The organism is Streptosporangium sp. NPDC020145 (assembly GCF_040631275.1).
Classification (GTDB): Bacteria; Actinomycetota; Actinomycetes; order Streptosporangiales; family Streptosporangiaceae; genus Streptosporangium.
The window spans coordinates 1-57,427 of the sequence record NZ_JBEXZT010000004.1; the positions used below are offsets into that span (position 1 = coordinate 1).

Consider the following 57,427-nt stretch of genomic DNA (forward strand, 5'->3'; position numbering starts at 1 on the left):
GCCGTCCGACCCCCCCCCCCCCACACCCCCCACACCCCCCCCCCCCCCCCCCAAGCCGAAACCCCTCACGCACGGCACCGGTAAGGCCCAAGCCGACACTCCTCACGCTTGGGGCCGATCGAGTCGATCGAGCTTTCCGACGCCCGGAGTGAGGGTTTGACCTCGTGCTTTACCGGCGCCGTGTGGGAAGGGTTTCGGCTTGGGCGCGTCGGTGCTTGGACTGAGGAACGCAGGAGCGAAGCGACGGAGTGACGAGGGAAAGCACCGACTCGAAGCGCCCAAGCCCGCGACGCCGAAGGCGGCGCAAGGAGACACAGCGACGAGGGAAAGCGCCGACTCGGAGGCGCCCAAGCCCGCGACGCCGCCAGGCGTCGCAAAAATAATAGATAGCCTGTGGTTCATCGATCCCTGCTAGCTAGGAGTAGCCGTGCTGCTGCGCATGTCGTCGTTGTTTCTTCGAACCCTGAGGGACGACCCGGCAGACGCGGAGGTCCCGAGCCACAAACTGCTCGTCCGCGCCGGTTATGTTCGTCGTGTCGCACCCGGCGTCTACTCCTGGCTGCCGCTCGGCAAGAGAGTCCTGGAGAACGTCACGCGCATCGTGCGCGAGGAGATGGACCGGATGGGCGGCCAGGAGGTCCTCTTCCCCGCCCTGCTGCCCCGGGAGTACTACGAGGCCACCGGCCGCTGGACGGAGTACGGCGACACGCTCTTCCGTCTCAAGGACCGCAAGGGCGCCGACTACCTGCTCGGCCCCACCCATGAGGAGATGTTCACCGACATGGTGAAGGGGGAGTACTCCTCCTACAAGGACTATCCGGTGACGCTGTACCAGATCCAGACGAAGTACCGCGACGAGGCCCGTCCCCGGGCAGGCATCCTGCGCGGCAGGGAGTTCGTCATGAAGGACTCCTACTCCTTCGACCTGGACGACGACGGTCTCAAGCGCTCCTACGAGCAGCACCGTGAGACCTACATCAGGACCTTCGACCGGCTCGGCATCACCTACAAGATCTGTTTCGCCACCTCGGGCGCCATGGGCGGCTCGGCCTCGGAGGAGTTCCTCGCCCCGGCCGAGACCGGTGAGGACACCTTCGTGGCCTGCCACCACTGCGGCTACGCCGCGAACGCCGAGGCCGTCACCACGCCCGCACCCGCCGCGATCTCCGGGGAACGGCCCGCGCAGCGGGTGCTGGACACCCCGGACACGCCGACCATCGAGTCGCTGGTCGCCTACGTCAACGAGCACCACGGTCTGGACGTCACCGCCGCGCAGACGCTCAAGAACATCGTGGTCAAGGTCGTCACGCCCGGTTCGGACAAGGTGGAGACGCTGGTCGTCGGCGTCCCCGGGGACCGCGAGGTCGACTTCAAGCGTCTTGAGGCCGCCCTGGCCCCCGGCGAGCCCGCCATCTTCGAGGCCGAGGACTTCGCCAAGCACCCCGGCCTGGTCCGCGGCTACATCGGCCCCCAGGTGCTCAAGGACCTCGGCATCCGCTACCTCGTCGACCCCCGCGTGGTCGAGGGCACCTCCTGGGTGACCGGTGCGAACGAGCCGGGCAAGCACGCGGTCGACGTGGTCGCCGGGCGTGACTTCGTTCCCGACGGCACCATCGAGGCCGCCGAGGTTCGTGAGGGCGACTCCTGCCCCGTCTGCGGGGCAGGCCTGTCCATCGACCGGGGCATCGAGATCGGCCACATCTTCCAGCTCGGCCGCAAGTACGCGGACGCCGCCAAGCTCGACGCCCTCGGCCCCGACGGCAAGCCGATCCGCGTCACCATGGGTTCCTACGGAATCGGCGTCTCCAGGGCCGTGGCCGTACTGGTCGAGCAGCGGCACGACGAGCTGGGCCTGGTCTGGCCCCGCGAGGTCGCCCCCGCCGACGTCCACATCGTGGGCACCGGCAAGGAGGACCAGATCGAGGTCGCCACCAGGATCGCCGAGGAACTCGACGCCAGGGGCCTGCGAGTGCTGCTCGACGACCGCCCCTCCGTCTCCCCCGGCGTCAAGTTCAAGGACGCCGAACTGCTCGGTATGCCGACGATTCTGATCATCGGCCGCGGGCTCTCCCAGGGGGTCGCCGAGCTGCGTGACCGCGCCGGAGGCGTCAAGGAGGAGATCCCCGTCGACGAGGCCGTCGAACGTGTTCTGGCGGCCTGCGGCGCCTGACCGGAAGGCTTGGACGAGGCGGGTCACCCGTGGGGTGGCCCGCCTCTTCGGCGTGCCCGCGAGGCCGTGCCGTACGGGGGCGTGTGTCTAGGACGGCGGGACGGAGGAGGACGGTGCGCCGGGGGTGCCCGAGACGGTCGGGGCCGGGGCCGGGGCGGCGGGCATGCCGGGGAAGGTCTCGATCTCCGGGCGCAGTCCGTAGGAGCGGGTGACGCATTCCTGCATGGCCAGCGCGGCCATCCGCCGGACGGCGGTGTCGGAGGAGGCGGTGAGCTCCAGGTAGGCGGCCGTGACGCCCCGCTCGACCAGCGTGGCCAGCTCGACGGCCTGGGCGGGCGTCGAGGGGGTGACCGGAAGCCGGTAGGCGGGGTCGGGCTCGACCGGGACGCCACCGGACGCCGTGATCAAAGCGCGCAGCTGGTCCCTGCGGGCGCGGTGCGCGTTGAAGGCGGCGGTCGCGGTCGCGCGCAGGGAGCCGGTGGTCCTGGCGCCGATGACCCCGTAGGCGTAGACGGCCGCGTGCTCGGCGGCCAGGGCCGTCTCAAGGTCCTGGCCCCTCACAGCGGCCTCGAAAGGGCCAGGGCGTGCGCGGCCTCACAGGCGCCCATGGAGGCGATCAGCTGGGCCAGCGCGGGGGAGACCCCGTCGAGCTGACGTGGTCGCAGGGCCGCCGACTCACGCTCCATGTCACGCAGGCTCCTGACGGAGACGGCCTTCCTGGAGTCCGGCCCGGCGGTTTCCGAGGCTCCCGGGGACGCTGAGGCGGCCGGAGTCGCCGGGGCCCCTGAGGGGGAGGGAGAGACCGGCGCGCTCTCGCGGGGCAGCCGGCGGCGGAGCTCGGCGAGGTGGGCCTCGTGCCGTCGTCTGAAGGGCGTCAGCCTGTCGGAGGCGGCCGAGGAGTAGAGCGCGATCGTCCGCTCCTTACCCGCGATGAGCTGCCTGATCAGCATGATCTCCGGGTCCGGCTGCTCGGCGGTGGGCGAGGGTGAGGACACGGGCCTGCCGGTGGCGCATCCGGCCACGGTCACGGCGGCCACTCCGAGAGCGCCGCCCCGCAGCAGGGAGCGCCGGGAGACGGAACGCACGGACGACCTCCGGTTATGGATGTGGCTGCTGACGCATCTAGCATCGTACGGGCTTGGAATCACAATCACCGCGCTTCTCGGACGGCTTCGCCACACCGAGTGGCGCTCTTTCCACGCCCCGGTGTGGATAGGCTGGTGAACCGCAAGGGCGAGGTCCGCCCGCTTAGATCGTGACAATGGGAGGTCGGCATGGGCAGCGCCACATCCCGCGACCGCCTGATGAAGCTGCTGGAACCTGTCGCCTGCTCCTTCGGGCTCGACCTGGAGGACGTCACGGTCACACCGGCGGGCAAGCGGCGTCTGCTGCGTGTCATCGTCGACCGTGACGGCGGCGTGAGCCTGGACGACGTCGCCGAGGTCAGCCTCGCCGTCTCCACGGCGCTGGACGACGGTGACGCGATGGGCGCGACGCCGTACGTGCTTGAGGTCTCCTCTCCCGGGGTCGACCGGCCGCTCACCGAGCCGCGTCACTGGCGCCGCGCGGTGCGCAGGCTGGTCAAGGCCGACCTGCGGGACGGCACGCTGGTTGAAGGCCGGATCGTCGCCACGGACGACACCGGCGTAGAGATCGACGTCGACGGCGTGACCCGCCGCATCGACTATCAGGACCTGGCCCGAGGACGGGTGCAGGTGGAATTCCGCCGGTTTGACGACGCCGAAGACGACGGCGAAGACGGCGACGAAGGCTAAGGGGGAGCCTCGTGGACATCGACATGAGCGTCCTGCGCAGCCTGGAGCGGGAGAAGGACATCTCCTTCGACCTGGTCGTCAAGGCGATCGAGGACGCACTGCTGATCGCGTACTTCCGGAGCGAGGGGGCCGCGGCCAAGGCCCGTGCCGAGCTCGACAGGCAGTCAGGGCACGTGACCATCTTCGCCGCGGAGCTCGACGACGAGAGCGGGGAGGTGCTCAGGGAGTTCGACGACACCCCGGGCAACTTCAGCCGCATCGCCGCGACCACCGCCAAGCAGGTCATCCTCCAGCAGCTGAGGGACGCCGAGGACGAGATCAACTTCGGCGAGTTCGCCAGCCGTGAGGGTGAGCTCGTCGCGGGCGTCATCCAGCAGGGCAAGGACCCCAGGGTCGTCCTGGTCGACCTCGGCAAGATCGAGGCGGTGCTGCCGCACAACGAGCAGGTGCCCGGCGAGGAGTACGTCCACGGCGAGCGCATCCGCTGCTACGTGGTCCAGGTCAAGAAGGGCCACAAGGGACCGTCGGTGACGCTGTCGCGGACCCACCCCGGGCTGGTGAAGAAGCTTTTCGCCCTGGAGGTTCCGGAGATCGCCGACGGTACGGTCGAGATCGCGGCGATCGCCCGCGAGGCGGGTCACCGCACCAAGATCGCGGTCCGTTCCCGGCGCCCCGGCGTCAACGCCAAGGGTGCCTGCATCGGCCCGATGGGTTCGCGCGTGCGCAACGTCATGGCCGAGCTGCACGGCGAGAAGATCGACATCATCGACTGGTCGGAGGACCCGGCGGAGTTCGTGGGCAACGCCCTCTCGCCTGCCCGTGTCTCCCACGTCGAGGTGATCGACCCCGAGGGGCGCGCGGCCCGTGTGATCGTTCCCGACTACCAGCTCTCCCTCGCCATCGGCAAGGAGGGGCAGAACGCCCGGCTGGCCAATCGCCTGACCGGATGGCGCATCGACATCCGTCCCGATACACAAGCGGGGGATGCGGCCGGTTCCGCAGATGCGTCCACACGGTAAGCTGGAATATGGTGACCGGGCGGCCCCACTGAGAACCTGTGTGGGCTGTCGGGTTCGCACGGTTTCCTCCGAGCTGCTCCGCCTGGTGGTGGTCGAGGGCGTCATCGTCCCTGACCTGCGACGACGGCTCCAAGGGCGTGGTGCTTCACTGCATCCCTCCCTGAGCTGTCTCGATCTCGCCGAGCGTCGCCGAGCGTTTCCGCGCGCGTTTCGTGCCGCGGCCCCGCTTGACGTCTCGCGAGTGCGAGAACACCTGGAAGGGCTCCACTCCGAAAGGAACGGGTGAAATGGTTGCCAACTGTCATGTAGGACGCCGAGTTGATGGGCTGGTCAGATAGCTATGAGCGCCTGATGAGCATGCGGCGATGAGTACGTCTACGTAACGACGGTCCGGCGGCACAGCCTCCCGGGCCGAGTAAGGGAGTGCAGTGGCGAAGGTCCGGGTATACGAGCTCGCCAAGGAGTTCGGTGTGGAGAGCAAGGTCGTCATGGCCAAGCTCCAGGAGATGGGCGAGTTCGTGCGTTCGGCGTCCTCGACTATCGAAGCACCGGTAGTCCGCAGGCTCACGGAAGCTTTGGGCGGTCCCCCCAAGGGTTCGTCCGACAGGGGCGGCAACAGGTCGCCCAGGCCGCCGCAGGCGGCACCCCGGCCGGCCGGAGGCCAGGCCGGAAACGGCGCTCCGTCGCCGGCATCGATTCCCAAGCCGGGACCGGTTCCCAAGCCGGGCCCCAGGCCGGGTCCCGCCGCGGCACGTCCCGCGGCCCCCGCGCCTCAGGCCCCGCCGGTTCCCCAGCCCCAGCAGGCACAGCCTCAGCAGCAGGCGCAGCCTCAGCAGCCGCCCTCGCCGGTCCAGCCGCCGAGGTTCGAGGCACCCCGTCCCGCCGCCCCCGGCCCCAAGCCGGGTCCGCGTCCGGGACCGCGTCCGGGACCCGCCCCCCGTACCGAGGGCCGTCCTTCCGGCGGTCCCGGTGGCGGTCAGGGCGCTCGTCCCGGTCAGGGTGCCCCCGCTGCGGGTGGCCCCAAGCCGGGCCCGCGTCCCGGCCCGCGTCCGGGGCCGCGCCCCGGCAACAACCCGTTCTCCTCGAACGCCAGCGGCATGGGCCAGGCCCGTCCGCCGCGTCCCGGTCGTGAGGGCGGCGGCCCCGAAAGGGGTCCGCGTCCCGGCGGTCCGCGTGAGGACCGCGGGCCCCGCGAGCAGCAGGGTCAGCGTGACGGCGGGCCTCGTCCCGGCGCTCCGCGCGCGGGTCAGGCCGGTCCCGGCGGTCCGCGTCCCGGGCCTCCTTCGGGTGGCCCCCGTCCCGGTGGCGGCGCGGGCGCGGGTGGTCCGCGTCCCGGAGGCCCCCGGCCCAGCCCGATGATGATGCCCCAGGGCCGTCCGGCTCCCGCCGGCGGCGGGCGTCCCGGTGCTCCCGGCGGCGGTCGTCCCGGCGGCGCCGGTCGTCCCGGTGGCGGCGGCGGTCGTCCCGGTGGCGGCGGCTTCGCCGGTCGTCCCGGTGGCGGCGGTGGCGCGGGTCGTCCCGGCACCGGAACCGGTGGTCCCGGTGGTGGCGGTGGCGGCGGCTTCGCCGGTCGTCCCGGTGGCGGCGGTGGCCGTGGCCGTGGCGGCGGTACGGCGGGCGCCTTCGGCCGTCCCGGCGGACGTCCGACCCGTGGTCGCAAGTCCAAGCGCCAGAGGCGTCAGGAGTTCGACAACATGCAGGCCCCGGCGATCGGCGGCGTGCAGGCTCCCCGTGGTGGCGGTCAGACGATCCGTCTGTCGCGTGGCGCCTCCCTGGCGGACTTCGCCGACAAGATCGGCGCGAACCCGGCGTCCCTGGTGCAGATCATGCTGCACCTCGGCGAGATGGTGACCGCCACGCAGTCGGTCAACGAGGAGACGCTGCAGCTGCTGGCCGCCGAGCTGGACTACAACCTGCTCGTCGTCAGCCCGGAGGAGGAGGACCGCGAGCTTCTCGAGTCCTTCGACATCGAGTTCGGCGAGGACGAGGGCGACGAGGGCGACCTGGTCGCGCGTCCGCCGGTGGTGACCGTCATGGGTCACGTCGACCACGGTAAGACCAAGCTGCTCGACGCGATCCGGCACACCAACGAGGTCGCGCGGGAGGCCGGTGGCATCACCCAGCACATCGGTGCCTACCAGATCTCCACCGAGCACGAGGGCGAGGACCGGAGGATCACCTTCATCGACACCCCGGGTCACGAGGCGTTCACCGCCATGCGTGCCCGTGGTGCCAAGGTGACCGACATCGCCGTCCTGGTCGTCGCGGCGGACGACGGTGTGAAGCCGCAGACGATCGAGGCTCTGAACCACGCCCAGGCGGCCGACGTGCCGATCGTGGTCGCGGTCAACAAGGTGGACAAGGAGGGCGCCGACCCCAACAAGGTCAGGGCCCAGCTCACCGAGTACGGCCTGGTCGCCGAGGAGTACGGCGGCACCACGATGTTCGTCAACATCTCCGCCAAGAACGGGACCGGCATCGACGAGCTGCTCGAGGCCATCCTGCTCACCGCGGACGCCGAGCTCGACCTGCGGGCCAACCCGACGATGGACGCCCAGGGCGTCGCCATCGAGGCGCACCTCGACAAGGGCCGCGGCCCGGTCGCGACCGTGCTGGTCCAGCGCGGCACGCTCCGCGTCGGTGACTCGATCGTCTGTGGCGAGGCCTTCGGCCGCGTCCGGGCGATGGTCGCCGACAACGGCAAGCTGATCGACGAGGCCGACCCGTCCCGTCCGGTCCAGGTGCTCGGTCTGACCGCGGTGCCGGGGGCCGGTGACAACTTCATCGTCGTCACCGACGACCGGATGGCCCGGCAGATCGCCCAGCAGCGGGCGGCTCGCAAGCGCATCGCGGACATGGCCAGGTCCGGCCGTCGCCGTACGCTCGAAGAGCTCTTCAGCGAGATGGAGAAGGGCCAGGTCGACGAGCTCAAGCTCATCATCAAGGGTGACGTCTCCGGTTCGGTCGAGGCCCTTGAGGACGCGCTGCTCAAGATCGACGTCGGCGACGAGGTCCGCCTGCGGGTGCTCCACCGCGCCGTCGGTGCGATCACCGAGTACGACGTCAACCTGGCGGTCGCGGACGACAACGCCGTCATCATCGGCTTCAACGTGCGCCCGGAGGTCCGGGCACGCGACCTGGCCGAGCGCGAGGGCGTCGACATCCGCTACTACTCGGTCATCTACCAGGCGATCGAGGAGATCGAGGCGGCCCTGAAGGGCATGCTCAAGCCCGAGTACGAAGAGGTCCAGATGGGCACCGCCGAAGTCCGCGAGGTCTTCAAGGTGCCGAAGATCGGCAACATCGCCGGTGCGCTGGTCCGTTCGGGCACGATCGTCCGGAACAGCAAGGCGCGGATCATCCGTGGCGGTGTCGTCATCTCCGACAACCTCACGGTCAGCTCGCTGCGCCGGTTCAAGGACGACGCGACCGAGGTCCGTGAGGGCTACGAGTGCGGTATCGGTGTCGGCTACAACGACATCAAGATCGACGACGTCATCGAGACGTTCGAGATGCGGGAGAAGCCGCGCGTCTGACGCCACCGGTCCGGCACGGGCACCGTAACGGCCGAGGGAGCCGCCCACAGCGTGGGCGGCTCCCGGAGCCGCGGCGGCCCCGGGCCGGACGGCGTGCGTCAGAGCCGCGGCTGGTGACTGACCAATGTATGTAGGTGCCCTGACACTGGACATCCTGCTCGGCGACGTCCGTTCGCTGAAGCAGAAGCGCTCCGTGGTGCGTCCCATCATCGCCGAGGTGCAGCGACGGTTCCCGGGTGTGGCCGTCGCGGAGACCGGACATCTGGATCTGCACCGCCGTACCGAGATCGGGATCGCCGTCGTTTCCGCGACCGCGTCCAACTGCGGTGCGGTGCTGGACGACTGCGAGCGACTGATCGCCTTCCACCCGGAGATCGAGCTGTTGTCGGCGAGACAACGGCTCTACAACGAGGACGAGGACTAGCACGGAGCGACCGGTCGCGGAGTTGTCGTGCCCGGTCGTTACTGTGAGAAGGGGGGAGCGAATATGGACGCCGCACGCGCACGTAAGATCGCCGACCGCATCCAGCAGGTGGTCGCGGAGATGCTGGAGCGTCGGATCAAGGACCCGAGGCTGGGCTTCGTGACCGTCACCGACGCTCGGATCACCAACGACCTGAGCGAGGCCACGGTGTTCTACACCGTGTTCGGCTCCGAGGCGGAGCGGGCTGACTCGGCGGCCGCCCTGGAGAGCGCCAAGGGGCTCATCCGGTCCGAGGTCGGGCGTCAGACCGGTCTGCGTCACACGCCGACGCTGACGTTCACCCACGACCCGCTCCCTGACAGCGCCCGCCACCTGGACGGGCTGTTCGCCGAGGCGAAGGTCAGGGACGCCGAGATCGCCAAGCAGGCCGCCGGAGCACGGCACGCGGGGGAGGCGGACCCGTACCGCAAGCCCGCCGAGGAGAGCGACCTTTCCGAGGAGGACGAGGACGAGCCGGCCGAGCAGGCGGGACGCCCCGCGACGTGACCTCCGACCCGCGTGAGAGCGACCCGGTGCCGGAGCGCGACTGGGACCGGGCCGTCGAGCTTGTCTCGGCCGCGGACGAGGTGGCGCTGGCCTGCCACATCTCGCCCGACGCGGACGCGCTCGGTTCGATGCTCGCCGTCGGCATGGCGCTGCGCGCGGAGGGCAAGCGGGTCACGGCCTCCTTCGGGGAGCGCAGGTTCCGGGTTCCCCGGCTGTTGCGCTTCCTGCCCGGCCAGGAGTTGCTGGTCGAGCCGGCGGCCTACCCGGCGGTGCCCGAGCTGATGATGACGTTCGACGTCCCCGTCGCCGACCGGCTCGGCACGCTGGCCGCCAACGCGGGCAAGGCCAGGGAACTGGTCGTGGTCGACCACCACGCCTCCAACACCGGGTTCGGCACGCTCAACCTGGTCGATCCCGAGGCGGCGGCGACCGCCGTACTCGCCGAGGAGCTGCTCGTACGGCTTGGCCTGCCGATCGGCAGGCAGGTTGCGACCTGTCTGTACGCCGGGCTGGTCACCGACACCGGATCGTTCAGGCACTCCTCGACCACGCCGCGGGCGCACGCCATGGCCGCCAGGCTGCTGGCCACCGGCCTGAACCCCGAGAAGATCGCCAGGGAGCTGTGGGACCGCTCGCCGTTCGGCTATCTCCGGGTGCTCGGCGCCGCGCTCGACCGGGCGGTGCTCGAACCCTCGACGGGACCGGGACTGGTCTGGACGTTCGTCACCAGGCAGGACCGGGCCGCCCAGGACCTGCCCTACGACGAGGTCGAGGGGATCATCGACGTGGTCAGGCGGACCGACGAGGCCGACGTGGCCGTGATCCTCAAGGAGGACGACGACGGGGCCTGGCAGGTCTCGACCCGTTCGAAGGGGGCCGTCGACGTCGCGCGGGTCTGCGCCGCGCTCGGCGGGGGCGGGCACGCGCGGGCGGCCGGGTTCACCTCCCACCTGCCGGTCGAGCAGACCATGGAGAGCCTGCGCGCCCTCCTGTAGTTCCCGGGCCGTGCCGCCGGCGCGGCCTCTTCGCACACAGCTCTTCTCCTGATGAGGACTCCCATGAGCACGGCTCGCGTCAAGCGCACCCCGCCGCCGAGCGGACTGATCATCGTGGACAAGCCCGCCGGGTGGACCTCGCACGACGTGGTCGGCAAGATGCGCGGCGTCGCGGGCACCAGGAAGGTCGGGCACGCGGGCACCCTCGATCCGATGGCGACCGGGGTGCTGGTGATCGGGGTGGAGAAGGCGACCAGGCTGCTCGGGCACCTGGCGCTGACGGAGAAGGGCTACGACGGCACGATCAGGCTCGGTCAGTCGACCAACACCGACGACGCCGAGGGGGAGATCGTCGCCTCGGCCTCGGCCGCCGGGATCGCCGCCGAGGAGGTCGGCAAGGGCGTCGCGGCCCTCACCGGGCGCATCATGCAGGTCCCGCCGCAGGTCAGCGCCATCAAGGTGAACGGCGAACGGGCCTACAAGCGGGCGCGGGCGGGCGAGGAGGTCGAACTGGAGGCCCGGCCGGTCACCGTCTCCGCCTTCGAGATCCTCGACATCCGGCGTGAGGGGGACCTGCTCGACGTGGACGTCTCCGTGACCTGTTCCAGCGGCACCTACATCAGGGCACTCGCCCGCGATCTGGGGACCGCGCTCGGTGTCGGCGGCCACCTGACCGCCCTGCGGCGCACCCGGGTCGGGCCGTACGACCTGTCGGCGGCCCGCACGATCGAACGGCTCGCGGCCGACTGCGTCATCCTGCCGATGGCGGAGGCGGTCGCGGCGGCCTTCCCGCGTCGTGACGTGACCGAGCAGGAGGCCGGTCTCGTCGCGCACGGTGGCAGGCTGCCCGCGGCGGGGCTGGGCGACGGGCCGATCGGGGTCTTCGGGCCGGACGGCACGCTGCTGGCCCTGGTCGAGGAGCGGGGGAGGCTGACCAGGTCGTTGGCGGTCTTCGTGCCCTGATCCCCGCGGGCTCACCCGGACGCGACCGCGACCGGCCCGGGCTTCGAGGAGATCATGGTCCACCCCCGAGTCACGCTCCGTGGCCGGGCACACGCCGGGTCCAGGGCCTGTTCCCGCGTCACACGACCCGGCGGCCGGTAAAAGGATCTTCTGTTCGCTCCACCGGGCTCCCCGATTGGAGCGAAGCCGGGGCGGCATGGCAGGCTTTAGGGATCGATCCGCTACAACGGGAAGAGGTCACGGTGCGAGCCTGGCACGGATTGGACGACGTGCCCGAAGACTGGGGCAGGTCCGTCGTCACGATCGGCGTCTTCGACGGGGTTCACCTGGGGCACCAGCAGATGGTCGCCCGCGCCGTGGCGCTGGCGGGGAGGCTCGGCCTTCCCTCGGTGGTGGTGACCTTCGACCCGCATCCCGAGGAGGTCGTGCGCCCCGGCACGCATCCCCCGAGGCTGACCACGGGCAGGCACCGCACCGAGCTGCTCGCCGGTCTCGGTGTCGACGCGGTCTGCGTGCTGCCGTTCACACTCGACTTCTCCCACATGAGCCCGGACGAGTTCGTGCAGACCGTGCTGGTCGACCGGCTGCACGCGGCGGGCGTCGTGGTCGGGGAGAACTTCCGTTTCGGTCACAAGGCCTCGGGCGACGTCGAGACGCTGCAGACCCTCGGTGAGAAGTACGACTTCGTCGCGGAGGCGGTCCCGCTGGTGAGCAACGGGGAGGCGATCTCCTCCACCCTCATCCGCGAACGGCTCGCCGCGGGCGACATGGAGGCCGTGGCCGTCGCGCTCGGCCGTCCGCACCGGGTCGAGGGAGTGGTCGTGCGCGGCTACCAGCGGGGCAGGCAGCTCGGCTTCCCGACGGCGAACGTCGAGTCGCCCGAGCACACCGCGATCCCCGCCGACGGCGTCTACGCGGGCTGGCTGCAGGGGGTCTCCAACGGCAACCTGCCCGCCGTCTACGGCGGGGAGCGCTGGCCCGCCGCGATCTCCGTGGGCACCAACCCCACCTTCGAGGGGGTGCCGCGCACGGTCGAGGCCTACGCGCTCGACCGTGACGACCTCGATCTCTACGGCGCCCACGTGGCCGTCGACTTCGGGCGGCGGCTGCGCGCCAACCTCAGGTTCGACTCGGTCGAGGCGCTCATCGAGCAGATGCGCGCCGACGTGGACGAGGCCCGCCGCATCACCCGCGAAACGCCGTAAAGGCTCCGGTGTCCCGCCGGGCGCGTGGGATGTGCGCGTCCGTCCGGCCCGGTGGTAATCTGGCGTGTCAGCTCTGTAACCGGTGGTATCGCACCCCGGGCGCTGGCCCGCCACGGCGACTGTAGGCACGCACGGTCGTTCGGGCACCTGTATACCCGCGTGCCCGCAGAGTCCGAGGAGAGACGTGTCGCTCGACACCGCCGCCAAGAAGCAGATCATCGGAGAGTACGCCAAGGGTGAGGCCGACACCGGCTCCCCCGAGGTGCAGATCGCGCTGCTGAGCAAGCGCATCAGCGAGCTCACCGAGCACCTGAAGCTGCACAAGCACGACCACCACAGCCGCCGCGGCCTGCTGCTGCTCGTCGGCCGTCGCCGCCGGCTGCTGAAGTACCTGCAGAACAAGGACATCGAGCGTTACCGCTCGCTCATCGAGCGGCTCGGCCTGCGCCGATAGGTTCACCGGGGAGCGGCGCTCGCGCCGCTCCCTTCATCTCATACGGGGGGTGTCGGCGCGTCGCGCCGTAAAGACACCCCCGGTGTGAGCAAACTGAATAGCCGAGACAGTGCCCCGCGTCCGCACAGCAAGCGCGCCCCACGGCGTCGGAGGGCCGGTCCTCGGTAGTGGCCCCCGGTCATCATGGCATCAGCCGTACGGAACCGGGCGCTTCAATCGAAGACCGGCGCTGCACCTACGGGGAGCCGGCAGGAAAAGACGACCCAGGCGCGAGACGCGTGCCTGGGGGACGCGGGCGACCGATCAAAGGAGGTCCCCGTGGAGGGTGTCCACAGCAGTGAAGCCGTAATCGACAACGGCTCCTTCGGCACGCGTACCATCCGGTTCGAGACCGGCAGGCTCGCGCGCCAGGCGGCAGGCTCCGCCGTCGTCTACCTCGACGAGGAGACGATGGTCCTGTCCGCGACCACGGCGTCCAAGTCGCCCAAGGAGAACTTCGACTTCTTCCCGCTCACGGTCGACGTCGAGGAGCGGATGTACGCCGCGGGCCGCATCCCCGGCTCGTTCTTCCGGCGTGAGGGCCGTCCCTCCGAGGACGCCATCCTCACCTGCCGTCTGATCGACCGGCCGCTGCGCCCGTCGTTCGTCAAGGGTCTGCGCAACGAGGTCCAGGTGGTCGCCACCGTCATGGCGCTCGACCCCAACCACCTCTACGACGTGGTCGCGATCAACGCCGCGTCCCTGTCCACCCAGCTCGCCGGGCTGCCCTTCTCCGGGCCGATCGGCGGCGTGCGGGTGGCGCTGATCGAGGGCCAGTGGGTGGCCTTCCCCACCCACTCCGAGCTGGAGAACGCCACCTTCGACATGGTCGTCGCGGGCCGGGTCCTCGACGACGGCGACGTCGCCATCATGATGGTCGAGGCCGAGTCCACCCGTGACACGCTCAAGCTCGTCGCGGAGGGCGCCGTCGCTCCGACCGAGGAGACCGTGGCGCAGGGCCTCGACGCCTCCAAGCCGTTCATCAAGGTGCTCTGCGAGGCCCAGGCCAAGATCGCCAAGGTGGCGGCCAAGGAGGTCAGCGAGTACCCCGTCTTCCTCGACTACCAGGACGACGTCCTGGAGGCCGTGACCAACGCGGTCAGGAGCGAGCTGGCCGCCGCGCTGACCATCGCGGGCAAGCAGGAGCGCGAGGTCGAGCTCGACCGGGTCAAGGCGCTGGCCCTGGAGAAGGTCGCCCCCGACTTCGAGGGCCGCGAGAAGGAGATCGGCCCGGCGTTCCGGTCGCTGACCAAGAAGCTCATGCGCGAGCGGGTCATCGCCGAGGGCGTCCGCATCGACGGCCGCGGCGTCAAGGACATCCGGCAGCTCAGCGCCGAGGTCCACGTCGTGCCCCGGGTGCACGGTTCGGCCCTGTTCGAGCGCGGTGAGACCCAGATCCTGGGCATCACCACCCTCAACATGCTCCGCATGGAGCAGATGATCGACACGCTCAACCCGGAGCGCACCAAGCGCTACATGCACAACTACAACTTCCCGCCCTACTCCACGGGTGAGACGGGCCGCGTCGGTTCTCCCAAGCGCCGCGAGATCGGCCACGGCGCGCTCGCCGAGCGGGCGCTGCTGCCGGTCCTGCCGACCCGCGAGGAGTTCCCCTACGCGATCCGTCAGGTCTCCGAGGCGCTCGGCTCCAACGGTTCGACCTCCATGGGTTCGGTCTGCGCCTCGACCATGTCGCTGCTCGACGCGGGTGTCCCGCTCAAGGGCATCGTCGCGGGCATCGCGATGGGCCTGATCAACGAGGGCGACCAGTACGTCACGCTGACCGACATCCTCGGTGCCGAGGACGCCATGGGCGACATGGACTTCAAGGTCGCCGGCACCAAGGACGTCATCACGGCCCTGCAGCTCGACACCAAGCTCGACGGCATCCCCGCCTCGGTCCTGGGCGCGGCGCTGAAGCAGGCCAAGGGCGCCCGTCTGGCCATCATCGACGTGATGCAGGAGGCGATCGACTCCCCGGCGGAGATGAACGCCACCGCTCCGCGCATCATCACGATCAAGGTCCCGGTCGACAAGATCGGCGAGGTCATCGGCCCGAAGGGCAAGATGATCAACCAGATCCAGGACGACACCGGCGCCGAGATCACGATCGAGGACGACGGAACCATCTACATCGGCGCCACCGACGGCCCGTCCGCCGAGGCGGCCAGGTCGGCGATCAACGCCATCGCCAACCCGCACATGCCGGAGGTCGGCGAGCGCTACCTGGGCACGGTCGTCAAGATCGCCGCCTTCGGCGCCTTCATCTCCCTCATGCCGGGCAAGGACGGTCTTCTGCACGTCTCCCAGATCCGCAAGCTGCACGGCGGCAAGCGCATCGAGAACGTCGAGGACGTCATGAACGTCGGGGAGAAGATCCAGGTGGAGATCGCCGAGATCGACTCGCGCGGCAAGCTCTCCCTGGTCCCGGTCGAGGTCATCGAGAAGGAGGCCGCGGCCAAGGCCGAGTCCGGAGCCGACGGGGACGAGTCCCCGGCGCCCGCCGAGGACAGGCCCCGCGAGGACGCCGCCCCGCGCCGCCGTACCCGCACCCGCAGCAGCGGTGCGAGCCGTGGAGGGGAAGACCGCAACTCGTGACGACCACCACTCTGCACCCCGGCAAAGACGGTGCCGGGGTCGTGCGGCGCACCGTCCTCCCCGGTGGGCTCCGGGTGGTGACCGAGTCCATGCCGACCGTGCGTTCCGTCGCGGTCGGCATGTGGGTCGGCATCGGATCGAGGGACGAGGCCCCCGAGCACACGGGGGCCTCCCACTTCCTTGAGCACCTGCTGTTCAAGGGAACCCCAACGCGGGACGCCCTGGAGATCTCCGCGGCGATCGAGGGCATCGGCGGTGAGATCAACGCCTTCACCGCCAAGGAGTACACCTGCTACTACGCGCGGGTCCTCGACGAGGACCTGCCGCTGGCGGTGGACGTCCTCGCCGACGTGATCACCTCCTCGCTCATCACCCCGGAGGACGTCGAGGCCGAGCGTGGTGTGATCCTGGAGGAGATCGCCATGCACGACGACGACCCCTCGGACGTGGTGCACGAGCAGTTCTCCGCCGCCCTGTACGGCGACACGCCCGTCGGCCGCCCGATCCTCGGGACGGTCGAGTCGATCAAGGCGCTGTCGCGTGACCGGATCGCGGAGTACTACCACCGCTACTACCTGCCCTCGCACACGGTCGTCGCGGTCGCGGGCAACGTCAGCCACGAGTACGTCGTCGAACTGGTCGCGGCCGCCTACGAGCGGGCGGGCGCGCTCGGCGGTGAGGAGTGGCACGCCCCGCCCCGCGTGGGCGGCGCGGAGGTCCCCTACCGTTCCGGCGTCACGGTCCTCGACCGGACGACGGAGCAGGCGAACCTCGTGCTGGGCACCGCGGCCCTGGCCCGCAACGACGAGCGCCGCTTCGCCCTGGGCGTGCTCAACGCCGTGCTCGGCGGCGGCATGTCGTCGCGGCTGTTCCAGGAGATCAGGGAGAAGCGGGGCCTGGCCTACTCCGCCTACAGCTACACCTCCGCCTACGCCGACACCGGCCAGTTCGGTGTCTACGTCGGCTGCCTGCCGCCCAAGATCGACGAGGTCCTCAAGGTGGCGCAGGCCGAGGTGGCGCAGGTGGTCGCGCACGGCATCACCGAGGAGGAGCTCGTCCTCGGCAAGGGGCAGATGCGCGGCGGCCTCGTGCTCGGCCTTGAGGACACCGGGTCGCGAATGTCCAGGCTGGGAAAGAGCGAGCTGGTGCACGACCGCCTGATGTCCGTCGACGAGGTGCTCGGCCGCATCGAGGCCGTCACCCTCGACGACATCCAGGCCGTGGCCCAGGAGATCCTGCGGCGTCCGATGACCCTGGCGGTCGTCGGACCCTACGCAGGCCGGGACTTCTCCCCGCTCCTGGTCTGAGCTTCCACCGGTGTGACCGGCCGCCCTGCGCGACGGCCGGTCACACCGGTGGAGATAGGCTGACCGGGTGATCAGGGTAGGAGTTCTCGGCGCCAGAGGGCGCGTGGGCATCGAAGTGTGCAAGGCCGTCGAGGCGGCCGACGATCTGGAACTCGTCGCGGCCGTCGACAAGGACGACCCCATCGAGGAGCTTGAGGGCGCCCAGGTGGTGGTCGACTTCACCCACCCGGCCGTCGTCATGGACAATCTGGCCTGGTGCGTCTCCCACGGCATCCACGCCGTGGTCGGCACCACCGGGTTCGACGCCGAGCGTCTGGCCCGGGTGCGCGGCCTGCTCGACGACAACCCCGGCGTGAACGTGCTGATCGCCCCCAACTTCGGCATTGCGGCCGTCCTGATGATGCGCTTCGCCCAGCAGGCGGCCCGCTACTTCGACTCCGCCGAGATCGTCGAGCTGCACCACCCCAACAAGGCGGACGCCCCCTCGGGCACGGCCCGCCGTACGGCGGAGCTGATCGCCGAGGCGCGTCGCAAGGCCGGGATGGGGTCGATGCCCGACGCCACCAGCGCGGAGCTCGACGGCGCCCGCGGAGCCGACGTGGACGGCGTCCACGTCCACGCGGTACGGCTGGCCGGGCTGATCGCCCACCAGGAGGTGATCCTCGGCGGTGACGGCGAGATCCTCACCATCCGCCACGACACGATGAACCGCGCCTCCTTCACCCCGGGTGTGCTGCTCGGTGTGCGCCGGGTCGGTGAGACGCCGGGCCTCACCGTCGGCCTCGAACACCTTCTGGACCTCTAGCCGGATGACGGACGTCCGCTGGGCGAGCGCCGCCGAACTGCCGGGCCTGGCCGAGGTCGAGATCGCGGCCGACGGGGTGTTCGCCCAGGTCGGCATCACCTTTCCGCCGGGGACCACGATGGTCGAGGAGGCCGGTGACCCGGCACGGGTGCTGGTCGCCGGAGACCCGCCGTTCGGGTTCGCGATGATCGGCTGGGTGGACGGCCAGGTCCACCTGGACCAGCTGGCGGTCCATCCGGCCCACGGGCGGCGGGGCACCGGCGGGAGCCTTCTCGAAGCCGTCTGCGAGCACGCGCTCGCCGAGGGGGCGGCCGCGGTGACGCTGACGACCTTCAGGGACGTGCCGTGGAACGCGCCGTGGTACGCCCGGCGGGGCTTCGCCGTACTGGGACAGGAGGAGTGGGGGCCGGAGCTGGCAGCCCTGGTGGCCCACGAACGGGAACTGGGCATCGAGCTGGCGCCCCGGGTCGTGATGCGCAGGCTCCTGTGAGGGCGCGCCGTGCCGGGCGGGCCTCTGTGACGGTGGCACGCCCTCGCCGGGCCGGGCGGATAGCATCGCTGGTGTGAGCCGGTTTCGCGATGAGCTGTGGCGGGTGGTCGACGGTGTCTACGGACGCATCCTGGCTCATCCCTTCCTCACCGGGCTGACCGACGGGACACTCCCGCGCGAGGTCTTCCGGCACTTCGTGGTGCAGGAGACCCACTTCCTGCCCGACTACGCGCGGGCGCTGGCGGCGTGCGGGGTCAAGGCGGCCGATCCGGCGGCGGTGCAGCGTTTCGCCGCCGACTGCGCGCGTACGGTCGAGGTCGAGCACAGCCTGCACGTCGAACTGCTGACCGCCTTCGGTCTCGACCGGGACGAGGCGCGCCGGGCGGGGGCCGCCCCGACGACCGTCGGCTACGCCTCCTACCTGCTGCGCGTCTGTCACCTCGGGACCTTCCCCGAGGCGCTGGGCGCGATCGTGCCCTGCTACTGGATCTACGCCAGGGTCGGTGAGGCGCTGTTGAAGCAGTCTTCGCCGGATCCGCTCTACGCCTGGTGGATCGAGACCTACGGCGGCGAGCACTACCAGGAGACCGTCGCCGGGGTGCTCGACCTGCTCGACGAGGTCGCCGCGACGCTGCCCGAGGCCGACCGGGCGCGACTGTGCGAGCACGCGCTGACCACCGCGCGCTACGAGTGGCTGTTCTGGGACGCCGCGTGGCGGCGGGAGTCGTGGCCGATCTGAGCGGCGGTTAACCTACAGGTATGCGCCTGCGGGACCTGTGCCAGGTCGATCACCTGGGGCTGAAGGTCCTCACCGGTCACGACCTGCTCGACCGCAGGGTCCGTGGCGTCACGACCACCGACCTCATCGATCCGGGCCGCTTCCTCAAGCCCGCGGAACTGGTCCTCACCGAGCTGACCTGGCATGACGGGCCCGGCTCCGCCAGGCGGTTCGTGGCCGCCCTGGTCGAGGCCAGGGTCGCCGCGCTCTGCTCGGGCACCGCCCTCAAGGTGCCGCCCGCCGATCTCGTCGACGCCTGCGCCGAGGCGGGGCTGCCGCTGCTGGCCCTCGGCGTCGAGGTCTCCTTCGGCGCGCTCACCGAGTACGTGCTGCGTGCCCTGATCGAGGAGTACGGCGCCGCCGCCCCCAGCAGGCCGTACGGCCCGCGCAGGAGGCTGGCCAGCACGCTCGTCGACGGCGGCAGCCTGAGCAAGGTCGTCACCACGGTCGCCGGGGAGCTGGACGTGCCCTGCTGGGTGCTCTCGGCGACGGGCCGGGTGGTCGTCGGCTCGCAGCCGCTGCCCGAGGGGGCCGGTGGGCGGCTGGCGCAGGCGTTCCTGTCCGCCCGTTTCCTGCCCGGTACGGCACCGCAGCCGGACGGCACCGTGCTGTCGGTCTTCCCGGTCAGCAAGGGGGCCCCGCACCGGATCGCCAACTGGTTCCTGGCCTACGCGGGTGAGCAGGTGCGGGCGGGCGGTGAGCACGAGGACCTGGTCGTCGAGCTGGCCGCGCTGGTGGCGCTCGAACGCTCCCGCCTTGAGGCGGCCCACCGCATCGAGCGCCGGGTCCTCGACCAGCTGCTGGACCTGCTGGCCTCCGGCGACGCGAACCTGCCCGGGGTGGTCTCCCGGCTGCACACCCTGCACATCGAGACCGAGCACGGCCTGCTGGCCGTCGCGCTGGCCGTGGAGGGGATCGACCGGGCGGACGAGGTGGGGGTCGCGGTGCTCGACGAGCTGCTGCGCCCGCTGGCGCCCGGCGTGGCGACCGCCGCGGACCGGCACGCCGTGGCGCTGGTGCCGCTGGCGGGCAACACCGCGGACGAGCTGACCGCGCACCTGCTGGCCGGGGCGGCCACGCTTGAGGCCGGGCTCGGCGAGGCCAGGATCACGATCGGCGTCAGCAGCGTGACCAACGGCCCGGCCACGCTGAGCGGCCTGATCGAGGAGGCCAGGCACGCCCGCACGCTGGCCGAGCTGGGTGAGGGCCGGGTCTCGGCGATCACCGGGGCCGACGTCAGCTCCCACCGCTCCCTGATCGCCGCCATCCCCGGGGAGCTGCGGCGCTCGTTCAGGACCCGGCTGCTCGGCCCGCTTGAGGAGTACGACGCCGCCCACCAGACGGACCTGCTGGAGACGCTGGAGACCTTCCTTGAGGAGTCGGGCGCGTGGGCGGCGACCGCCGACCGGCTCCACGTCCACGTCAACACGCTGCGCTACCGGCTCAAGCGCATCGAGGAGCTGACCGGCAGGTCGCTGACCTCCCTGGACGAGCGGGTGGACTTCCTGCTGGCCCTGCGGATGCGCTGATCCCACGGGCCTCACCGGGGTTACCCTGTGTCCGCATCGCAATGCGTCCTCATCCACCCCCCTTTCAGCCTGAAGGACGTGAAAGACCACATGAGACACCGACTCATCGGGGCTCTGGCCGTCGTGGGAACCCTGCTGATCCCGCTGGGAGCCGCCGTCCAGGCGGACGCCACGGTCGCCCTCCCGATCCGGATCGACGCCAACGGGCCCGGCCTCACCGACTCCTCGGGAAACCTCTGGGAGGCCGACCGGGGATACGACATCCGCTACGGCGGCGGCCGGATCCCCTCGCCCATCGAGGGCACCGTCGACGACGCGCTGTACCAGACCTACAACGCCTTCGGCGGCGGGGCTGGCTACGCCCTCGACCTGCCCAACGGCACCTACCGGGTCACCCTGAAGATGGTGGAGGACTGGGCCACGGCGGCGGGGCAGCGCCGCTTCGACGTCAGGGCCGAGGGGGTGACCGCGCTCGGCGCCTTCGACATCTACGCGAACTGCGGCAGGCTCACGGCGTGCGACCGCTCCTTCACCGTCGCGGTCACCGACGGCCGATTGAACCTGCAGTTCAGCGCGAACGGCGGAGCCAACCACGCCACGGTCTCCGCCGTCGAGATAACCGCCGCCACGGCCACTCCCTCGCCGTCGCCCACGACCTCCCCGTCTCCCACAGCGTCTCCCACAGCGTCGCCCACTGTGTCCCCTACAGGGTCGCCCACGCCGTCTCCCGGGGGCGGCCGGGTTGTCGCGGTGTCAACGGCCTCGGGGCTCAAGACGGCGCTGAGCACGGCCCTGCCCGGTGACACGATCCGGCTCGCCGACGGGAGATACACGGGCAACTTCAAGGCCACCGTGGCCGCCAGGCCCGACGCCCGCATCACGATCACCGGCTCCTCCGGGGCGGTCCTCACCGCGGGCGGCGGCTACGGCCTGCACCTCAACGGAGCCTCCTACTGGACCGTCACCGGCGTCACCATAACCGGCGGCCAGAAAGGGATCATGATCGACGCGGCGAAGGGCGTCGTCATCGACGGCGTCACCGTGCACGACCTCGACATGGAGGGCGTGCACTTCCGCAACTCCAGCACCGACGGCGTCATCAGGAACTCCACCATCTACGACACCGGTAACGACGGCCGGGGCATGGGGGAGGGCGTGTACGTGGGCACGGCCAACACCCTGTCCGACAACAGCGACCGCATCGAGATCGCCGGCAACACGATCGGTCCGGACGTCGGCGGTGAGAACGTCGACATCAAGGAGGGCACGACGGGCGCCAGGATCGTCGGCAACACCTTCGACGGCGGCGGGCTCACCGGCGCCAACTACGACGACTCCTGGGTCGACGTGAAGGGCAACGACGTCCTCGTCCAGGGCAACGTGGGCAGGAACACCACCAACAACGGGTACGAGACCCACACCCAGCGGCCCGGATGGGGCTGCGGCACCGTCTTCCGCGACAACGTCTCGGACCTGACGGGCGCGACCGGTGACCGGCGGCTGGCGATCAACGTCACCAACCACGCCCCCGGCTGTGAGACGACGGTCCACGCGAGCAACACGGTGACGGGCGGCAACGGCCTGACGAACGTCCCGGTGACCCCGTGAGACGGCTGGAGGCCGCCGCCCGGACTCGGGTGGCGGCCTCCAGCGGGTTGGTTCAGCGGGCGGCGTAGGCGTCCAGCTCGGCGAGGTAGGCGTCCTTCAGATGGCGGGGCAGCCAGGTGATCTCGAAGGCGTTGCGTTCGAGCTGGACGAGGTCCTCCTCGGTCAGCGAGAGCTCCTCGGCCAGGACGGCCAGGTTCTCCTGGACGTAACCGGCGAAGTAGGCCGGGTCGTCGGAGTTGACCGTGACGCGCAGGCCGAGGTCGAGCATCCTGCGGATGGCGTCGGCCTTCGTCGAGTCCGTCACGTAGCCGTTGGAGATCGGGCACACGGTCAGCCCGAGCCCCCGCTCGCGGAGCGTCTCGACCAGCGCCGGGTCCTCAAGGACGTTGACGCCGTGGTCGACGCGGTCCACGCCGATCTCCTCGACGGCCTGGCGGATGTGCTCGACCGAGTTCTCCTGGTCGACGTCGCAGTGCATGGTCAGCAGGTAGCCCTCCTGCCTGGCCCGCTCGTAGACGGCCTTGAACTTGACCGGGGGGTTGCCCTTCTCGTCGGAGTCGAGGCCGACACCCACGATCCACTCCCGGTAGGGCAGCGACTCCAGCAGCGTCGCCATGGCGTACTCGGCCTGGAAGTCGCGCAGGAAGCACATGATGAGCTGCGCCCTGATCCCGAGCTGCCGCTCGGCGTCGATCAGCGCGCGGCGCAGGCCGCGGATCACGAGGTCGAAGGGCACACCGCGCGAGGTGTGGGCCTGCGGGTCGAAGAAGATCTCCGCGTAGCGGACGTTCTGCGAGGCGGCCTTGCGCAGGTAGGCCATGGCCAGGTCGTAGAAGTCGGGCTCGGTGCGCAGCACCTCCATGCCCTCGTAGTAGATCTTGAGGAAGGAGGGAAGGTCGTCGAAGGAGTAGGCGGCCCTGATGTCCTCGACCGAGGAGTAGGGCAGCTCGATGCCGTTGCGCTCGGCGAGCGCGAACTTGAGCTCGGGTTCGAGGGTGCCCTCGATGTGCAGGTGGAGCTCGCACTTGGGCAGCCCCGCGATGAAGTCGGTCATGCTCTAGCTCCAGGAGAGGATCGGGTCGACGACCTTGAGTTCGACGCAGTCCACCAGGCCGAGATCGGTGATGGCGTAGTCGGGGATCGCGGTGATCGACAGGAAGAAGAGATACATCATCGGTGAGGGCAGCGCGCAGCCCAGTTCGCGGGCCAGATCGTCCAGCTCGCTCTCCGCCTCGGCCATCTCCCGCGCGGGCAGGTCGGAGACGATGCCGCCGACCGGCAGCGGCAGCAGCCGCAGGACCTCGCCGTCCACGACGACGGCCTGGCCGCCGCCCGCCCGGACGACCTCGTTGACCGCCAGGGCCATGTCGGAGCGGGAGGCGCCGACGCAGATGATGTTGTTGTCGTCGGGGGCGGCGCTGGTGGCGATGGCGCCCCTGGTGATGCCGAAGCCGTTGACCAGGGCGACCGGCCGGTTGGCGGTCTTGCCGTACCGCTCGACGACCGTGATGTAGAGCGCGTCGTGCTCGACGGACGGTTCGACGACGCCGCCGGTCACGGGGAGCGTGACGTCGTGCCGCTTGCGGACGAAGACCTGCTCGGGGCTCATCCGCATGGCCAGCGCGGTGACCGAGGCGGCCCCTTCGGGGGCGCGCAGCACGATGTCGTCCGCGGTCAGCTCGGCGACGGGGAAGGGCCGCACCGGCGGGCGGGCGGGTGGCGCCGTGGGCGTGATCATGGCGTTGTCCCTGGCCACGAGCCTGCCACCGGCCACGACCTCACGCACCTGGAAGTCGGCCAGGTCGTCCACGATCAGCACGTCGGCGAAGCGTCCCGGGGCGATGCTGCCGACCAGGTGGTCGATCCGGTACATCTCCGCGCAGTTGATCGTGGCCATCTGGATCGCCGTCACCGGGTCGACGCCCGCCTTGACGGCCATCCGGACCAGCTTGTCCATGTGCCCGGCGGCGAGCACGTCGGCGGCGTGCACGTCGTCGGTGCAGAAGGCCACCCGGCGCGCGCCGACCTGGGAGACCACCTGGATGTTCTCCTGCAGGAAGTGGGCGACGCTGGACTCACGCACGATGGCGTAGATACCCAGGCGGAGCTTCTCCAGTGTCTCCTGCGCCGAGTACGACTCGTGGTCCAGGCGGATCCCGGCCGCGGCCAGGCCGCTGATCCGGCGTGTGTCGGACATCGGGGCGCAGCCGAAGACCGGGAGCCGGTGCCGCTCGGCCAGGTCGAGGGCCTCCATGACGGCCTCGTCGCCGTGCTCGACGAACTCCTGCACGGTCTCCCAGATGCCGACGCACTCGGGCCACTCGTGGGCCAGCCGGTGCTCGGCGGGGCCGAAGGTGTGCCCGACGGTCGACTCGGGAACGGTGTAGGGGGCCTTGGCGGGTGCCCCCCACCACACGCGCATGCCGGTGGCCGCGGCCTCGTCCAGGCAGCTCCGGACCCCGGGCAGGCCCTCGGCCACCAGGATCTGGTCCAGGCCGGAGACGACGCTGGTCGTGCCGTAGGGGACCACCAGGTCGGCGAAGCCGGTCACGGAGAGCTTGCTGCACTCGATGTGCAGGTGGCCGTCGATCAGGCCGGGGACGAGATGGCCGCCCCGGGCATCGATGATCTTCGTCTCGGGGCCACGGGGCAGGTCGGGACCGACCAGGGCGATCCGGGAGCCGCTGATCCCGATCTCCGCGGGATAGGTCTCGCCGGTCAGCACGTTGACCAGGACACCGTTGGTGATGATCGTGTCGGCGGGACGTCGTCCGTACGCGACGTCGAGCAGGGCGCGGTCGGGCATTTCGCTGCGGCCTTTCTGCGGGTCAGGCGGGGACGGGGACGGGGGCGGGGCGGCGTTCCAGCACGGCGTAGACCAGACCGGCCACGGCCACGCCCGCGAAGATGCTCAGGTCGGAGCCGCCGGTCGCCTGGGAGAGCGGTCCGGTGAAGGCCGCCGAGTTGATCCACAGCGCCGCCGCGACCATGCCCGCGGCCTGCGCGATGATCCCGTTCCAGCGGACGCCCCCACGCCCGTGGTACGGCCCGGCCTCGGCGAACAGGCCCTCGGCGTCGTAGGAACCCCTGCGCCGCAGCCAGTCGGTCAGATAGACGCCGGCCCACGGGGCCAGCCAGAGGATCAGCAGCCCGAGGAAGGTGTTGAGCATCGTGTTGAAGGAGTCGGAGAACACCGCCACACAGGTGATGGCCACGCAGATCACCAGGTCGAGCACGACCGCGGCCGAACGGTTCAGCCTGATCCCCGAGGCCTGCAGGTTCAGGCCGGAGGAGTAGAGGTCGGTGGTGTTCACCGCGAACAGCGTGACGATCGCCAGCAGCAGGTAGGGCACGACGAACCAGGAGGGCAGCGCGCCGGGCAGCCCGGAGACGGGGTCGCCCGCGTCCTTGACCACGGTGGCGACGGCCGCGCCGAGCGTCATCAGCAGCACGTACGGCACCAGCCCGCCGAGCGCGGCGTAACCGAAGACGGCCTTCCTGCTGGAGGAGGCGGGCAGGTAGCGCGAGTAGTCGCTGCCCAGCGGAGCCCAGGACAGGCCGCCGCACGACATGACCAGTGCGACCGCGACGGTGAACGTGGCGAAGTCGGCCCCGCCCCCGGCGGTGGCCTGTACCTTCGGGCCGACGAGAACGGCCATGACGGCGAACATCGCGACGAACACCCAGGTGAAGTACTTCTGGGCCTTCATGACGGCGGCGTGCCCGACGAGCGGCAGGACGAGCTGGATCAGCGCCGCGACGACGATCACGCCGACCTTCAGGGCCGCGCTCTGGGAGGCGATCCCGGCCTGGTCGAGCAGGGCCAGCGAGGCGAAGGTGATCAGCACCATGCCGCCCGCCTCGAAGCCGACCATGTTGATCCAGCCGAAGAAGCTGAGCACCCGGGCGCCCTTGGGGCCGAACGCGGCGCGGGAGACCGCCATCGTCGAGGTCCCGACGGCCGGTCCCTGAAGACTGGTCAGGCCGACCAGCGGGAAGGACAGCAGGTTGCCGATCACGATGGCCAGCACGGCCTGCGGAAAGCTGAGCCCGAGGGAGACGACGACGGTCCCGTAGACCAGGGTGAAGACTCCCATGGTGGTCCCGGTCCACAGGAACAGCAGGTCACGTGGCCTGCCGTACCTCTCGGACGGCGAGACCAGCTCGATCCCGCGTTGCTCGACGGCCACTACGCCTCCACCTGGTGCCTTGGACATTCACCTTCAGTGAACCAGGGCACGCGGCGTGCTCCCGTTGTCGGAGAACACGAGGTCAGGGGGTCCGGACTGTACCGGTCTCCAAGGTGATCGCCGGGCGGGAGGGGAGTCCCTACAGGGCGTGCAGGGCCAGGCCCGCGGTGAACAGCAGGCCGAAGACGAGCTGGAAACGGCCGGTCTGCTGCAGCGTCGCGATCAGCCCCCGGCCGGTGGCACCCTGGGCGACCGCCCTGACGGGGGCGACGGCCAGCGGGGCGGCGAGCAGGGTGAGCGCGGCGAACGGCTGCCAGGGGACCAGCGCCAGCGCGAGGACCAGCGGCAGCACCAGGCACACCGAGTAGAGCGTGCGGGTACGGCCGTCGCCGAGCACGACGGCCAGGGTGCGCTTGCCCGCGGGGCCGTCGGTCGCGATGTCGCGCAGGTTGTTGACCACCAGCAGTGCGCAGGCCAGCAGGCCGACGGGGACCGCGGCGGCGACCGCGGTCCACGGCAGTGACTCGGTCTGGACGAACGTGGTGCCCGAGACCGCGAACAGGCCGAAGAACACGAACACCGAGATCTCGCCCATCGCGCGGTAGCCGTACGGCCGCGAGCCCCCGGTGTAGAACCAGGCCGCCGCGATCGACAGCGCGCCGATCAGGACAAGCCACCACGCGCGGGTCACCACGACCAGGGCCAGCCCGGCGACCGAGGCGGCCAGGAAGCAGCCGAAGGCCGCGAAGAGCACCTCGCGAGGGGTGGCCGCTCCCGAGCCGACCAGCCGCATCGGGCCGACCCTGCCGTCGTCGGTGCCGCGCACACCGTCGCTGTAGTCGTTGGCGTAGTTCACGCCGATCTGCAGGGCGAGCCCGACGAACAGGGCGAGCAGGGCCCGCCACCACACCGCGCCGTCGTAGCCGAAGGCGACGCCGGTGCCGACGGCGACCGGGACGACGGCGGCGGGCAGGGTGCGCGGGCGGGCTCCGGCGATCCACTGGCTCGGGGTGGCCATGGCTGCGAACGTCCTCTCGAAGGTCAGCTGATGTCGGTGGCCAGGCGGACCATCCGCACGGAGCGACCGATGTGCAGCACCCGTTCGGCGCCGTCCTCGCCCCAGCCGGCCGACTCAAGGAAGCCGAGCACCGCGTGGTTGTCGGCGAACGCCCACGTCACGATGGTGCGGTAGCCGTCCTCCCTGAAGTGGTCGACCGTGGCGTTCAGCAGGCGGCTGCCGTGGCCGCGCCGTATGTGGTCGGGGTCGACCAGGAAGGTCAGCAGCTCCCCGGTCGTGGTCGGATCGAGGTCGGGGTCCTCCGCCGGGGCGTGCGAGGCCAGCCCGACGACACGCTCGGGACCCAGGGCCGCCGCCGCGGCCGCGATGCCGCCGGGACCGAGCGCGGGGAACGCGTCGGTGTCCAGGACGACCTTCTCGACCGCCACGAGCACCCTGTGCCGCCTGCTGGGCGGGGAGACGATCGCCTCGTCCCACTGCCGTCGCCAGAGGTCCTCGGCCGCCGTGCCGGTCATCTGCTCAAGCGGCCCCTCGGGAAGGAAGTCCCGGTAGCCGTATCTCCAGGCGCGAATCTGGGTGCTCGCCACCGCGGCGACATCATCGTGCCGAGCCGCCCGCACGCCTACGTCTGCCATTCGGCCCGCTCCCTCTCTGCCGTCTGCCGTCGCCCATGACACGCCGCCTCGCGGGTCTCGTGCCACGCGAGCGGGCATCAGGCGGGTGGAACCGTGAGGCAGCCCCTACACCGTATCGGGGAATCAGACTCAGAGATGACGCGGCTGCGTCTCGGTCTGGCGCCGTGCCCGATATGCCCGAGTCTTGGTGCGGTTGCCGCACACCTTCATGGAACACCACGAGCGCGAGCGGTTCTTCGAGGAGTCGACGAAGGCCCACTGACAGGTGCTCTCCGTGCAGACCTTCAACCTGGGCCACATGCCCTCGGCGTGCGCCTCCATCACGGCCGCCGCGATCCTGGCGAGCCCGCCGGGGACGCCGGAGGCGGCCGGTTCGAGGACCGGCCCCGCCTCGGTCAGAACGACCCGCAGCGCGAGATCGGGGAACGACCTGGGCGGGGCCGCCTCCTGGTCGCGGTCGTGGTTGTGCCGCAGCGCGGCGCGCAGGGACTCGCGCAGGTCCACGGCGGCGCTCACGTCGGTCTCGTCCGCCGTGTCGGCGGGCCTGATCAACTCGTGCCTGCCGAGCCAGGCGGTCAGCGTGGCGGGGGACGGGATCGAGTCGGTCGCGCTCTCGACGTCGTAGGTGTTCACGAAGTCGCACACCAGGTCGGCGGCGTTGCCCATGGTCAGTCACCTCTTCGAACCGCTGTTGAAACCACTGTATGTCAATAGGAGGTTTTTCTCTCCTCGACACCCGCATAATGATTTCAATGGTGTCGGCTCTCGTCTCGCCGGGTACGGGCGGCGGCGCTCAGGCCTCCTCGACCGCCGTCGCCAGCCGCCTGACCCCCTCGGTCAGCTCCGCCGTGTGCGCCGCCGCCGAGTGGCTGACCCTGATCCGGGGGCCGGGTGGCTCGGCCGGGTAGTAGATGCGTCCCGGGCTCACCAGGACGCCCGCCCGCCTGGCCCGCTCGACCACGGCCTCCTCGTCCAGATGGCGCGGGAGCCGTACCCACAGGTGCAGGCCGCCACGGGGGAGGAGGTGGATCTCCGCGGCCGGGGCGAAGGCGGCGAGCGCGCCCGCCAGGGCGTTCCTGCGGGCCGTCAGCTCGCTCTCCAGCATGTCCAGGTGGCGGCGCCAGGCCGGTGAGCCGACGAACTCCAGAGCGGTCTCCTGCAGCGGCCTGGCGACGAAGAACGACTCGACGATCTGGCTCGCCCGCAGCCGCCGCGCCGCGGGTCCCCTGGCGACGAGGCCCGCCACGCGCATGTTGGGGGACAGGACCTTGGTGAGCGAGTTGATGTGCACCACGGTCCCGTGCTCGTCGAGCGCGGCCAGCGGCGGCGGGACCGGGGAGGTCGCGAAGTATCTGGCGTAGTCGTCCTCGACGACGAACGCCCCGGCGGCCCGCGCGACCGCGAGCACCTGCCTGCGCCGGTCGAGGGGGAGCGTCGCGCCGGTCGGGTTGTGCAGCGTTGGCTGACACAGGAAGACCCGCGCGCCCGTGACGGCGAACGCCTCGGCCAGCAGATCGGGCCGCACCCCGTCCCCGTCCATCGGTACGGCCGTCGCCCGCAGCCCGGCGGCCCGCGCCGCGGCGAGCGCCCCCGGGTAGGTGGGTGTCTCGACCAGCAGGGGGGTGCCGGGGGCGGCCAGAGCGCGCAGCGCGTGGGTGAGGGCGGCCTGCCCGCCGCTGACCACGAGGACGTCGGCGGCGGTCACGTCGCCGCCCAGTTCGCAGGCGAACCACCCGCGCAGCTCGGGCAGGCCGCCCAGCGGCGGCACCTCCCAGACGCCGGGACGTCGCATCGCCCGTGCCCCGGCCGCCGACAGGGCCCGCGCGGGGCGGATCGACGGGTTGAGGTAGCCCCCGGTGAGCGGGACGACGCCCTCGGGTGGCGGGGTGAGCAGCCCGACCACGTCGGTGTCGTCGACCACCCGGTCGCCGAGCGCGACCGTCTGCCAGGACAGGTCGGGGGCGTTCTCCACCCGCGCCTGCGCGGGGGCCACGTAGGTCCCGCTGCCCGGCCTGACGATCACCCGGCCCTCGGTGGTGAGCCTGCTGAGCGCCCTGGAGACGGTCACCGGACTCACACCGTGGACCCGCATCAGTTCGCGGCTCGACGGCAGCCTGTCGCCCGGCCGCAACCGCCCGGCCTCCTCCCTGAGGATGGCGGCCAATCGGACGATACTGCTATCGTCATTCATGAGAGACAAGAGTAGCGCTACGCTCGCCAGTCCGATAGCGGTCGGCCGGGAGGCCCCGGCGCCGGCGGAGGGAGGCGCCTCGTGGCGCGGGACCCTGCTCGCGGGGCTGGGGGTGCTGACCTTCTCCGGCTCCTTCCCCGGCACGGTCTTCGCGATGGAGGGGTTCGACCCCTACCTCGTCGCGATCGGGCGCGCCGTGGTCGCCGTCGTCGCGGCGGTCGTGTTCCTGCTGGTGGCCAGGGCGCCCTTACTGCCGCCCAGAGAACACCTGTGGTCGTACCTGGTCATCGCCGCCGGGGTGGTCTTCGGCTTCCCGATTCTCAGCGGGCTGGCCCTGGACGCCGGAGCCGACACCTCCCACGCCGCCGTCGTGGTCGGCCTGCTACCCGCCGCGACCGCCGTCTGCGCCGTCCTGCGGGGCGGGGAACGGCCGAGGCCGCTGTTCTGGGCCGCCTGCGCGCTCGGCGCCCTGTCGATCACGGTCTTCACCGTCGGCAGAGGCGGCGGCCACGTCACCGGCGCCGACCTGCTGCTGGTCGGGGCGCTGCTGTCGGCCGCCGCCGGCTACACCGAGGGAGGGCGCCTGGCCAGGCGGACCCCCGGCTGGCGGGTGATCTCCTACGCCCTCGTCGTCGCGGCCCCGCTCACGGTCCCCCTGACGGTCGCGCTGGCGCTGACCACGCAGATGCGGCCGAGCGCGGTCTCGCTGGCCGGGTTCGCCTACGTCGGGCTGATCTCGATGTTCCTGGGCTTCATCCCCTGGTACGCGGGTCTGGCCAAGGGCGGCATCGCCAGGGCCGGGCAGACCCAGCTCGCCCAGCCGCTGCTCACCCTGCTGTGGGCCTGGCTCCTGCTCGGCGAGCCGTTCGACCCGGTGACGGTCGCCGCGGCACTGGCCGTGCTCGTGTGCGTCGCGGTGAGCCAGCGGGCGCGCTCCTGAGGAATTCCCCAAATTATCGTGGTGCTTTGTTGGGGAATGCGGCCATTCTCGGATTGCGATGTTCCGGACGGGTGCCGTGCATGCTGAAAGGACGGGGGAAAACGCCTGACGCCTGCCGATCGGAAAGTGATCTGTTTCCCCCGGCGTCGTTCGTGGGGGCCGTTCACTGTTCCGGAGGGCAACATTGTTCCCACCGTCTCTTCCCGGCACGGGAGGAGCGGTTATACGGTCAGCGAGACCGGTGCCCACGGGCAGGGGGTGGTTCCCCCACGGTCACGGGCGGGCGGGCGACGCAGGCCCTTCGGCGACAGATGGAGGACGGTCATGGCTGGAAGCCCCAAGGTCGGGGACGTGGTCGAGGACTTCGAGCTCCTCGACGAGACCGGTACGGCACGGCGGCTCGTTGATCTGGTGGCCAAGGGGCCGGTGGTGCTGTTCTTCTACCCCGCGGCCATGACCACGGGGTGCACCGCGGAGAGCTGCCACTTCCGCGACCTGGCGGAGGAGTTCGAGGAGGTCGGCGCGAACCCGGTCGGCATCAGCCGCGACGCCGTCACCCGGCAGAAGAAGTTCGCCGACACCTACGACCTGGGCTTTCCCCTGCTGTCCGACCCCGACGGGGCCGTGGCCCGCAAGCTCGGCGCACGCCGTAACTTCGCGGTCGGGCCGTTTCTCACCCGCAGGATGACCTTCGTCATCGACGTCGACCGTCGCCTGCTCGAAGTGATCCACAGCGAGACCAGCATGCTGTCCCACGCCGACCGGGCGCTTGAGGTTCTGCGGGCCCGCGCGCAGGAGTGACGGGACCGGCCGGGCGTGATTTTAGAGGTCCCAGGTGATCACACGGTGTAGCCATGGTCATGGGGTGGAGACGCTGGGGGGAGACGGCGAAACCTTCGCTGGACCGGCGGGAGGATAAATGGTCACCCTGGGGCTGTTCGTGCTGATCGAAGCCAAGCCCGGCAAAGAGGACGAGGTCGAGAGCTTCCTCAAGGAGGCGATCGCGCTCGCCGAGATGGAGGAGGGGACACCGGTGTGGTTCTCCATCCGCCTGGGACCGACGACCTTCGCCGTGTTCGACGCCTTCGCCGACGAGGCGGGCAGGGAAGCCCATCTGTCGGGCCAGATCGCCAAGGCGCTTGAGGACCAGGCCTCGCGCCTGTTCGCCAAGCCCCCCGCGGTCAACAAACTGAACATCCTGGCGGCCAAGCTGCCCGGCCGGTGACTCTCAGTGGGTTTCCGTGGGAGTCAGGAGATCCGCCGCGTGCCGTAACTCCGCCACGAGATACTCGGTGCCGCCCCGTCCGTCGGACTTCTCGATGATCGCGGCCAGCGCCCTGGCCGCGCCGGGTGAGAGCCGTACGGCGGGCTTGGTGCCGGCGTAGGGGATCGTCAGCAGGATCGAGGGGCCGTCCTGCTCGCCGGGTGAGTGGGGGCGCACGGTCTGGCTGGCCGTGATCGTGAGGTGCAGGCCTTTCCAGACAGTCGTGCGATGGGTCGTCGTGAGAGCGTCGCGGTTGCCGTGGTTACCGTCACACCAAGCGGGACATTCCACCGCAGAATTATTATTCATCACCGAACCATGGCTGTCGGCTGTGGGCTTCCCCGTCAGCATCTTAGGCGGGGAAGCGAGGTGTCAAGAAAGTGAATACGTGGAATTCCCCCGGATCGGAGAAAAGGCGGGATTTTTCGTTATCGGTCAGCCGTATGCGTCGTCCCGCGGCGGCGGATTCCTCCGAGGCCGGTTTCGGTCCCCGTCCGGGAAAAGGTCGGGCGCACATGCCGTACGGCCGTGCCGAAAACGGGGCGCACGGGATGGGGGAGCGCGATGCATCATGGGAGGCGCGGGCCTTTCGGGTACGCCAGGACATAAGGTGTGCCGATACAAGGAGGCCTGATCGTGATCGACCCGCACATCGCCGAGCTGCTCGGGATCGATCCCGAGGCTCCTGAGACGCGGCGCGAACTGCGGGCCGCCGAGCGCGACGTGCGGCTCATCGAGGAACTCGTCAGGTTGCGCAGGGCGCGGGGCCTCACCCAGGCTCAGGTCGCCGAGCGCATGCGCCGCACCCAGCCCGCGGTCTCCGACTTCGAGCGTCTCGGCGGCGACCCTCACCTGTCCACGATCAGGCGTTACGCCCTGGCCATCGGAGCCGAGGTCACCTACGTCGTGCGGGAGCTGGACGACCCGCCCTCGGAGCCGCTGGAGCACGTCGTCGAGCGGTAGCGGCCGTCAGGAGGGGGCCAGAGCTCGTTCGAGGCAGTCGAAGACGCGATCGAGCAGGGCGGCGTGTTCCTCGACCACCTTCTGGATGGGCTCGCCGGCGAAGACCTTGTCCACGGTGGTGACGTAGACCGTGCGGTAGGCCGAGACGATCATCGCTGCGGAGACCCGTGACCACGGGTCGTCGGAAGGTGCCCCCGCGGCCTCGGCCAGCAGTGAGCCGAGCAACTCCTCGAACTCGGCCGCCCGTTCCCTGGCCCGCGCCTGCAGCGACGGGGAGTCGATCACGACCTGCCAGAAGAACCGGTAACCGTCGGTGAACGCGCCGAAGGGGTGATTGTCCCGCAGGAGCTCCCGCTGCAGGCGCCGTAGCGCGGTCAGCGGCTCCTCACCCTCGTGGCGTTCCCTGATGGCCCTGGTGATCAGCTCGGCGGCCTCGGGGAACCGGTCGAGGAAGAGGTCCTCCTTGCGCGGGAAGTAGTTGAAGACCGTCTTCGCCGAGACGCCCGCCGCCTCGGCCACCTCGGCGACCGTGACGTTGTCGAACCCGCGCCTGAGGAAGAGCCCGGAGGCGATGTCCGAGATCGTCTGGCGTGTCCGCTGCTTCTTCCGCTCGCGGAGTCCTGGCTCGCTGCTCATGCGCTGACTATAGTTGATAAAAGTTTTTAGTCGTAGTAACTTTCTAGTGGCGGTAAGAATTTTCGTGGAGGTGTGGTGTGTCGTACGACGTCGTGGTGGCCGGAGGCGGCCCTGTCGGGCTGATGCTGGCCTGTGAGCTGGCGGTCGGAGGCGTCTCGGTCGTGGTGATCGAACGGCTGACCGAGATCGACCAGACCGTCAAGGCGGGTTCGCTCAACACGCCCAGTGTCGAGGCGCTCCACCGGCGCGGCCTGCTTCCCGCGCTCCGCGCGGCGGAGGAGGAGAACCTCGCCGCCTTCATGAGGGGGAACGCCCCCAAGGGCAGGCCCCAGGGCGGGCCGAAGTTCGCGGGACACTTCGCGGGGATCGTGCTCAGAGGGGACCTGCTCGACCCCACCGACCCCGACCTGGGCGGGAACGGCCCCGGCGACAACGTCAAGCTGGTCGGCCAGCAGCAGCTTGAGTGGATTCTGGCCGAACGCGCCGCCGAACTCGGGATCGAGGTACGCAAGGGAGTCGAGCTGACCGGCTTCGAGGCCGACGAGGACGGGGTGACCGTCACCACCACCGAGGGCACGATCCGCGGCGGCTGGCTGGTCGGCTGCGACGGGGGAAGGAGCCTGGTGCGCAAGCTCGCGGGTTTCGACTTCCCCGGCACCGACCCCGAGATCACCGCCCACCAGGCCATGGCCGCGATGGAGGGTACGGAGGAACTGCGGCTGGGCTGGAACGCGACTCCGACCGGCGTCTACGCCTACGGTCCCATGCCCGGCCGGATCCTGACCGTGGAGTTCGGCGGCGTGCCCAAGGACCGGGACGCCCCCGTCACCACCGAGGAACTGCAGGACTCGATCAGGCGGGTCACCGGGGCGCCCGTCGTCGTGACCGGCATCAAGACCGCGACCCGGTTCACCGACAACGCCAGGCAGGCGACCACCTACCGGAAGGGGCGGGTGCTGCTCGCCGGGGACGCCGCCCACGTCCACTCACCCTTCGGCGGCCAGGGGCTCAACCTCGGTCTCGGCGACGCGATGAACCTCGGCTGGAAACTCGCCGCGACCGTGCGCGGTGACGCCCCCCAGGACCTGCTCGACACCTACACCGCGGAACGTCACCCGATCGGTGCCTGGGTGCTCGAATGGACCCGCGCCCAGATCGCGGTGATGCGTCCCGACCGCCACGCCAGGGCGTTGCGCGCGGTGGTCACCAACCTCGCGGAGACCGTGGCCGGAACCACCTACCTCGTCAAGCAGCTCTCCGGGGTCTGGCAGCGCTACGACATCCCCGGTGACCACCCGCTGCTCGGCAGGAGCGCCCCCGACCTGGAGCTGGCCGACGGTTCCAGGCTCGCCGACCACATGCACACCGGCCGCGCGCTGCTGCTCGACCCGTCAGGGGAACTCGCCGCCTCGGCGTACGGCTACCGCGACCGTGTCGAGGTCGTCGGGAGCGCGATCGTGGAAAGGCCGCAGCTCGCCGGACTGCTCGTCAGGCCCGACGGATTCGTCGCCTGGGCGGCTGACGAGGGGCACCCGAGCCCGGTCCCGCTCGGGACGGCCCTGTCCACCTGGTTCGGAGCACCCGCCGTCACGGGCGCGGGCGGGAGCGCCGAAGCGGAGACGAGGGCCGTGGGAACGGCCTCCTGAGCGTCCGCCGGGCCCGCGCCGGACCCGGCGGACGCGGCTCATCACAGGGGGTGGTTGTAGATCAGGCGGAAACGGTCGCCGGGGATGACGATGTCGCTGGTCTCCACCGGGCGGTCGCCCGCCCAGTGGGTGCGCTCCACATGCAGGACGTGGACCCCCGCGGGCAGGGCGAGGACGTCGCTCTCGGCGGGCTGGGGCACACGCGTGTAGACCTGTTCGACGATCTCGGTGACCTTGACGCCGAAGGAGGAGAGCCTTGATATCAGACCCCGGGGGTTCTCCTCGGCCGCGGGCTCGCCGAACCCGGTCGGCTCATAGGAGGTGGCCAGCTGAACCGGTCTGCCGTCGCCGCGGAAGACGTAGCGGACACGGGTCACGGGGGCCGACTCGTCCAGGCGCAGTCGCTGGGCGATGCCGGGCGGGGCCTCGGTGTGCTCGGCCCGCCACTCCCAGGTGGCGCGGGTGCCCTGCGACTGGATGTCCGCGCCGAAGGGGGCGTGGTGATCGTGGAAGCGCCAGCGGTGCAGCGGCAGCAGCACCGGCCTGGCCCGCACGTAGTGGCCGGAGCCGACCCGGCCGATGATCAGCCCCTCGGCGGCGAGCACCCGTAGCGCGTGACGGGCGGCCGTCTCGCCCACGCCGTACTTTCTGGTCAGCTGGGCGCGGGAGGGGATCGGCGCGCCGGGGGGAAGGGAGCCGTCGACGATCTGGCGGCGGATATCGGCGACGACGCGCAGGTAGACCGGATCGGAGCTTGCCACGTGTTCATCCCTGGGTTCGACAGCGTCGCCCCATCCTGACGTATTCGGTGGACAACTCACGGTAATGGCGGCGATTTGGAGTTCCAACTTTGCGGCCTCCCGGAGAGCGCGTGAAAATCTCTCAGAGACTGTGTAACGCCCGCGTAAGGAGCCTCGATTCACCTACAGAGGCCGTCGATGTGTGTACCCCCGAGCACATATCGGCGGCCTCTGTGCCTCTTTGCTCCGCCTGGCGGCGTCGCGGGCTTGGGCGCTTCGGGACGGTGTCTTCCCTCGTCACTGCGTCGCTGCGCTCCTGCGTTCCTCGGTCCAGGCGCCGACGCGCCCAAGCCGAAACTTCTCACACTTGGGGCCGGTGAAGCACAAGCTGTGTCCCCCTTGCTCCGCCTTCGGCGTCGTGGAGGCTTGGGTGCTTCGGGACGGTGTCCTCCCTCGTCTCTACGTCGCTGCGTTCCTCGGTCCAAGCATCGACGGCCCAAGTCGGCACTCCTCACGTGGGGCGCCGGGGGCCTTGGGCCGGGAGGCTCTCAGGTAGGGCACGGGAGAGGGTTTTGGGAGAATTTCTGCCTTCTGGGGTGGTGATGTTCGGGGCGTTTCCGGCTGGCGGAGGGGGCTTCTGGGGGGTTTGTCTTATTTGGTGGTTTGTTTGGAGTTCGGGGGCGGTGGGGGCTTCAACGGGGGGTTTCCGGGAGGAGGAAGCGGGGCCATGTGGGGGTTGACGAGGCAGGGAAGGGGGAAGAGGGCTTAGGCGGGGTGGCGGGGTCTACCGTTTGCGTGGTTCCGGGTAGCGTTCGGTCTATGGCAGCGCCAACTGGAACCTCTGACGCCCCCTTCGGCCGCATGCTGACCGCGATGGTCACACCGTTCACCGCGGACGGCTCGGTCGACTACGAGGGAGTGCGGCGCCTTGCCGCCTACCTGGTGGACGAACAGCGCAACGACGGCATCATCGTGAGCGGCACCACGGGTGAGTCCCCGACGACCACGGACGAGGAGAAGGAGCGCATCCTGCGCGCCGTCGTCGAGGAGGTCGGCGACCGCGCCACGGTCGTGGCGGGGGCGGGCACCAACGACACCCGCCACAGCGTCGAGCTGGCCACGGCCGCCGAGCGCGCCGGGGCCCACGGTCTCCTGGTGGTGACGCCCTACTACAGCAAGCCCCCGCAGGAGGGGCTCTACCGGCACTTCACCGCCGTGGCCGACGCCACCGGCCTGCCGGTCATGCTCTACGACATCCCGGGCCGCAGCGGCGTGCCCATCGAGACCGCCACCCTGCTGCGGCTGGCCGCGCACGAGCGGATCGTCGCGGTCAAGGACGCCAAGGCCGACCTGTTCGCCGGGTCCCAGGTGATGGCGGCGACCGACCTCGCCTTCTACTCCGGCGACGACACGCTCAACCTGCCGTGGATCTCGGTCGGAGCCGCGGGATGCGTCAGTGTCATCGGGCACGTCGTGGGCGCCGAGATCGCCACGATGATGAGCCTGTACCGCTCCGGCGACGTCGCGGGAGCGCTCGCCGTACACCGTGCGATCCTGCCGGTGGTCGAGGGCGTCATGACGCGGGCGGGCGGTGCGATCATGACGAAGGCGGCGCTGACCCTGATGGGGCGCTCCGCGGGACCGGTGCGGGCACCGTTGGCCGACGCCACGGCGGAGCAGGTCGCGCGGCTGAGAGAAGACTTGATCGCGGGTGGCGTGAAGCTGCCCGACGGAGATGTGTCATGAGAAGGAACGCGGCGGCCGGTGACGGCCGCAGAGGGGAGAAACGGAAGTTTGAGTGACAGAGGACACAGTGGCCGGCCGGTGACCGGAGTGCTCGGCGAGGGAGCAGTCCCGCCGGCGGAGGGGGCCGCCTCCACCTACCAGAGAGGCGTGGCCGGATGAGTCATCCCCACCCGGAGCTCGGGCCGCCTCCCGAGCTTCCCGAAGGCGCGCTGCGCATCGTCGCGCTGGGCGGCCTGGGCGAGATCGGCCGCAACATGGCGGTCTTCGAGTACGACGGCCGTCTGCTGATCGTCGACTGCGGGGTGCTGTTCCCCGAGCCCGACCAGCCCGGCGTCGACCTGATCCTGCCCGACTTCGAGTACATCAGAGACCGCCTCGACGACGTCGAGGCGCTGGTGCTGACGCACGCGCACGAGGACCACATCGGTGCCGTGCCGTACCTGCTGCGGGAGCGGCGTGACATCCCGATCGTCGGCTCGAAGCTGACGCTGGCGCTGATCGAGGCCAAGCTCACCGAGCACCGCATCCAGCCGGTCAAGGTCGAGGTCGTCGAGGGCGAGCGGCGTGTGTTCGGGCCGTTCGAGACCGAGTTCTTCGCGGTCAACCACTCGATCCCGGACGCGCTGGCCGTGGCGATCAGGACGCCCGCGGGCATCGTGCTGCACACCGGTGACTTCCGGATGGACCAGCTGCCCAGCGACGGGCGGCTGACCGACCTCGGCGGGTTCGCCAGGCTCGGCGCCGAGGGCGTCGACCTGCTGATGTCGGACTCGACGAACGCGGAGGTCCCGGGCTTCGTCACCAGTGAGCGGGAGATCGGCCCGGTCATCGACGAGGTGATCCGCACCGCGGAGAAGCGGGTGATCGTGGCGAGCTTCGCCTCCCACATCCACCGCGTCCAACAGGTCATCGACTCCGCGGAGAAGCACGGCCGCAAGGTCGCGCTGGTCGGCCGCTCCATGGTCCGCAACATGGGCGTCGCCAGGGACCTGGGCTACCTGAGGGTGTCGTCCGACGTCATCGTCGACGCCAAGGAGATCGAGGGCCGGCCTCCAGAGGACGTCGTGCTGATCTGTACCGGATCCCAGGGCGAGCCGATGGCGGCGCTGTCGCGCATGGCCAACCGCGACCACCCGATCAGGGTGGCCGAGGGCGACACCGTCCTGCTGGCCTCCTCCCTGGTCCCGGGCAACGAGACCGCCGTCAACAAGGTGATCAACGGGCTGAGCCGCTGGGGCGCCCGCGTGGTGCACAAGGGCAACGCCAAGGTGCACGTCTCCGGGCACGCCGCCGCGGGCGAACTGCTCTACGTGCTCAACCTGACCAGGCCGTCGAACTTCATGCCGGTGCACGGAGAATGGCGTCACCTGCGGGCGCACGCCAAGCTCGCCGCGCTGACCGGGGTTCCCGACGACCACATCGTGATCGCCGAGGACGGCGTCGTGGTCGATCTGCTCGACGGCCGCGCGCGGATCGTGGGAGCGGTCCCCGCGGGCTACGTCTACGTGGACGGCACCTCGGTCGGCGACGTCACCGACTTCGCCCTCAAGGACCGTCGCATCCTGGGCGAGGAGGGCTTCATCTCCATCGTCGTGGTGGTCGACACCGGCACGGGCAAGCTGACCGGAGGGCCGGAGATCCACGCCCGGGGGTCGGGCATCGACCCCGACCGGCTCACGGAGGTCCTCCCGCAGATCGAGAGGGCGATCGAGGAGAACGCCGCCGACGGCGTCGTGGACATCCAGCAGGTCCGCAGGGTGGTCCGCAGGACCGTCGGGCGCTGGGTGAGCGACACCTACCGCCGCCGCCCGATGATCGTCCCCGTGGTGATCGAGGTCTGACCCGTCTCCGCCGTACGGCCAGCTCAGGCGGGCCGTACGGCATGTCGGTGGGGGCGGATCCATGGGGCTTTTGTTCCGTATGGTGGGGCTGGTACCGGCGAGCCTGCGCGTGATCGACGGTGTCGCTCGATAGCCTCGCTAGCATGGCCACCGGTACGTCTAAAGGCGCCTCAGGCAAGACTCCCGCCAAGGGGTCGGGCCGGTCCGGGTCCTCCGCGCCCCGCACGGCTCCCGTCAGGCGGGCCGCCACCACCCGGGCGAAGCCCGCCCCGCGTTCCAGAAGACCCCCGGGCCCCCAGCCCGACCCGCTCGGCTGGGTGTTCACCATGATCGGCAAGCTGTTCATGGGGGTCTGGATGCTGCTGGCGGGCGGCATCGGCACCGCGGCGCGCGCCCTCGGGCAGAACGCCAGGGAGCTCGACCCGGTGCACCGCCGTGACGGGCTCGGCCTGGCGGTGTTCTCCGGGGCCGTCGCGCTGGCCGCCATCCTCTGGCGGGACACGACGGGCACGGTCTCCCAGGTGGTCAACGGGGTGATGCGCGGGACCTTCGGGTCTCTGGCCTGGCTGATCCCCATCCTGCTCGCGCTGCTGGCCTGGCGGCTGCTGCGCCACCCCGACCAGAACGCCGACACGGGCCGGATGGGCATCGGGTGGTCGGCCCTCATGATCGGCCTGCTCGGCGTCGTGCACGTGGTGCACGACACGCCGTATCCGTCGGGAGGACCAACCGACGGGATGGACAAGGTCTCGGCCGCCGGAGGCATGGTCGGCTTCATCGTCTCGGCGCCGCCCGCGAGCATCCTGCCTGCCTTCGTGACGATCCCGCTGCTGCTGATCCTGTCCGGGTTCGGCGTCCTGGTGATCACCGCGACACCGGTCCACCGGGTCCCCGAGCGGCTGGCCGAGATCAGGCACATGCTCTTCGACCGGGAGGCGCCCCCCAAGGCCAGGCCCGCCAGGAAGCCCGCGCGCAAGCGTCCCGCCGAGGAGCGCGAGGGCGGCGAGACCGTCAAGCCGTACGACACGCCGGTCGTCACCGAGACGCGGGCGGGGACCGGGCAGGACCACTCCCCGGAGATCGTCCCCGGGCTCACCGAGGAGCAGCCGGAGGAGGAGGCCGTCGCCGCCACCAGGGCGGAGCCGCCTGCCCCGACCCCGGCGCCGCGCAAGGTCGAGCAGCTCGTCCTGTCGCCGCAGGCGGGCCCCTACACGCTGCCGGACATCCAGCTCCTGCGCCCGGGCAGCGCTCCCAAACCGCAGACCAAGGCCAACACCGTCGTGGTCAACGCGCTGACCAGCGTGATGGAGCAGTTCTCCATCGACGCCCAGGTGATCGGGTTCACCCGGGGGCCGACGGTGACGCGCTACGAGATCGAGCTGGGCCCCGCGGTCAAGGTCGAGAAGGTGACCGCCCTCACCAGAAACATCGCCTACGCCGTCAAGTCCGCCGACGTACGCATCCTGTCGCCCATCCCCGGCAAGTCGGCGATCGGCGTGGAGATCCCCAACACCGACAAGGACCTGGTCTCCCTCGGCGACATCCTGCGCTCGCAGGTGGCCCAGGCCGACCACCACCCGATGATCGTCGGCCTGGGCAAGGACGTCGAGGGCCGCACCATCGTGGCCAACCTCGCCAAGATGCCGCACCTGCTCATCGCGGGCGCGACCGGCGCGGGCAAGTCGGTCTGCGTCAACGGCCTGATCTCCTCGATCCTGATGCGCGCCACGCCCGACGAGGTGCGGATGGTGCTGGTCGACCCCAAACGGGTCGAGCTGAGTGTCTACGAGGGCATCCCGCACCTGATCACGCCGATCATCACCAACCCCAAGAAGGCGGCCGAGGCCCTGGAGTGGGTGGTCGGTGAGATGGACCGCCGCTACGACGACCTGGCCGCCAGTGGTTTCCGGCACGTCGACGACTTCAACAAGGCGGTGCGCACGGGCAAGCTCGTGCCGCCGCCGGGCAGCGAGCGTGTCTACCAGCCCTACCCGTACCTCCTGGTGATCGTGGACGAGCTGGCCGACCTGATGATGGTCGCCCCGCGCGACGTCGAGGACTCCATCGTCCGCATCACCCAGCTCGCCCGCGCCGCGGGCATCCACCTGGTCATCGCGACCCAGCGGCCGAGCGTGGACGTGGTCACCGGCCTGATCAAGGCCAACGTGCCCTCCAGACTGGCCTTCGCCACCTCCTCGCTGGCCGACTCGCGCGTCATCCTGGACCAGCCGGGCGCCGAGAAGCTGGTCGGGCAGGGTGACGCGCTGTTCCTGCCGATGGGCGCGAGCAAGCCGATGCGGTTGCAGAACGCCTTCATCTCGGAGAAGGAGATCGGCGACGTCGTCGCGCACTGCAAGGAGCAGATGCAGGTCGAGTACCGCGACGACGTGGCCGCCTCGGCGACCGCCAAGAAGGAGATCGACGAGGACATCGGCGACGACCTCGACCTGCTGGTCCAGGCCGCGGAGCTGATCGTGACCACCCAGTTCGGCTCGACCTCGATGCTCCAGCGCAAGCTGCGGGTCGGCTTCGCCAAGGCGGGCCGTCTGATGGACCTGCTGGAGAGCAGGAACGTCGTGGGGCCGAGCGAGGGCTCCAAGGCGCGCGAGGTCATGGTCAAGCCCGACGAACTGCCCGGACTCCTGGCCGACCTGCGGGGTCAATGACGCCCCCGACGTACGGGAGCAGCCCGATTACTGGTTGAATAGGACTCACTACGCAGCGTCGGGTGCTTTGGGGGCGTGCGGCTATGAGCATTGGTAGTGGTTTGGCGCAGGCGCGCCGGTCGGCGGGGCTGACCGTGGCGGAGCTGAGCGCGCACACGCGCATTCGTGAGGCGTTGATCCACGCGATCGAGCGTGACGACTTCTCCCAGTGCGGAGGGGACTTCTACGCGCGGGGCCACGTCCGGAACATGGCCAAGGCCCTCGGGCTCGATCCGGAGGCCGTGGTGCACGAGTACGACGAGCTGCACGGGGGCGTGCCGCTGCCGGTCAGGGCCGCCAGCGTGTTCCAGGCCGACACGCCCATCAAGATCCGTGAGAGCCGCTCGCCCAACTGGACCATGGCCATGGGTGTCGCGCTGGCCATCGTGGTGGTCTTCGGCGTGGTCAAGACCATGGGCGGGCGGGGGGAGACGCCGACGGCCGAGGTGCGGCCCGCCGTGCCCGCGCACTCCGAGGCGGGCAGGGCGTTCGACACGCCCGGGCCGACACGCAGGCCCAACTCGCTGGCCGCGGGCACGGTGAGCGGGCCCGTGGTCCTCAAGATCAGCGCGAAGCGCTCCTCGTGGCTCGACGTGAAGGACGTCAGTGGCAAAAAACTCTTCTCCGGCACGCTGGAGGCGGGTAAAACCTCCGTCTGGCGGGCGGAGAAAGGGATGAAGGTCACTTTCAGCGACGGCGGGGCTGTCTCGTTGCAGCTCAACGGCAAGGACCTCGGCGCTCCCGGGCGCCGTGGGCAGGTCGTCAACCGCTCCTACGGCCTGCGGGACTCCACACCGAGCTGACCCGGGGCCATCTGGGAACGGGGGAGGTGCATCGGTGGCCGTCAACTCCCGATACCGTAGTGTCCACCATGTCATCCCGCCGAACCGCATCGCTGATCACGCTGGGCTGCGCGCGCAACGAGGTCGACTCAGAAGAGCTCGCCGCGCGTCTTGAGGCTGCCGGTTGGCAGGTGGGCGACGACGACCCCGAGGTCATCGTCGTCAACACCTGCGGCTTCATCGACTCAGCGAAAAAGGACTCCATCGACACCCTGCTCGCCGCGGCCGACTCCGGGGCCAAGGTGGTCGCCGCGGGCTGCATGGCCGAAAGGTACGGTGACCAGCTCGCCGACGCCCTGCCCGAGGCCGCGGCCGTCATCTCCTTCGACGACTACACCCAGATCGGCGCGCGTCTCGACGACGTGCTCGCCGGCAAGTCGCTCGTCCCGCACAGTCCGCGTGACCGCAGGACCCTGTTGCCGATCTCCCCGGTCGAGCGCGCCTCGGCCCCCAAGACCAACATCCCCGGCCACGGAGAGCTGCCCGAGGGGCTGGCCCCGGCCAGCGGTCCCAGGCCGCTGCGCAAGCGCCTGGGGGACGGCCCCGTCGCCTCGCTGAAGCTGGCCTCCGGGTGCGACAGGCGCTGTACGTTCTGCGCCATCCCCGCCTTCCGCGGCGCCTACGTCTCACGTGATCCCGCCGAGCTCATCGGTGAGGCCGCGTGGCTGGCGGGTGAGGGCGTCAAGGAGCTCGTGCTGGTCAGCGAGAACTCCACCTCCTATGGCAAGGACCTGGGCGACCTGCGGGCGCTGGAGAAGCTGCTGCCCTCCCTGGCGGCCGTCGAGGGCGTCGAGCGGGTGCGGGTCAGCTACCTGCAGCCCGCCGAGCTACGTCCCGGCCTGCTGGAGGTGATCTCCTCGACCGAGGGCATCGCCCCCTACTTCGACCTGTCCTTCCAGCACGCCAGCGGCTCCGTGCTGCGGCGGATGCGCCGTTTCGGTGACCCGAGGCGCTTCCTCGACCTGCTGGAGATGATCAGGGCCAAGGCTCCCGAGGCCGGAGTCCGCTCCAACTTCATCGTGGGCTTCCCCGGCGAGACCGAGGAGGAGTTCGGCGAGCTCGTCTCCTTCCTTGAGCTGGCCAGGCTCGACGTGATCGGCGTCTTCGGCTACTCCGACGAGGAGGGCACCGAGGCGGCCTCGCTGCCGGGCAAGCTGGAGCAGGAGGTCATCGACGCACGGGTGGCCACGCTGACCGAGCTGGCCGACGAGCTCATGGCCCAGCGGGCCGAGGAGCGCATCGGCACCGAGGTCGACATCCTCATCGAGGAGGATCTCGGCGACGGCGGCTACGAGGGACGCGCGGCGCATCAGGGCCCCGAGGTGGACGGGTCCGTCACGGTCCAGGGCATCGGCCTGGTGCCCGGGCAGATCGTCAGGGCCGTCGTGGTCGACTCAGAGGGAGTGGACCTGATCGCCCGCATCAAGGCCGCGCCGTGAGCGCGCCACCGGGCCGGGGGACCGTATGACCAATTCGCCAGAGACCGGTACCGGCACGACGCCGGCGACCACGCGCCCGAAGGTGAGCGCGTGGAACATCGCCAATGTCGTGACGGTGATACGGCTGGCGATGGTCCCCTTCTTCGCGGCCTGCCTGTTCCTGCCCGGCGCGGGCTGGCGGGTCACCGCGCTGGTGGTCTTCCTGGTCGCCTCGCTGACGGACCTGCTCGACGGCGAGCTGGCCCGGCGTTACGGCCTGATCACCGACTTCGGCAAGATCGCCGACCCGATCGCGGACAAGGCGCTGATCGGTGCGGCCCTCATCAGTCTCTCGCTGCTCGACGAGCTGCCCTGGTGGGTCACGATCGTGATCCTCGGCAGGGAGCTCGGCATCACCCTGATGCGATTCGCGGTCATCAGGCACGGTGTGATCCCCGCCAGCTACGGGGGCAAGGTCAAGACCGTCCTGCAGATCGCCGCGATCGTCTCCTACATGTGGCCCGGGGTCCCCGAGCCGGTCCGTCTGGTCGTCATGGGCGCGGCCGTCGTCGTGACGGTGGGCACCGGCCTCGACTACGTGATCCGCGCGGTCAGGCTGCGGCAGGTGGCCAGGAAGGCGCGGGGCGAATGAGTCACCGTCTGCTCGCCGCGACCAGCGTGCTGTCCCTTCTCATCCGCAGAGGGGAGACGGTCGCGGTCGCCGAGTCGATGACCGCGGGGCTGATCGGCGCGGTCCTCACCGCCCCTCCGGGGGCCTCGACGGCCTTCGTCGGGGGTGTGCTGTCCTACGCGACCGAGCTCAAGCACCGGTTGCTCGGCGTTCCCGCCGACCTGCTCGACCGGGAGGGGGCGGTCCATCCGGACGTCGCGGCCGCGATGGCCGAGGGCGTCCGTGAACTCACCGGCGCCTCCTACGGCCTGGCCGTGACCGGTGTCGCCGGTCCCGAGCCGCAGGACGGCAAACCGGTCGGCACCGTGCACCTGGCTGTTAGTGGTCCTGATGGGCGGGTATGGCACCGGGATCTCCACCTCGCAGGCGCCCGTGAGGAAATTCGCCAATCGACAGTCAAGGAGGCCGTAGACCTGCTTTTAGGTGTGCTGGAGTCGAACTTGGGGGAACATTCCGGGTGATTACCGCGTTACGTCCCCAGCGAACATGCTCACCACGGTCTGCCGCAGGGTTGGTGGATACAGGTACGGTGGAACTGTGAGTGAGGTAAAGGTCAAGCGATGATGACGGCGAGGAGTATGTACGAAGGGTCGCGTTCGAAGAACGGGCGGCACGAACCGATCGCGCGGAGTGTCGTGAAGGCGCCCGCGCCGGGGAGGGAGCGACAGATGGTCCTGCTGCGTCAGCTGCTCGGTGACGTGCTGCGGCGGCTGCGGGTGCGGCAGAGTCGCACCTTGCGTGAGGTGTCCACACTGGCTCGTGTTTCTCTCGGATATCTGTCCGAGGTGGAGCGTGGCCAGAAGGAGGCCTCCTCCGAATTGCTCGCGTCGATCTGCGGTGCCCTCGGTGTGCCGCTCTCACAGGTGCTGCGTGAGGTCTCAGACCAGTTCGCGCTGGCCGAGCTTCAGCACGCCCCGGTGCTCGCCGGTGACGTGCCCGAGCGTGAACGCCTGCCGATCGCCGAGACCGTGGTCTCCGGGGCTCTTCCGGATTCCGTCTTTCCCGAAGTCAACGACATGGTCGCTGCCTAACCGGTCACTCGTTCCGGCTGGCAGTGACGACACCAGACGATCAGCCGTTCCTGCGGCCCTCTCCCCATCTCACCGCGACTGATCCGGTTCCCACAGCGCAGGCAGGCCCGTCCGGCCCTGCCGTAGACCCAGGTGTCCCGGCCGGGGCGTGCGTCTCCTGTCGTCACCCTGTTGGGACGCTCCCTGTTCGCGTGCAGTAGCCGCTGCGCGATTCTCACCACCTTGTCCAGGTCCTCGACCGCGCCGACGGGCCGCCACGGCCACAGACCGGCCAGGAACAGCGTCTCGGCCCGGTAGATGGTCCCGATTCCCGCAAGGTTGCGCTGATCCAGCAGCGCCTCTCCGATCGTCGTCTCCGGGACGGCGGACAGCCGCCGTACGGCCTCGCCCGGATCCCAGTCCGCCCCGAGCAGGTCGGGGCCGAGATGCCCGACGACTCTCGCCTCGTGCCCGGTGGGCAGCAGATCGACCATGCCCAGCCGTACGCCTGTGGCCTGCCACTCCTCGTTGGCCAGCAGTAGGCGCACGACGTCTCCCGGGGGCGTGCCCCGTCCCGGTCTGGAGATCCGCCAGCTTCCCTCCATCCGCAGATGGGTGTGCACGGTCAGACCGCCCTCGACCCGGGTGAGCAGGTGCTTGCCCCGGGACCGGGTCTCCAGGACGGCCCGGCCGGTCAGATCCGCGGTCGCGTGGGCGGGCACGCGGAAGTCGGAGCGGGTGAGCACCCGTCCGTCGAGCGCGAGACCGAGCCGTTTCGCGGTGAGGTGGACGACGTCACCCTCGGGCACGGCGGTCTCCCGGCTGGTGCCGGCGACTCAGTCCCACGCCGAGGGGTCGGCGGCGAGCTGGCGGACCCGTTCGGGGAGCACACCGGTGGCCACGCTGTCGAGCGTGACCTCCTCCAGGATGGCCCGCTCACTGGCCCGCAGCGCGATCCAGACCTGCTGCAGCGCCTCGGCGGGGCCCCGGTAGCCGACGTGCTCGGGGCGCTCGCCCCGCACGTTGGCCAGCGGCCCGTCAACGGCGCGGATCACGTCCGCCAGGGTGATCTCAGAGGCGGCGCGAGCCAGCACGTAGCCGCCCTCGGGCCCTCTCTGACCCCGGACCAGACCGGCTCGCCGCATCTGCAGGAGGATGTTCTCTAGGTATTTGGGCGGCATGTCCTGCTCCTTGGCCAGCTCACCCACGGTGGTAGGTCCGTCACCCGCGGCGGCGAGTTCGGCGGCGGCACGTAGGGCATAGTCGACACGAGCGGATAGACGCATGTAATCGATTATCCCGCCTGCTATTGACTGCTTACGCGCGAGGTGGCGGAAAAAACGAACTCACGTCCGCAGCCTTCGGTGACGACAGGGGCTCGCAGCCACGCCTCCGCCGGCGCGGGCTGGTGGATCACGTAGTGGTGAGGGGCGATCGCGGAGGTGCGGCCCGGGAGCAGGGCCATGCACGCGGCGTGGGCCTCCTGGGGGGTTCCTCCGGAGACATGGCAGGTCAGACGTCCGTCCGCGTCGTGGGTCACCAGGTGCGGGCGATCTCCGAGGGCCGCGTCGACCAGCCGTTCCACGGCCTCCAGGTTCACCCAGCACGAGTCGGTGTGGACCCAGCCCGGGCCGTACTCGACGGGCGGGACCCCGCACAGGTCCGCCACCTCCGGCAGCGGGACCACGTGCCCCGCCGCCTCGATCAGCAGTCTGACCAGGCCGGTGCCGAAGCTCTCCGCCTCGGCGCGGGACATGACGCGGGGGTCGATCCAGAACGTCAGGTCGACCTCGTCCTCAAGGCGGTTGGTCCACAGCGCCAGGTGCGCGGGGAAGGAGGCCTCGGGCAGCCACCGGCACTCGATGTCCTCCGCCGGGGGAGGCTCCCGCTCGGCCAGGGCGACCCCGCTCATGTCGCTGAAGACGCAGTCACGGGCGAAGTCGATCCCCCGCTCGGTGTTGACGGCCCCGATCAGGTTCCAGAGCGCGATCGAGTCGAACCTGGTGTGCTGGTAGCCGGTGAGGGAGGCGGTGCGGAAGCGGCGGACGGCCTCGTCGAAGGTGGGGACCTCCAGATCGGCGGTGATCAGCGCGTCCTGGGCGATCGGGCCGACGTAGTCACGCACCTCGGGGCGGATCCTGTTGCTGGTCAGCGAGGCGATCACGCAGGTCCGCTGGACGGTCCGCGCCCCGATCAGCGTCCCGAGCGCGGCGAGGGTGACCACGGACCTGCTGGCTCCCGTACGGCGCGCCACGGCGCCGAGCGCCTCGGCCGCGACGGTGGAGCGGACCCGCAGCCGGGGCCGGAGCGCCTCGGGGTCGGCGGTCTCGTCGACGGCGAACATCGACTGGGGCACCCGGCCGAGCTGGGTGCCCCAGTGCCGCAGGGCGGCGGCGGTGCGCAGCCGGGTGGGCGGGGCCTTCTCCTCCAGGGCCAGGTCGAGCGGCTGGGTCGGGCACGGCTCGGGCACGGCCTCGCCTCTGATCAGCCGTTCCCAGTCGCGCATCACGGTGGCCAGGCCGACCTCGTCGACCGAGGTGTGCGTCAGCACGAAGACCATCCTGAGGGGGACGTCCCCCTCGGTGATCACCGCGACCCGGATCGGCAGCTCGTTCTCCACGTCGAACCGGTCGCCCTGCAGGCGCAGGCCGACCTCCTCGGCCAGCCGGTCGACGGCGTCCGGTTCCGGCTCGTCCTCGACGACGTGGACCTCGACGGGCAGGGTGCCGGACCCGGAGACCAGCTGGGTGTCCCCGCGGATCGTGGCCCGCAGACTCTCGTGCCTGGCCAGCAGCAGCCCGACCGCCTCGACGACGGCGGCCAGGGTCGTCCCGTGGGGAAGGGCCGTGGTCTCACGGAAGTTCATGTGCAGAGGGGGGTCACGCAGCACGCAGCGGGCCATGTTCGCCTGGCCCATCGTGACGGGGCCGTGCCGGGTCGGTCGTCCCGCGTAGCAGGCCGAGATCCTGATGACGGTTTCCATGTCGAGACCTGCCTCGCCACACGCCGCAAGAGTCTTACTGAAAAGAATCTTTACCATTTCCCGTTTCCCGGAGTGTTCCACGCGACGGGCGGGCGTCGCAAGCCCTGATTTCACGGCGATCCCGTGCTGTGAGGGGGCGGTGGAGGCGGGTAAGTCCGGGGAAGGAGGGGGAAGGACATGCCGGAAGAGGCCCTCCTGGCCTCCCCGCACCCCCCTTCGGGGCTAAACTATCAGGAAGCTTTATTAATGAATAGAACCGCTATTCTTACCTGAATGTAATTGCGACGGGGAAACGGCGAACAAGAGAGCATGCGTATGGAGCGACGTCCTGGCGTGCCCAGGCTGCTGAGGGAGATCAACGACCGGGCCGCCCTGGAGCTGTTGCTGGATTCGGGACCGCTGACGCGGGGCCAGATCGGAGAGCTCACCGGCCTTTCCAAGGTGACGGCGTCCCAGACGCTCGCGCGCCTTGAGGAGCGCGGTCTGGTCGAGGTGGCAGGGGAGCAGGCGGGAGGAAGAGGGCCAAATGCCGCGCTTTACGGCATCATTCCCTCCTCCGCTTATGTGGCGGGTCTGGATGTGGGCCCGGAATTCGTGACCACCGCCATCGCGGATATCCACGGGGACATCGTGGCCGAGGTGACGGTCGCGCCGAACGGGCACGACGACCCGGTGGCGCTGGTGCACAGCGCGGTCGTCAAGGCGTGCCGGTCGGCGAAGGTCGCCCTGTCCAAGCTGAGGGCGGTCGTGATCGGCACCCCGGGCGTCGTCGACCCCAGGACCGGGGACGTGCGTTTCTCCTTCGACCTGCCCGGCTGGCACGAGGGAATCCACGAGGCGCTCGCCCGTGACCTGCGGCGCGACGTCAGGATCGAGAACGACGTCAACCTCGTCGCGGTCGCCGAGCGCGCTCGTGGCGCGGCGCACGGGGCCGACGACTTCGTGCTGCTGTGGGTCGGCCGCGGTATCGGTCTCGGCGTCGTGCTCGGCGGCAGGCTGCACCGGGGCCTGTCCGGCAGCGCGGGTGAGATCGGCTACCTGCCGGTACCCGGCGTGCCGCTGGCCGAGGACATCCGGGCGGTGCCCGGACGGCTGCCCTCGCTGGCGGGTGGTCTGCAGTCGCTGGTCAGCGCGGAGGCGGTGATGGAACTCGCCGCGACCTACGGCTTCAGCGGCGAGAGCGCGACCGAGTGCGTGGCCGCCGCGGTCGGGGCGGGAGAGCGGGGGGAACCCCTGCTCGACGAGATCGCCGGGCGTCTGGCGCTGGGCGTGGCCTCGGTGTGCGTGGTGCTCGACCCCGGGCTCGTGGTGCTCGCCGGGGAGATCAGCCAGGCGGGCGGAGCCGTGCTCACCTCCAGGATCGAGGAGGCGGTCGCCAGGATCTGCCCGGTCCGCCCGCAGGTCGTGCCCAGTCAGGTGATCGGGAACCCGGTTCTGCGCGGGGCCGTCCTGGCCGCACTCGACCAGGCACGCGAGGAGATCTTCGCCTCCTGAGCCGTGCGCGGGGGGTGTTCCGGGATGCCGGAGCACCCCCCGCGCGTAATGGAACGTGCCATTTTCCCGACTTGCCGGTTTCTTCTTGATCGCCCGTTGCGGTGTGAGGAAGATCGTCTATGCTGGCGCGGAAATGTCATAAAACTGACATTCTTCCGTGATCGGGGAGCGAAGCACTATGACAGCCGTCATCGCCGTGCTGCATGCCGAGGACGTGGCACTTGAGTTCCTGTCCGTCCTGAGACGGCACGCGGAGGACGACATCGGGGTCGTCATCGGGCGCCCCGGCACCCGGGTGACCCTCCCCGGTGGCCTGTCGCTGCGGGAACGCCTGGAACTGCTCGCGCCGTTCGTCGAGCCGGGGGGCAACACCGCGGCCCTGCCGGGACCCGAGGAGGTCGCGGGCCTGCTGGGTGAGGCGACGGGGGAGGTCTGGACCCACTCCCCGGCCGACCACCGCATCCGCAGGGCCAGGTTCGGCTGGATCGTCTCCAGGGCGCTGGCGGGCCGGGCCGTGACGTACTCGGTGGGGGACAACCTGTTCCTGCAGACGGTTCCCGGCCAGGTGGCGGGGCTCACCGGAGCCGAGGCCGCCGCGAAGATCGACTTCATCAACCGGCACGCGGGGGAGCTGCTGCGCAGCCGTGTGCCCGACCGGCTCGTCACCACCGACCGGGTGCCGGTGGTCGAACGCTTCTTCACCGTCGACACCGAGCGGGCGAACCGGCTCTACGCCCTCATCTCCAGCCTGGGGGAGGACGCGGCCGTCGCCGACGACCCGTGGGAGTTCGGGCGCTCGCCGTACGAGGCGGACCGGCTGGACGCCACGGCGGCCTGGATCGGCCGGTGGTGCGCGCCGGACGACGGGCCGCTGGTCGAGGTGGGGGCCTGCCAGGGTGAGCTGACCCGCAGGCTGGTCGGCAAGGGGTACGCCGTCCAGGCGACCGAGCCGAACGCCTCCTTCCTGGCCAGGCTGGGGGAACGGGACCTGGGGGCCGAGCTCTCCGCGGAGAGCCTGGAGGAGCTGGCCGCCGGGCGCTCCCGGCCTGCGGCGGCCTACCTGCTGATCGAGATGCTCTACTACGACCAGGACCTGACGCTGCTGGACGCCCTGCCGACCGACCGGATCCTGCTGGCGCTGGAGACCGAACGGCTCAACGACGTGGTCTGGCCCTGGCTCAGAGAACAGTCGGTCTGGCGGGTGGCCGAACGGGTCGAACTGGCCCCGCCGACCCTTGAGTTCGTCTGCGACGACCTGGCCTACCTGCGTAAGCGGGGCAGCCGGGGACTCGTGCTGACCAGGAACGGACAGGTGTGATGAGCTGGCGGACGATCGTGGTCTCCCCGCACTTCGACGACGCGGCCATGTCGGTCGCGGGGGTCCTCGCCAGGAGCGAGGGGCCCTCGGTGATCGTCACGGTGCTCGGCGGCGCCGCGGCGGAGCGGGAGTCGTCCTGGGACCGGCTGTGCGGGTTCGCCTCCGCGGAGGAGACGGCCCGTGAACGGCTGGCGGAGGACGCCAGGGCATGTGAGGTCCTCGGCGCCGAGCAGGTGGCGCTCGACTATCCCGACGTGCCCGCGCAGGCGCTGAGACTGGACGGGCTGGCGGACTTCCTGACCGCCGGCGTCACACCGGACACCCGGGTGCTGGTCCCGATGGGCATCGGCAACGCCGACCACGAGACCGTCCGTGACCGGGCGCTCGACGCGCTGAGCGGGCTCGGGGCGGGGGAGGTCCTGGCCTACGCGGACCTGCCCTACGCCTCGGCGGTTCGCGAGTGGGGCACTCCGGAGGCCGCGCGGGCCCTGGCGGAGCGGCAGCCGGTGCTGACGCTGGCCGGGCGGCACCGGCTGCGTCCCGAGCCGCCGGTACGGCTCGACGAGCGGGAGTGGGCGCTCAAACGGCGCGCCGTCCTGTCCTACGCCTCGCAGATCGCACCCCTGGCCTGCGAGTACGGGGAGTTCGTCGCGATGCCGGGGCCGCTGCAGCACGAACTTCTGTGGGCCCTCGAAAGCGAGTCCGGCGTGATGTTCGCGATGAACTCACGCCGGACTCGCGGCGGGCTCACAGGGTCCCGTACGGCCCGCGCGCTCAGGCCGGGGTCAGGTCCGTCACGGCGGTCCTGCCCGTGAGCAACTCGGCCACGGCCTGCCCCGAGGCGGTCGTCGCGCCGTGGGTGGTGATGTGCGTGCCCCCCGGCGTCAGCGGGCCGGGCAGGCCCATCTCGACCACGATCGCGTCGGGCCGTCCGGCCAGCAGGGTGTCGAGGCCGGCCGAGACCCAGGTGTGACGGTGCGCGTCGCGTACCACGACCACCAGGGGGCGTCCCTCGGCGGGCACCGGGAGGGGGTCCTCGGGGCCGAGCCGTACGCCGTCGGTGCCGGGGAGCAGCGCGGCCAGCGGCGCGGCCACGCCCCACGGGGTGACCCGGTCGATGGCGATGTTGGTCTCGGAGACGAACTCGACCACCTGCGGGGCCGTGACGAGCGGGAACCCCTCACCGCGGACCCGCAGGGCGCGCCTGGCCGCGGCGAGGCCGGAGGGGTCGGCTTCGGTGCCTCCGGTGACCCAGGTCGCCCGGCGCTGTTCGGCCGACCACGCGGCCAGGCGGCGCACCCGCTCCGCGGCCTCGGCCAGGCGCTCCTCGGGAAGCGTGCCGTCGATCACCGCGGCCATGATGGCGTTGCGCATGAAACCGACGACGCCCGCGCCCTTGCGTTCGCCGCCGACACAGATGGCGTCGGCACCCGCGGCCAGGGCGCGCACCGCGGCGCCGGTCACGCCGTAGCGCTCGGCGACCGAGGGCATCTCGACGGCGTCGGTCACGATCAGGCCGTCGAAGCCGAGTTCCTCCCGCAGGAGCCCGACCAGCAGCCGGTGGCTCAGCGTCGCCGGGAGTTCGGCGTCGTAGGCGGGCACCAGCAGGTGACCGGTCATCACGGCCCGCACTCCCGCCTCGATGGCGGTCCGGTACGGCGGAAGCGTGGTCGCGGCGAGTTCCTCGACCGAGTAGGAGACCGTCGGCAGGTCGTTGTGGGAGTCGACGGCGGTCGCGCCGTGCCCGGGGAAGTGCTTGGCGCAGGCGGCGACCCCGGCGGCCTGCAGGCCGGTGACCCACGCCGCGGCGTGCCTGGCGACCAGCCACGGGTCGGAGCCGAAGGCGCGGGTGCCGACGACGGGGTTGTCCAGGTCGGAGTTGACGTCGATCACGGGGGCGTAGTTGAGGGTGACGCCCGCCCGCGCCAGGTCGGCGCCGATCTCGCGGGCCACCCGCTCGGTCAGCTCGGGGTCGTCCACCGCGCCGAGGGCGAGGTTGCCGGGACGGGAGCTGCCGGTGAGGGCCTCAAGCCGGGTGACGTCCCCGCCCTCCTCGTCGGTGGCGATCACCACGTCCGGGTTCTCCGCGCGCAGGGCGGCCGTCAGGGCTCTGATCTGGGGGCCGTCCACGAGGTTCCTGGAGTAGAGCGCGACCCCGCCGAGCCCGTCGGCGAGCCGTCTGCGCAGCCAGTCGGGCACCTCGGTCCCCACGAAGCCCGGCTGCAGCACAGTGTCCGCAAGCCTGGCCAGCTCGGGACTCGCGCCACTCAGGCCCCCGCGAACGCTCATAACGCCTCCGTTTTTTCAACATCGTCTTTTGCTTGTTTCAGACGTACCACATGTGTAGCATTCGGATTGCGTTAATAGACAGGAAACTTTACTAATTAAAGGTTTCCTGGCGGTCCCATGCCCGTGTCGCCCGCCCGAAGACAAGTCACCCATGAGGGAGACGGACCGGATGTCGCACACCCGGCTAATCGCGCCGGTCCCTCCGCACCGTCGCCTCCCACCGCCGTCATGTCCACGGGCCGCGTCCCAGGACGAGCCACGGAACGTGCCCGTCCTCGCGGGATTCGGGCCACAAGAACCGGTCAAAACCGAACCAGATGAGGAGTCCCCGTGACCGACCTGTTCTCCCCGGCCAAGGAAACCGACCCCTTAGGCCTGGAGGACCCGGTGACCGCCCAGATACGCGAGATCTGGCAGGAGGTGCTCCGTGTCGACGACATCGGTCCCGACGAGGACCTCTACGATCTCGGCGGCCACTCGCTGACCATCACCCAGATCATCGCCAGGACCCGTCGCAGACTCGGCGTCGAGGTCTCCCTGGACGTCTTCTTCGACAATCCCACCGTCGCCGGCATGGCCGAGGAGGTCACCCGGCTGCGGGGAGAGCAGGCGTGAACGCGCTTCCCTCCGCACGAGAGCTCTTCCCCGCGCCGGGGCTGTCTCCCGCGCAGGAACGCATGTGGTTCCTCGACCGGCTCTCCCCCGGCGACGGGGCCAACAACATGGTCGTCTGCGAGAGGCTGACCGGGCCGCTCGACACCGGGGCCCTGGAACGGGCGCTGAGTGAGATCGTCGCCAGGCACGAGGCGCTGCGCACCGTCTTCCCCGACCGGGAGGGCGTCCCGGAGGCCAGGGTGCTCGACCCGGAACCCGTGGTCGTCGAACACCTCACCCCGGTGGGCGAGCCGTCCCCGGAGACCCTCGCCGAACTCAGCAACCGGCCCTTCGACCTGGCCTCGGGGCCGCTGCTGCGCGCGGTCCTGGCCCGGGTCGGCCCCGAGGAGCACATCCTCCATCTGGTCGTGCACCACATCGCCGGGGACGCCTGGTCGATCGAGCAGATCCTCTATCCCGAACTGGCCGCTCTCTACTCGGCCTTCGCCTCGGGACGGCCGTCACCGCTGGCACCGCCGCGGCGAGGCTACTCCGACCACGTGCGGGAGCGGCGCGAACGCCCGGCCGACGTCACGAGCCCGGCGAGGGAGCTCGACGGCGTCCCGGCGCTCGAACTGCCGACCGACAGGCCCCGCCCCGCCGTACGGACGACCGAGGGGGACCTGGTGATCCACCGGGTCCCGATCGGGCTGTGGCGGCGCGTCACCGAGCTGGCCAGGACCGAGCGGTGCACCCCGTTCATGGTGCTGCTGGCCGCATACCAGGTCCTGCTGTCCCGCTACAGCGGTCAGGAGGACTTCTGCGTCGGCACCCCCGTCGCCGGGCGTGACCGGGAGGAGGACGAGGAGGTCTTCGGGCTCTTCGTCAACACCCTGGCCCTGCGCGCCGACCTCGGGGGCGACCCGGCCTTCCGCGACCTCCTCAAACGCGTACGGCGCCGCGCCTTCACCATGTACGGCCACGCCGCGGTGCCGTTCGAGCGGCTGGTCGCCGAGCTGCGGTTGGGCGGGGACCCGGCCAGGACCCCGCTGGTCCAGACGTTGCTGACACTCGGCAACCCCGAGGCAGGCTCCCTCGAACTCGACGGGCTGCGCGTCGAGCCGGTGCTGTCCGGGCTGGTCTCGGCCAAGTTCGACCTGTCGCTGAACGTGGTCGTCTACCCCGAGCACCTGCAGCTCATGTTCGACTACAGCACGGCCCTGTACGACCGGGCGAGCGTCGAACGGATGGCCGTGCACCTGGAGACGCTGCTCGGCTCCGTCACCGCGACCCCGGGCGGCCGGTTGTCCGAGCTGGAGATCCTGCCGGAGGCCGAACGCGCGGCCCTGCTCGGCGAGCCTCCCGAGGAACTGGCCTGGGAGGAGGGAGCCCTCCTGCTGGACCACCTGGTCGCCAGGCAGGCCGCCCGCACCCCGGAGGCGCCCGCCGTCGTCACCGCGGAGGCGACGCTCACCTACGGCGACCTCGACCGGGCCGCCGACGCCGTCGCCGCCGGGTTGCGTCCCCTGCTGGATTCGGGGCCGGTCGAACCGAGGGTCGGGCTCGCCCTGACCGCGAGCCCCGAGGCGATCGTCGCGCTGCTCGGCGTCCTCAAGGCGGGGGCCGCGTACGTGCCGCTGGACCCGGCCCAGCCCGTGGAACGGCTGACCGCGCTGCTGCGGGACGCGGGCGTGGCCGCGGTGATCGCGGACGAGGCCGGGTTCGCCGGGTTCACCGGGGGGCCGGTCGTCACCCGCGCCGACCTCGCCGCCTGGACCTCCCGGATCGCGCCGGCCAGAGAGCCGGCCAGAGAGCTGGCCAGGGAGCCGGTCAGGGGCAGGTCCGTGCCCAGGCACCCGGACCAGGCCGCCTACGTGATCTACACCTCCGGTTCGACCGGGAGCCCCAAGGGGGTGGTCGTCGGGCACCGGACCCTGTCCCATCTGGCCAGGTCCTTCCGCGACCTGCACGGCTTCGGGCCGGGGGAACGGGTGCTCATGGTCCCGCCGCTCAGCTTCGACGCCTCGGCCGG

At 70.6% G+C, this 57,427-nt stretch carries 52 protein-coding genes (1 of these 52 cut by a window edge); 36 read left to right on the top strand and 16 right to left on the bottom strand.

What is annotated here, in order from left to right; genetic code table 11:
- Positions 1-427 precede the first annotated feature (427 nt).
- Complete coding sequence (locus ABZ463_RS08245) at positions 428-2,170, top strand: proline--tRNA ligase (protein WP_352008444.1); 1,743 nt, start codon at positions 428-430, stop codon at positions 2,168-2,170.
- Between the two features lie 87 nt (positions 2,171-2,257).
- On the opposite strand, the gene ABZ463_RS08250 is transcribed toward ABZ463_RS08245, so the two are convergent.
- Together ABZ463_RS08250 and ABZ463_RS08255 are read right to left on the bottom strand one after the other, a co-directional pair.
- Entirely contained in the window at positions 2,258-2,731 is a 474-nt protein-coding gene (locus ABZ463_RS08250) for a ferritin-like domain-containing protein (RefSeq protein WP_362774325.1), read from the bottom strand.
- Positions 2,728-3,255, bottom strand: a complete 528-nt coding sequence (locus ABZ463_RS08255) for a hypothetical protein (protein WP_362774328.1) — start codon at positions 3,253-3,255, stop codon at positions 2,728-2,730. The genes ABZ463_RS08250 and ABZ463_RS08255 overlap by 4 nt, the downstream gene beginning before the upstream one ends.
- Positions 3,256-3,444: 189 nt before the next feature.
- Between ABZ463_RS08255 and rimP the strand changes: the two genes are divergently transcribed.
- The 17 genes from rimP to ABZ463_RS08340 all read left to right on the top strand — a co-directional run bounded on the left by rimP (position 3,445) and on the right by ABZ463_RS08340 (position 22,241).
- Positions 3,445-3,945: a ribosome maturation factor RimP gene (rimP, locus tag ABZ463_RS08260; protein WP_362774331.1), complete on the top strand. Its 501-nt coding sequence runs from the start codon at positions 3,445-3,447 to the stop codon at positions 3,943-3,945.
- Between the two features lie 11 nt (positions 3,946-3,956).
- Positions 3,957-4,964, top strand: a complete 1,008-nt coding sequence (nusA, locus tag ABZ463_RS08265) for a transcription termination factor NusA (protein ID WP_352002912.1) — start codon at positions 3,957-3,959, stop codon at positions 4,962-4,964.
- The gene (locus ABZ463_RS08270) at positions 4,948-5,250 is read left to right on the top strand and encodes a DUF448 domain-containing protein (protein ID WP_352009435.1); all 303 of its coding nucleotides are present in this window, start codon (positions 4,948-4,950) and stop codon (positions 5,248-5,250) included. Before nusA ends, ABZ463_RS08270 begins: the two co-directional genes overlap by 17 nt.
- A gap of 142 nt (positions 5,251-5,392) precedes the next feature.
- The gene (infB, locus tag ABZ463_RS08275; RefSeq protein ID WP_352008448.1) at positions 5,393-8,500 is read left to right on the top strand and encodes a translation initiation factor IF-2; all 3,108 of its coding nucleotides are present in this window, start codon (positions 5,393-5,395) and stop codon (positions 8,498-8,500) included.
- 124 nt (positions 8,501-8,624) lie between these two features.
- Positions 8,625-8,924, top strand: coding sequence for a DUF503 domain-containing protein (locus ABZ463_RS08280; protein ID WP_352008449.1), 300 nt, complete (start codon positions 8,625-8,627; stop codon positions 8,922-8,924).
- Between the two features lie 63 nt (positions 8,925-8,987).
- Positions 8,988-9,470 carry a 30S ribosome-binding factor RbfA gene (gene rbfA / locus ABZ463_RS08285; RefSeq protein WP_352008450.1) on the top strand — a complete coding sequence of 161 codons (483 nt, stop codon included), beginning with the start codon at positions 8,988-8,990 and terminating at the stop codon, positions 9,468-9,470.
- Positions 9,467-10,465 (top strand): DHH family phosphoesterase, encoded by a 999-nt coding sequence (locus ABZ463_RS08290; RefSeq protein WP_352008451.1) that lies wholly within the window; start codon positions 9,467-9,469, stop codon positions 10,463-10,465. The genes rbfA and ABZ463_RS08290 overlap by 4 nt, the downstream gene beginning before the upstream one ends.
- Positions 10,466-10,528: 63 nt before the next feature.
- Positions 10,529-11,428, top strand: coding sequence for a tRNA pseudouridine(55) synthase TruB (truB, locus tag ABZ463_RS08295; protein WP_352008452.1), 900 nt, complete (start codon positions 10,529-10,531; stop codon positions 11,426-11,428).
- Positions 11,429-11,670: 242 nt separating this feature from the next.
- Positions 11,671-12,633, top strand: a complete 963-nt coding sequence (locus tag ABZ463_RS08300) for a bifunctional riboflavin kinase/FAD synthetase (RefSeq protein ID WP_352008453.1) — start codon at positions 11,671-11,673, stop codon at positions 12,631-12,633.
- 184 nt (positions 12,634-12,817) lie between these two features.
- Positions 12,818-13,087 carry a 30S ribosomal protein S15 gene (rpsO, locus tag ABZ463_RS08305; RefSeq protein ID WP_352008454.1) on the top strand — a complete coding sequence of 90 codons (270 nt, stop codon included), beginning with the start codon at positions 12,818-12,820 and terminating at the stop codon, positions 13,085-13,087.
- Between the two features lie 318 nt (positions 13,088-13,405).
- A complete protein-coding gene (locus ABZ463_RS08310; RefSeq protein ID WP_352008455.1) occupies positions 13,406-15,724 on the top strand; it encodes a polyribonucleotide nucleotidyltransferase in 2,319 nt (772 codons plus the stop codon).
- Positions 15,721-17,031 carry a pitrilysin family protein gene (locus tag ABZ463_RS08315; protein WP_352008456.1) on the top strand — a complete coding sequence of 437 codons (1,311 nt, stop codon included), beginning with the start codon at positions 15,721-15,723 and terminating at the stop codon, positions 17,029-17,031. The genes ABZ463_RS08310 and ABZ463_RS08315 overlap by 4 nt, the downstream gene beginning before the upstream one ends.
- 67 nt (positions 17,032-17,098) lie before the next feature.
- Positions 17,099-17,836: a 4-hydroxy-tetrahydrodipicolinate reductase gene (gene dapB, locus ABZ463_RS08320; RefSeq protein ID WP_352008457.1), complete on the top strand. Its 738-nt coding sequence runs from the start codon at positions 17,099-17,101 to the stop codon at positions 17,834-17,836.
- 4 nt (positions 17,837-17,840) lie between these two features.
- Positions 17,841-18,326 carry a GNAT family N-acetyltransferase gene (locus ABZ463_RS08325; RefSeq protein ID WP_362774341.1) on the top strand — a complete coding sequence of 162 codons (486 nt, stop codon included), beginning with the start codon at positions 17,841-17,843 and terminating at the stop codon, positions 18,324-18,326.
- A gap of 73 nt (positions 18,327-18,399) precedes the next feature.
- Positions 18,400-19,065, top strand: coding sequence for a thiaminase II (gene tenA, locus ABZ463_RS08330; protein ID WP_352008459.1), 666 nt, complete (start codon positions 18,400-18,402; stop codon positions 19,063-19,065).
- 20 nt (positions 19,066-19,085) lie between these two features.
- Positions 19,086-20,633 carry a PucR family transcriptional regulator ligand-binding domain-containing protein gene (locus ABZ463_RS08335; protein WP_352008460.1) on the top strand — a complete coding sequence of 516 codons (1,548 nt, stop codon included), beginning with the start codon at positions 19,086-19,088 and terminating at the stop codon, positions 20,631-20,633.
- Between the two features lie 90 nt (positions 20,634-20,723).
- Positions 20,724-22,241 (top strand): malectin domain-containing carbohydrate-binding protein, encoded by a 1,518-nt coding sequence (locus ABZ463_RS08340; RefSeq protein ID WP_362774346.1) that lies wholly within the window; start codon positions 20,724-20,726, stop codon positions 22,239-22,241.
- Positions 22,242-22,293: 52 nt separating this feature from the next.
- On the opposite strand, the gene ABZ463_RS08345 is transcribed toward ABZ463_RS08340, so the two are convergent.
- From ABZ463_RS08345 to ABZ463_RS08375, 7 genes are all read right to left on the bottom strand, one after another.
- Positions 22,294-23,295 (bottom strand): adenosine deaminase, encoded by a 1,002-nt coding sequence (locus tag ABZ463_RS08345; RefSeq protein WP_352008462.1) that lies wholly within the window; start codon positions 23,293-23,295, stop codon positions 22,294-22,296.
- 3 nt (positions 23,296-23,298) lie between these two features.
- Positions 23,299-25,047 carry an adenine deaminase C-terminal domain-containing protein gene (locus ABZ463_RS08350; RefSeq protein WP_362774350.1) on the bottom strand — a complete coding sequence of 583 codons (1,749 nt, stop codon included), beginning with the start codon at positions 25,045-25,047 and terminating at the stop codon, positions 23,299-23,301.
- A gap of 22 nt (positions 25,048-25,069) precedes the next feature.
- Entirely contained in the window at positions 25,070-26,431 is a 1,362-nt protein-coding gene (locus ABZ463_RS08355) for a cytosine permease (protein ID WP_352008464.1), read from the bottom strand.
- Positions 26,432-26,570: 139 nt separating this feature from the next.
- Positions 26,571-27,449, bottom strand: a complete 879-nt coding sequence (locus ABZ463_RS08360; RefSeq protein ID WP_362774354.1) for a 1,4-dihydroxy-2-naphthoate polyprenyltransferase — start codon at positions 27,447-27,449, stop codon at positions 26,571-26,573.
- Between the two features lie 23 nt (positions 27,450-27,472).
- Complete coding sequence (locus ABZ463_RS08365) at positions 27,473-28,084, bottom strand: GNAT family N-acetyltransferase (protein ID WP_352008466.1); 612 nt, start codon at positions 28,082-28,084, stop codon at positions 27,473-27,475.
- Between the two features lie 129 nt (positions 28,085-28,213).
- On the bottom strand, positions 28,214-28,750 hold the full coding sequence (locus ABZ463_RS08370) for a CGNR zinc finger domain-containing protein (protein ID WP_362774358.1): 537 nt from the start codon (positions 28,748-28,750) through the stop codon (positions 28,214-28,216).
- Positions 28,751-28,877: 127 nt separating this feature from the next.
- Positions 28,878-30,257 (bottom strand): PLP-dependent aminotransferase family protein, encoded by a 1,380-nt coding sequence (locus ABZ463_RS08375; protein ID WP_362775328.1) that lies wholly within the window; start codon positions 30,255-30,257, stop codon positions 28,878-28,880.
- Between the two features lie 16 nt (positions 30,258-30,273).
- Here ABZ463_RS08375 and ABZ463_RS08380 point away from each other — a divergent pair, with 16 nt between their 5' ends.
- From ABZ463_RS08380 to ABZ463_RS08390, 3 genes are all read left to right on the top strand, one after another.
- The gene (locus tag ABZ463_RS08380) at positions 30,274-31,215 is read left to right on the top strand and encodes a DMT family transporter (RefSeq protein WP_362774361.1); all 942 of its coding nucleotides are present in this window, start codon (positions 30,274-30,276) and stop codon (positions 31,213-31,215) included.
- 324 nt (positions 31,216-31,539) lie between these two features.
- Entirely contained in the window at positions 31,540-32,016 is a 477-nt protein-coding gene (locus ABZ463_RS08385) for a peroxiredoxin (RefSeq protein ID WP_362774364.1), read from the top strand.
- Between the two features lie 118 nt (positions 32,017-32,134).
- The gene (locus ABZ463_RS08390) at positions 32,135-32,440 is read left to right on the top strand and encodes an antibiotic biosynthesis monooxygenase (RefSeq protein WP_352008470.1); all 306 of its coding nucleotides are present in this window, start codon (positions 32,135-32,137) and stop codon (positions 32,438-32,440) included.
- 3 nt (positions 32,441-32,443) lie between these two features.
- Here the strand turns inward: ABZ463_RS08390 and ABZ463_RS08395 are convergent, their stop codons facing one another.
- Positions 32,444-32,770, bottom strand: a complete 327-nt coding sequence (locus ABZ463_RS08395; protein WP_362774367.1) for a hypothetical protein — start codon at positions 32,768-32,770, stop codon at positions 32,444-32,446.
- A gap of 345 nt (positions 32,771-33,115) precedes the next feature.
- Here ABZ463_RS08395 and ABZ463_RS08400 point away from each other — a divergent pair, with 345 nt between their 5' ends.
- Positions 33,116-33,442 (top strand): helix-turn-helix transcriptional regulator, encoded by a 327-nt coding sequence (locus ABZ463_RS08400; RefSeq protein ID WP_352008472.1) that lies wholly within the window; start codon positions 33,116-33,118, stop codon positions 33,440-33,442.
- A 6-nt stretch (positions 33,443-33,448) separates the two neighbouring features.
- Here ABZ463_RS08400 and ABZ463_RS08405 read toward each other — a convergent pair whose 3' ends face one another.
- The gene (locus ABZ463_RS08405) at positions 33,449-34,078 is read right to left on the bottom strand and encodes a TetR/AcrR family transcriptional regulator (protein ID WP_362774371.1); all 630 of its coding nucleotides are present in this window, start codon (positions 34,076-34,078) and stop codon (positions 33,449-33,451) included.
- Positions 34,079-34,155: 77 nt separating this feature from the next.
- Here ABZ463_RS08405 and ABZ463_RS08410 point away from each other — a divergent pair, with 77 nt between their 5' ends.
- The gene (locus tag ABZ463_RS08410; RefSeq protein WP_362774374.1) at positions 34,156-35,724 is read left to right on the top strand and encodes an FAD-dependent monooxygenase; all 1,569 of its coding nucleotides are present in this window, start codon (positions 34,156-34,158) and stop codon (positions 35,722-35,724) included.
- Positions 35,725-35,765: 41 nt separating this feature from the next.
- On the opposite strand, the gene ABZ463_RS08415 is transcribed toward ABZ463_RS08410, so the two are convergent.
- Positions 35,766-36,485: a GntR family transcriptional regulator gene (locus ABZ463_RS08415; RefSeq protein WP_352008475.1), complete on the bottom strand. Its 720-nt coding sequence runs from the start codon at positions 36,483-36,485 to the stop codon at positions 35,766-35,768.
- 798 nt (positions 36,486-37,283) lie between these two features.
- Between ABZ463_RS08415 and dapA the strand changes: the two genes are divergently transcribed.
- From dapA to ABZ463_RS08455, 8 genes are all read left to right on the top strand, one after another.
- Positions 37,284-38,210: a 4-hydroxy-tetrahydrodipicolinate synthase gene (gene dapA, locus ABZ463_RS08420; protein WP_352008476.1), complete on the top strand. Its 927-nt coding sequence runs from the start codon at positions 37,284-37,286 to the stop codon at positions 38,208-38,210.
- Positions 38,211-38,365: 155 nt separating this feature from the next.
- Positions 38,366-40,051, top strand: a complete 1,686-nt coding sequence (locus tag ABZ463_RS08425) for a ribonuclease J (protein ID WP_352008477.1) — start codon at positions 38,366-38,368, stop codon at positions 40,049-40,051.
- Between the two features lie 143 nt (positions 40,052-40,194).
- Positions 40,195-42,717 carry a DNA translocase FtsK gene (locus ABZ463_RS08430; protein WP_362774379.1) on the top strand — a complete coding sequence of 841 codons (2,523 nt, stop codon included), beginning with the start codon at positions 40,195-40,197 and terminating at the stop codon, positions 42,715-42,717.
- An 83-nt stretch (positions 42,718-42,800) separates the two neighbouring features.
- The gene (locus ABZ463_RS08435; protein ID WP_362774383.1) at positions 42,801-43,559 is read left to right on the top strand and encodes a RodZ domain-containing protein; all 759 of its coding nucleotides are present in this window, start codon (positions 42,801-42,803) and stop codon (positions 43,557-43,559) included.
- Between the two features lie 68 nt (positions 43,560-43,627).
- A complete protein-coding gene (rimO, locus tag ABZ463_RS08440) occupies positions 43,628-45,037 on the top strand; it encodes a 30S ribosomal protein S12 methylthiotransferase RimO (RefSeq protein ID WP_352008480.1) in 1,410 nt (469 codons plus the stop codon).
- A gap of 25 nt (positions 45,038-45,062) precedes the next feature.
- Complete coding sequence (pgsA, locus tag ABZ463_RS08445) at positions 45,063-45,668, top strand: CDP-diacylglycerol--glycerol-3-phosphate 3-phosphatidyltransferase (RefSeq protein WP_352008481.1); 606 nt, start codon at positions 45,063-45,065, stop codon at positions 45,666-45,668.
- Entirely contained in the window at positions 45,665-46,168 is a 504-nt protein-coding gene (locus tag ABZ463_RS08450) for a nicotinamide-nucleotide amidohydrolase family protein (RefSeq protein ID WP_352008482.1), read from the top strand. Before pgsA ends, ABZ463_RS08450 begins: the two co-directional genes overlap by 4 nt.
- A gap of 207 nt (positions 46,169-46,375) precedes the next feature.
- A complete protein-coding gene (locus ABZ463_RS08455; RefSeq protein ID WP_352008483.1) occupies positions 46,376-46,738 on the top strand; it encodes a helix-turn-helix transcriptional regulator in 363 nt (120 codons plus the stop codon).
- Here the strand turns inward: ABZ463_RS08455 and ABZ463_RS08460 are convergent.
- The 3 genes from ABZ463_RS08460 to ABZ463_RS08470 are packed head-to-tail and all read right to left on the bottom strand — an operon-like array spanning position 46,735 to position 49,700.
- The gene (locus ABZ463_RS08460) at positions 46,735-47,526 is read right to left on the bottom strand and encodes a DNA-formamidopyrimidine glycosylase family protein (RefSeq protein WP_362774389.1); all 792 of its coding nucleotides are present in this window, start codon (positions 47,524-47,526) and stop codon (positions 46,735-46,737) included. The two genes, ABZ463_RS08455 and ABZ463_RS08460, sit on opposite strands and share 4 nt — an antisense overlap.
- A gap of 27 nt (positions 47,527-47,553) precedes the next feature.
- The gene (locus ABZ463_RS08465) at positions 47,554-48,003 is read right to left on the bottom strand and encodes an Rrf2 family transcriptional regulator (RefSeq protein WP_184719254.1); all 450 of its coding nucleotides are present in this window, start codon (positions 48,001-48,003) and stop codon (positions 47,554-47,556) included.
- Positions 48,004-48,023: 20 nt separating this feature from the next.
- Positions 48,024-49,700, bottom strand: a complete 1,677-nt coding sequence (locus tag ABZ463_RS08470; protein ID WP_362774393.1) for a condensation domain-containing protein — start codon at positions 49,698-49,700, stop codon at positions 48,024-48,026.
- Between the two features lie 315 nt (positions 49,701-50,015).
- Between ABZ463_RS08470 and ABZ463_RS08475 the strand changes: the two genes are divergently transcribed.
- From ABZ463_RS08475 to ABZ463_RS08485, 3 genes are all read left to right on the top strand, one after another.
- Positions 50,016-51,194, top strand: coding sequence for an ROK family transcriptional regulator (locus ABZ463_RS08475; protein WP_352008486.1), 1,179 nt, complete (start codon positions 50,016-50,018; stop codon positions 51,192-51,194).
- Between the two features lie 178 nt (positions 51,195-51,372).
- Positions 51,373-52,512, top strand: coding sequence for a hypothetical protein (locus ABZ463_RS08480; protein ID WP_362774396.1), 1,140 nt, complete (start codon positions 51,373-51,375; stop codon positions 52,510-52,512).
- Positions 52,512-53,327, top strand: coding sequence for a PIG-L family deacetylase (locus ABZ463_RS08485; protein ID WP_362774399.1), 816 nt, complete (start codon positions 52,512-52,514; stop codon positions 53,325-53,327). Before ABZ463_RS08480 ends, ABZ463_RS08485 begins: the two co-directional genes overlap by 1 nt.
- Here ABZ463_RS08485 and ABZ463_RS08490 read toward each other — a convergent pair.
- Positions 53,287-54,801, bottom strand: a complete 1,515-nt coding sequence (locus ABZ463_RS08490; RefSeq protein ID WP_362774402.1) for a glycoside hydrolase family 3 N-terminal domain-containing protein — start codon at positions 54,799-54,801, stop codon at positions 53,287-53,289. The two genes, ABZ463_RS08485 and ABZ463_RS08490, sit on opposite strands and share 41 nt — an antisense overlap.
- A gap of 330 nt (positions 54,802-55,131) precedes the next feature.
- Here ABZ463_RS08490 and ABZ463_RS08495 point away from each other — a divergent pair, with 330 nt between their 5' ends.
- Complete coding sequence (locus ABZ463_RS08495) at positions 55,132-55,416, top strand: phosphopantetheine-binding protein (RefSeq protein WP_362774405.1); 285 nt, start codon at positions 55,132-55,134, stop codon at positions 55,414-55,416.
- Positions 55,413-57,427 carry the start of an amino acid adenylation domain-containing protein gene (locus ABZ463_RS08500; protein ID WP_362774408.1) on the top strand. Its footprint extends 2,296 nt past the window's final position, so 2,015 of the gene's 4,311 nt are visible here — the first part of the coding sequence; its start codon is at positions 55,413-55,415; the stop codon falls past the right edge of the window. Before ABZ463_RS08495 ends, ABZ463_RS08500 begins: the two co-directional genes overlap by 4 nt.

Bases quoted from the DNA above. Each gene is read 5' to 3' on its own strand.
- rimP (WP_362774331.1), top strand. From the start codon at position 3,445: ATGGGCAGCGCCACATCCCGCGACCGCCTGATGAAGCTGCTGGAACCT.
- ABZ463_RS08345 (WP_352008462.1), bottom strand. From the start codon at position 23,295: ATGACCGACTTCATCGCGGGGCTGCCCAAGTGCGAGCTCCACCTGCAC.
- truB (WP_352008452.1), top strand. From the start codon at position 10,529: ATGAGCACGGCTCGCGTCAAGCGCACCCCGCCGCCGAGCGGACTGATC.
- ABZ463_RS08270 (WP_352009435.1), top strand. From the start codon at position 4,948: ATGCGTCCACACGGTAAGCTGGAATATGGTGACCGGGCGGCCCCACTG.
- ABZ463_RS08280 (WP_352008449.1), top strand. From the start codon at position 8,625: ATGTATGTAGGTGCCCTGACACTGGACATCCTGCTCGGCGACGTCCGT.
- ABZ463_RS08350 (WP_362774350.1), bottom strand. From the start codon at position 25,047: ATGCCCGACCGCGCCCTGCTCGACGTCGCGTACGGACGACGTCCCGCC.
- ABZ463_RS08480 (WP_362774396.1), top strand. From the start codon at position 51,373: ATGACAGCCGTCATCGCCGTGCTGCATGCCGAGGACGTGGCACTTGAG.
- ABZ463_RS08385 (WP_362774364.1), top strand. From the start codon at position 31,540: ATGGCTGGAAGCCCCAAGGTCGGGGACGTGGTCGAGGACTTCGAGCTC.
- ABZ463_RS08390 (WP_352008470.1), top strand. From the start codon at position 32,135: ATGGTCACCCTGGGGCTGTTCGTGCTGATCGAAGCCAAGCCCGGCAAA.
- rbfA (WP_352008450.1), top strand. From the start codon at position 8,988: ATGGACGCCGCACGCGCACGTAAGATCGCCGACCGCATCCAGCAGGTG.
- ABZ463_RS08425 (WP_352008477.1), top strand. From the start codon at position 38,366: ATGAGTCATCCCCACCCGGAGCTCGGGCCGCCTCCCGAGCTTCCCGAA.
- ABZ463_RS08450 (WP_352008482.1), top strand. From the start codon at position 45,665: ATGAGTCACCGTCTGCTCGCCGCGACCAGCGTGCTGTCCCTTCTCATC.
- ABZ463_RS08465 (WP_184719254.1), bottom strand. From the start codon at position 48,003: ATGCGTCTATCCGCTCGTGTCGACTATGCCCTACGTGCCGCCGCCGAA.
- ABZ463_RS08485 (WP_362774399.1), top strand. From the start codon at position 52,512: ATGAGCTGGCGGACGATCGTGGTCTCCCCGCACTTCGACGACGCGGCC.
- ABZ463_RS08380 (WP_362774361.1), top strand. From the start codon at position 30,274: ATGAGAGACAAGAGTAGCGCTACGCTCGCCAGTCCGATAGCGGTCGGC.
- ABZ463_RS08405 (WP_362774371.1), bottom strand. From the start codon at position 34,078: ATGAGCAGCGAGCCAGGACTCCGCGAGCGGAAGAAGCAGCGGACACGC.
- ABZ463_RS08490 (WP_362774402.1), bottom strand. From the start codon at position 54,801: ATGAGCGTTCGCGGGGGCCTGAGTGGCGCGAGTCCCGAGCTGGCCAGG.
- ABZ463_RS08455 (WP_352008483.1), top strand. From the start codon at position 46,376: ATGGTCCTGCTGCGTCAGCTGCTCGGTGACGTGCTGCGGCGGCTGCGG.
- ABZ463_RS08335 (WP_352008460.1), top strand. From the start codon at position 19,086: ATGCGCCTGCGGGACCTGTGCCAGGTCGATCACCTGGGGCTGAAGGTC.
- dapA (WP_352008476.1), top strand. From the start codon at position 37,284: ATGGCAGCGCCAACTGGAACCTCTGACGCCCCCTTCGGCCGCATGCTG.
- ABZ463_RS08360 (WP_362774354.1), bottom strand. From the start codon at position 27,449: ATGGCCACCCCGAGCCAGTGGATCGCCGGAGCCCGCCCGCGCACCCTG.
- pgsA (WP_352008481.1), top strand. From the start codon at position 45,063: ATGACCAATTCGCCAGAGACCGGTACCGGCACGACGCCGGCGACCACG.
- ABZ463_RS08325 (WP_362774341.1), top strand. From the start codon at position 17,841: ATGACGGACGTCCGCTGGGCGAGCGCCGCCGAACTGCCGGGCCTGGCC.
- ABZ463_RS08365 (WP_352008466.1), bottom strand. From the start codon at position 28,084: ATGGCAGACGTAGGCGTGCGGGCGGCTCGGCACGATGATGTCGCCGCG.
- ABZ463_RS08340 (WP_362774346.1), top strand. From the start codon at position 20,724: ATGAGACACCGACTCATCGGGGCTCTGGCCGTCGTGGGAACCCTGCTG.
- ABZ463_RS08430 (WP_362774379.1), top strand. From the start codon at position 40,195: ATGGCCACCGGTACGTCTAAAGGCGCCTCAGGCAAGACTCCCGCCAAG.
- ABZ463_RS08435 (WP_362774383.1), top strand. From the start codon at position 42,801: ATGAGCATTGGTAGTGGTTTGGCGCAGGCGCGCCGGTCGGCGGGGCTG.
- ABZ463_RS08470 (WP_362774393.1), bottom strand. From the start codon at position 49,700: ATGGAAACCGTCATCAGGATCTCGGCCTGCTACGCGGGACGACCGACC.
- ABZ463_RS08475 (WP_352008486.1), top strand. From the start codon at position 50,016: ATGGAGCGACGTCCTGGCGTGCCCAGGCTGCTGAGGGAGATCAACGAC.
- ABZ463_RS08370 (WP_362774358.1), bottom strand. From the start codon at position 28,750: ATGGGCAACGCCGCCGACCTGGTGTGCGACTTCGTGAACACCTACGAC.
- rimO (WP_352008480.1), top strand. From the start codon at position 43,628: ATGTCATCCCGCCGAACCGCATCGCTGATCACGCTGGGCTGCGCGCGC.